Consider the following 53,526-nt stretch of genomic DNA (forward strand, 5'->3'; position numbering starts at 1 on the left):
GCTACCCAACGGCCCGGAACCGTAGCCCTGCTAAGCGCAGCGCGAGCAGGGAATACCCCCGGATGGCGGCGCGTTGCGCCTTATCCGGGCTATCCAACGCTCAGAACCGTAGCCCTGCTAAGCGCAGCGCGAGCAGGGAATATCCCCGGATGGCGGCGCGTTGCGCTTTATCCGGGCTACCCAACGATCTGGAACCGTGCTGCGCGAGCAGGGAATATCTGTTCAACCTTACTTTTTACGCAATAACCGCAGGGCGTTAGCCGTTACCAGCACCGTCGCGCCGGTATCTGCCAACACCGCCAGCCACAACCCCGTCAGGCCGAGAAGGGTCGTGACGAGGAAAATCCCCTTCAACCCTAAAGCGATGGCGATATTCTGGCGAATATTGGCATGGGTGGCGCGCGCCAGCGAAATCATCTGCGCCAGGCCGGTGAGGCGGTTATGGGTCAGTGCCGCGTCGGCGGTCTCCAGCGCTACATCGGTGCCGCTGCCCATCGCAATACCGATGGTCGCCGCTTTCATCGCCGGGGCATCGTTGATACCGTCGCCGACCATAGCCAGCGGCGCGTTGGCGTTAAGCGCCATCACCGCGTTCACTTTGTCCGCCGGCAGCAATCCGGCGCGGAACTGCAGACCCAGTTCATTGGCGATAGCCGCCGCAGCGCGCGGGTTATCCCCGGTGAGGATCACCCCTTGTACGCCCAATTGATGCAGCTCTTCCACCGCCTGACGCGCATCGTCGCGCAGGGTATCGCGCAGCGCCAGAATGCCGAGCAAGGTATCATCGCGCATCACCAGCACCACCGTCTGTCCGGCGCCCTCCAGTTGCTGGATCTGTGCCTCATGTTCAGCAGGTGCAGCCTTACTGGCCGCGCAGATTAAGATGCGGCTGCCGTTGACCTCGGCTTCTATCCCGGAACCGGCCAGCGCCCGCTGGTTGCGCGCAACGGGAATCGTCAGCTTACGCTGCTGCGCTTCGCGGACGATAGCCTGCGCCAGCGGATGACTGGAGCCTTGTTCAACTGCTGCCGCCAGCGCCAGCAGGCCGTTTTCATCAACGTCGGCGGTGGTGATAACGTGGGTGACCTGCGGTTGGCCGATGGTCAGAGTACCGGTTTTATCGAACGCCACCTGGCGCACCTGGCCCAATTGTTCCAGTGCCGCGCCGCCTTTAATCAGCGCCCCGCGCCGTGCGGCGACCGCCAGGCCGGAGGTAATCGCCGCCGGGGTAGAAATGACCAGCGCGCAAGGACAGCCGATCAGCAGCAACGTTAAGCCTTTATAGATCCACGGCAGCCAGGCGCTGGCGAAGAATAGCGGCGGTACGATGGCAACCAGCAGAGCGACCACCATAATGGCCGGGGTGTAGATTCGGCTGAAGCGATCGATGAAGCGCTCAATCGGCGCCCGGCGCTCCTCGGCTTCTTCAATCAGTTTGAGGATCCGGTCAATGGCGCTGTCTCCCGGTTCGGAGATAACGCTCAATTGCACCAGCCGATCGACGCTGGTGGCGCCAGCGGCTACGCGCTCGCCGGCTTTACGTTCCACCGGTACCGATTCGCCGGTCAGCGCGCTTTCGTCAAAGCTGGCAAACGGCGATAGCAGCTCGCCATCGGCCGGCAGACGCCCGCCGGCGGCGACCTCAATCACGTCGCCAGGACGCAGGTCGCGTTGGGAGACGGTCTCACGCTCGCCGTTGCGCAGGCGAACGGCGGTATCAGGTTTGAGCGCCATCAGGGCGCTCACGCCCTGACGCGCGCGGCTGGCGGCCCAGCCTTCAAGTCGTTCGCCGATCAGGAACAGCAGCAGCACCATCGCCGCTTCGGCGGTGGCCCCGATAAACAGCGCGCCAATGGCGGCGACGCTCATCAGCGTTTCGATGGCAAACCAGCTGCCGCTTTTAATTAACCGCAGCGCCTGACGGGCAACCGGCCACAGGCCGACGAGGGTAGTGGCGACAAACGCCAGCTTGCCGAACGGGTGGTTAAACTGCTCCAGCCCCCAGCTGAGCGCCATCATCACTACCAGACTCAATAACGCCAGGTTTTCCTGCAGCCATGAACCTTGCGGTTTCTCTTCCTGCGGCGCGTCAGCATCGCGCAGGGTATAACCCGCGGCGCGTACCGCGTTTTCAACCTGCGAACGGATATCGCTGTCGGCATTGACCAGCAGTTTCTCGGTGGCGAATAGCACCTGTACCTGGCTGACGCCGTCGATTTGGCGCACGGCGGTCTCCACCTTACGGGCGCAGGCCGCGCAGTCCATCCCTTCCACCTGCCAGCTATAGCGGGCGCCATTGAGCGGCTGCTCAGCGGAGGCGGTTTCTCCGGCGCAGTTATGATCGGTACAGCAGCTTTCCGCGGGCGCTGTCGCCGGGGTAAATTTGAATGACGAGAACTGGGGGACTTTTTTGTCCTGAGATTCTGGTGTCGACATGGCACCCTCCGGGTAATGATAATTTTCTCATTACCCGGAGGATACACTCTGGAGTCGACTCCAGAGTCAAGCAGTAAATTACAGATACAGTGCGCGAACGATCAGGAAGTGCCCGGCAAAGTAGAAGGCCGCGGAAATGGCGTTATCGGCGCGGAAGCGACGGCGATAGTGGCTAATCAGCCAGACGGCGTTACCCAACAGCAGCGAAGCGGCGCCAAGGAAGCCGGAGAGCGCGGTATCGGTCGGCCGCACGAACCACAGTTCGCCCGCCAGCCACACCATCACCAGAGTCATACCGATAAAGGTCAGCACCGGCATGCGCATCTCTTCCAGTCGGGTCCAGATAATCGCCAGCAGCAGCGCGCCGAGCACCAGCAGTACCAGCGGCAGCGGCCAGAAGAACGAAAGCGTCATCTGGCTGGCGAACCAGATCGTATACAGCAGATGAGAGAGGAAGAATGCGCCAACCGCGTACATCACCCGCTGGCGCGGCAGCAGGGTTAACGCATCGCCGAGCAGCGAAGCGCACAGGCCCGCCAGCACCAGGTAGCTAATAGCGTTGAACATCGGCGCCTGCCAGGCTAACAGCAGCAACAGAAGCAGGGTGACCGGTTTAAAGACCCAGCGCTGCCAGGCCGGCCCACGATAGGACGCATCGACGTAAAGCCATGCGGAGAAACAGACAGCAATAAACGACCAAAGCATAGTAAGTCCCTGTATCTGTTATCATTAAATAAGCGATTACGCTTACGGTACCGGATCTCAGTGTAGTGGTTTGGGCCAGAAGATGACAACGTTATTCAATGCGCGTTATCCTTATTCCTGATAATTCTTATGGGTACGCAAATGAGTAAAGTTCCGCTATTTTTTGTGCTGGTGGTCGCGGTGATTGTGGTGGCGGCCTCGTTTCGCTACGTGCAGCAGCGCCGGGAGAAAATGGATAACGACGCCGCGCCGCTGCTGCAGAAGCGGGTGGTGGTCAGCAATAAGCGGGAAAAGGTGATTAACGATCGCCGCTCGCGCCAGCAGACGGTGACGCCAGCCGGCAGCGAGATGCGTTATGAAGCGAGCTTCCGCCCGGAAAATGGCGGACTGGAAGTGGTGTTCCGCCTTGATACGCCGCAATACCACGCGCTGAGCGTTGGCGACCGGGGAATGCTGAGCTATAAGGGCTCAAAATTCGTCGAGTTCGTCGCCGATAACTGAGCCCTCGATTAACCGTTACTTCTTCTTCAGCGTGGCCTTCAGCTTTTTCTGCCAGGCCACCAGTTCAAATACGCCGAAGATGAAAATACGAATCTGCTCAAAGCGGCTCAGCGGCGGCGCATCTTTCGTCTGCGTCGCTTTCAACAGCGTCAGCTGCAGGCCATGCATCAGAATCATAAAAATCAGCGCCACGTTAACGAAGATATTCAGCGGTTTTGGGAAAGGTTGAAACAGGTTCAACAGCAAAAACGCCCACACGCATAGCATCAGCAGGCGGCCTAAATTAATCAGCATGGTTTTCTCCTTGTGCCTCGCGTTGATACAGGCGGTAGGCGACCTGTCCGGCGACTTTTTCGCGATACAGCTGCCAGTTTGCCGGAACCGGCGGTAGTCCGTTTTCTACTTCGCTCTCGACATAAATCAGCGCTTCATCTGCGAGCCAGTGGTTTTTTTCCAGCAGGCTGAGCGTTTCTTCCAGCAGCCCTTTGCGGAAGGGGGGATCGACGAAGACAATATGGTGCGGCGTACCCGGCTGGCTGAGAAACGCCAGCGTGTTGGTGTTGACCACCTTGCCGTTGCTGGCTTTCAGCGTCGCGAGATTTTTTTGTAGCTGCTGCGCGACGCTGCGCTCCATCTCCAGTAGCGTGGTGCTGGCGGCATAGCGTGACAGCGCTTCAAGCCCCAGCGCGCCGCTGCCGGCGAAGCAGTCAAGGCAGTGGGCGTCGACCATCGACGGCGCCAGCCAGTTAAAAAGCGTTTCCCGAACCCGGTCGGTGGTCGGGCGCAGACCCGGGCTCTCCGGCACCGGTAATTTACGGCCCCGCCACTGTCCGCCGATAATGCGGATCTGGCCGCTGCCTGCGTGATTTGGTTTCTTCATCTCTTTGCTCAAGTCTCAACTTCCAGCCTGCTATTCTAACGATCGAAGACCATTGACGAAACCTTAATCCGGGGGCGGTGATGCGAGTTAAGTTAAGTGATAGACTATCCAACTAATTTCATCATTTTTTCAGCTTCTGAAGCGGTTGTGTCGAAGCTGCGCCATGAATAAACAGCGAGGAGTGTGGTCGCAAATGGCAAAAGAGAAAAAACGTGGCTTCTTTTCCTGGCTGGGCTTTGGGCAAAAAGAACAGGCTCAGGAAAGCGAAACAGAACAAAAAGTAGAAGAAAAACAAGAGGTTGCGGAGCAGGCTCCGGCGGCGGAAATGCCTGCGGAAGCCGTACCCGCGGCGGAAACGGTAAAAGAAGACCCCGAGGCCTTTGCCGCCGAGGTCGTAGAGGTTACCGAACAAGTTGTTGAAAGCGAACTGTCGCATCCGGTGGCGGAAGAGACCGCGGCGTCGGAAATCGTAGTTGAAGAAGCGCCGGTTGTTCCTGCGGTAGAAGAAAAAGTCGCTGAACCGCTGGTTGAAGAGGTGATAGCCGAGCCGGTTATCGCCGAAGCGGTCGCTGAACAGACGCCGGAAGAGGTTATCGTCGCGGAGCCTGAGGTCATCGAAGATGAGATCCTCCCGGAAGAGCCCGAAGCCGAACTAAGCGATGAAGAGCTCGAAGCACAAGCTCTGGCGGCGCAAGACGTAGAAGAGACGCCAGAAGAAGAAGCGGAAACTCAGGAAGCGGCGCAGCAGGAGCAGGAAAAACCGACTAAAGAAGGTTTCTTCGCCCGCTTAAAACGCAGCCTGGTGAAAACCAAACAGAATCTGGGTTCCGGATTTATCAGCCTGTTCCGCGGCAAAAAAATCGACGACGATCTGTTTGAAGAGCTGGAAGAACAGCTGCTGATTGCCGACGTTGGGGTGGAAACCACGCGTAAGATTATTACCAATCTTACCGAGGGGGCCAGCCGTAAGCAGCTGCGTGATGCCGAGGCGTTATACGGTCTGCTGAAAGAAGAGATGAGCGAGATCCTGACGAAAGTTGAGGAACCGCTGAATGTTGAAGGGAAAACGCCATTTGTTATTCTGATGGTCGGCGTTAACGGCGTGGGTAAAACCACCACCATCGGTAAGCTGGCGCGTCAGTTTGAGCAGCAGGGTAAATCCGTGATGCTGGCGGCGGGGGATACCTTCCGCGCGGCGGCGGTGGAACAGTTACAGGTCTGGGGCCAGCGTAACGAGATCCCGGTGATTGCCCAGCATACCGGCGCTGATTCAGCCTCGGTTATTTTTGACGCCATTCAGGCGGCGAAAGCACGCAATATTGATGTGCTGATTGCCGATACCGCGGGGCGTCTGCAGAATAAATCGCATCTGATGGAAGAACTGAAGAAGATTGTCCGCGTAATGAAGAAACTGGATGTCGACGCGCCGCATGAAGTCATGCTAACCATCGACGCCAGCACCGGGCAGAACGCGATTAGCCAGGCCAAACTGTTCCACGAAGCCGTGGGGCTGACCGGCATTACGTTGACTAAGCTTGACGGAACCGCGAAGGGCGGGGTTATCTTCTCAGTGGCTGACCAGTTCAGTATTCCGATTCGCTATATTGGCGTCGGCGAACGTATTGAAGATCTGCGTCCGTTTAATGCGGGCGACTTTATTGAGGCACTTTTTGCCCGAGAGGATTAAGAATGATTCGCTTTGAACAAGTCAGCAAAGCCTATCTCGGTGGGAGACAAGCGCTGCAGGGGGTGACGTTCCACCTGCAGCAGGGCGAGATGGCGTTCCTGACCGGCCATTCCGGCGCGGGGAAAAGTACCCTGCTGAAGCTTATCTGTGGTATCGAACGGCCGAGCGCCGGGAAAATTCTGTTCAGCGGCCATGATATCAGCCGCCTGAAGAGCCGCGAGGTGCCGTTCCTGCGCCGCCAAATCGGCATGATTTTCCAGGACCACCACCTGCTGATGGATCGCACCGTGTTCGATAATGTGGCGATCCCGCTGATTATCGCCGGCGCCAGCGGCGATGATATTCGCCGCCGCGTATCCGCAGCGCTGGATAAAGTCGGGCTGCTGGACAAAGCGAAAAATTTCCCCATCCAACTCTCCGGCGGTGAGCAACAGCGTGTGGGCATTGCCCGCGCGGTGGTCAACAAGCCGGCGGTGCTGCTGGCGGATGAACCGACCGGTAACCTCGATGAGGCGCTCTCGGAAGGGATTTTACGTCTGTTTGAAGAGTTTAACCGCGTAGGTGTAACGGTACTGATGGCGACCCACGACCTGGGGCTTATTTCCAGCCGTCCGTACCGTGTCCTGACGCTAAGCGACGGTCATATGCATGGAGGCCATCGGGGTGAATAAGCGCGACGCAGTGAACCAGATTCGCCAGTTCGGCAGCAAGTTCGATCGTCTCCGTAACGCCACCGGCGGCGGCAACGGCGGGCGCAATGCGCCAAAACGGTCAAAAGCGGCGCCGAACCCGGCATCGCGGAAGAGTAACGTCTTTAACGAGCAGGTGCGCTACGCCTGGCACGGCGCGTTACAGGATTTAAAAAGCACGCCGCTGGCGACCTTCCTCACCATCATGGTGATCGCTATTTCGCTGACGCTGCCGAGCGTCTGCTATATGGTCTACAAAAACGTCAACAGCGCGGCGTCGCAGTATTATCCGTCGCCGCAGATCACCGTCTATCTGGAAAAAACGCTGGATGACGATGCGGCGGCGCGGGTGGTTGGCCAACTGCAGGCGGAGCAGGGCGTTGAGAAGGTAAATTATCTGTCGCGCGATGAGGCGCTGGGCGAGTTCCGCAACTGGTCCGGGTTTGGCGGCGCGCTGGATATGCTGGAAGAGAACCCGTTGCCGGCGGTAGCGATTGTGGTGCCGAAGCTCGATTTCCAGAATACCGATTCGCTTAACACCCTGCGCGATCGCGTCTCCCGTATTCAGGGGGTAGACGAAGTGCGCATGGACGATAGCTGGTTTGCGCGCCTGGCGTCGCTGACCGGGCTGGTCGGCCGAGTGTCGGCGATGATCGGCGTGCTGATGATTGCCGCGGTGTTCCTGGTGATTGGTAACAGCGTGCGCCTGAGCATCTTCGCCCGCCGCGACACCATTAACGTCCAGAAGCTGATCGGCGCTACCGACGGTTTCATCCTGCGCCCGTTCCTCTACGGCGGCGCGCTGCTGGGCTTCGCCGGGGCGTTTTTGTCGCTGATTCTGTCGGAGATTCTGGTGATGCGCCTCTCCTCGGCGGTGACCGAAGTGGCGAAAGTGTTTGGTACTAAATTTGAACTCAGCGGCTTAGGCTTCGATGAGTGTCTGCTGATGCTAATCGTCTGCTCGATGATTGGCTGGGTCGCGGCATGGCTGGCGACGGTGCAACATTTACGTCACTTTACCCCCGACTAAAAATTTTCTGGTATAATCTTTCCCTGCACTGAATATCTCTCTGCAGGGAAAGAGTCCCTGTTCGCCTCTTCCCTAATCTTTCATCTCCATGTCACATTTTGTGCGTAATTTACTCACAACGTTGCATGGAACTTGTGGATAAAATCACTGTCTGATACTACTGTGGGTGATATTCTCGTTGCTCATAAATGCTGGCATGTTTGTTGCCTGATGGGGACAAGATCATGTCAGACACTATCGATTGAGAGGATTTGAATGACCAAAGAAATGCAAACTTTAGCTTTAGCCCCCGTTGGTAACCTGGAATCGTACATCCGGGCTGCTAACACTTGGCCGATGTTATCGGCTGATGAAGAGCGGGAGCTTGCTGAAAAGCTGCATTACCAGGGCGATCTGGAAGCAGCGAAAAAGCTGATTCTGTCTCACCTGCGCTTTGTTGTTCATATTGCTCGTAACTACTCGGGCTATGGCCTGCCGCAGGCGGACCTGATTCAGGAAGGTAACATCGGTCTGATGAAAGCCGTACGTCGTTTCAACCCGGAAGTGGGTGTGCGACTGGTTTCCTTCGCCGTGCACTGGATTAAAGCGGAAATCCACGAATACGTGCTGCGTAACTGGCGTATCGTTAAAGTCGCAACCACCAAAGCGCAGCGTAAGCTGTTCTTCAACCTGCGTAAAACCAAGCAGCGTCTGGGCTGGTTTAACCAGGACGAAGTAGAGATGGTTGCCCGCGAGCTGGGTGTGTCGAGCAAAGACGTACGTGAGATGGAATCACGTATGGCAGCGCAGGACATGACCTTTGATATGTCGTCCGATGACGAATCCGATAGCCAGCCGATGGCGCCGGTGCTCTATCTGCAGGACAAAACGTCTAACTTTGCCGACGGCATCGAAGACGATAACTGGGAAGAGCAGGCTGCTAATAAACTGACTGATGCGATGCAGGGCCTGGACGAGCGTAGCCAGGACATCATCCGCGCTCGCTGGCTGGACGAGGACAACAAGTCCACGCTGCAGGAGCTGGCGGATCGTTATGGCGTCTCAGCTGAACGTGTTCGTCAGCTGGAAAAGAACGCGATGAAAAAACTGCGCGCCGCTATCGAAGCTTAATCTTCGAGTTTCTGCGCCATAGTGAATTAAGCCTCTGCTGTTTCAGCGGGGGCTTTTTGTTTTATATCCCCGTCATACCCGTTTCCCCTCTCCGCGCGATTTGCCGCGACCTTCAGCTTCAGTCACATAACTTTTACATCTCTTGCAAATTGTTGTTTCAAATTCTGAAAAATGGGGTATGTTTTGGCATAGTGTGCTGCAAAAGCGCAGGCGGCAGACCCAAATGCAGTCATACTACACTTATTATGACTAAAAAATCAGAATAATGCGCTGAAAAACAACATCACAACAAATGCAAAAACCATAATAATGGGGAGCCTCAGGATGAATATGAAGGGTAAAGCGTTACTGGCAGGATGTATTGCTTTAATTATGAGCGGTTCCGCGCTGGCGGAAGACATTAAAATTGCCGTCGTGGGAGCGATGTCCGGCCCGGTTGCCCAGTATGGCGACCAGGAATTTACCGGCGCGGAGCAGGCGGTAGCGGATATCAACGCCAAGGGCGGTATCAAGGGCAACAAACTGCAGATCGTGAAATATGACGATGCCTGTGACCCGAAACAAGCGGTGGCGGTCGCGAACAAAGTGGTGAATGACGGCATTAAATACGTTATCGGTCACCTGTGTTCCTCATCCACCCAGCCGGCGTCTGACATCTATGAAGACGAAGGCATCCTGATGATTACCCCGGCGGCAACCGCGCCGGAGCTGACGGCGCGCGGCTATAAGCTGATTCTGCGCACCACCGGTCTCGACTCCGATCAGGGCCCGACGGCGGCGAAATATATTCTCGGCACGGTGAAGCCGCAGCGCATCGCTGTGGTTCATGACAAACAGCAATATGGCGAAGGGCTGGCGCGCTCAGTTCAGGAAAACCTGAAGAAAGGCGGCGCCAACGTGGTGTTCTTTGACGGGATCACCGCCGGTGAGAAAGATTTCTCTACCCTCGTGGCGCGCCTGAAGAAAGAAAATATCGACTTCGTCTACTACGGCGGTTATCACCCGGAAATGGGGCAGATCCTGCGCCAGGCGCGCGCAGCCGGTCTGAAAACCCAGTTTATGGGCCCGGAAGGCGTGGCTAACGTTTCCCTGTCTAACATCGCCGGCGAGTCGGCAGAAGGCCTGCTGGTCACCAAACCGAAGAACTACGATCAGGTTCCGGCAAACAAACCGATTGTGGATGCTATCAAAGCGAAGAAACAGGATCCGAGCGGCGCCTTCGTGTGGACCACCTATGCGGCACTGCAGTCGCTGCAGGCGGGGTTAAATCAGTCTGAAGATCCGGCGGAAATCGCGAAATACCTGAAAGGGGCGAAGGTGGATACCGTCATGGGGCCGCTGTCGTGGGATGAGAAAGGCGACCTGAAAGGGTTCGAGTTCGGCGTGTTTACCTGGCATGCTAACGGTACGGCAACCGACGCCAAATAATTTAACCGGCGCCTTTCACGCCGCGGATGCGTTGTCTGACCCCGGTTGCGCTGCGCTTACCGGGGCTACAATTGGCAGGTAGCCCGGCTAAGCGAAGCGCCGCCGGGTTCTTCCTTGGTCACGCTGCGTTTATTAGGGCTACGGCCTAATGCTTTTCCCAACCATTCTGCTGGGCGCTGAAACCGAGCGCCTGCATAAATGCCGCCATCACGCCGCGGTCTTCCACCCCGCTATCGGCAACGCGCCAGCTATTGATATTCGGGTTATCGCTTAACGTCTCTTCCACTAAATATTGCCCAACGCCGCGGCGGCGGGTGACTTCACGCACGCACAGATCGCTGAGCTCGCCTTCAACGCCGCGCAGGGTAACGCGTACGGCGCCGAGCAGGCGTTCGTTAAAGCGGGCGGCGTAAATACGATGGTTTTCATCCAGCGTCAGCGCCGCAGGATCCTGCGACGGCCAGATTTTGCCTAAATCAATGCGATCCTGATCGCTGAAGTGCTGTAAACGGATAATGGTGAGCTTCATACGCGGCAATTCCAGTCAAAACAGATGCGCCAGTGTACTCAAATTTCTCGTTCGGCGGGGCGCTGTTTTCAACTCATTCATCAGGGGATTCGTTTTCCTGGTTGCGCGGGGGTAGCGCAATACATCATGGATCGAAAAATAAGCAGAGTTTTAACCTGATATGTAGCGTTTTATTCCGCCTTATATGCCGTTATTTTATGCTGTGAACTGGACTTTTTTTGTTTATCTTCGCCTTAAACCAGAATATTATCTTTTCTTAATCACCTGAAAAATAGAGATTTTAATCATAATTCAGGTAAAAAACTGCGCTAAACCATTAAAGTTCATGGTAAAAATGGCGTTGTTTAATAAAAGCACAGAATGCTTTTTAACCATAAAAATACAAAACATTTACATCACATCACGAACGGGGTTCTGAAGCATGAAAAGGAACGCGAAAACGATCATCGCGGGAGTCGTAGCATTAGCGATTTCCCACGCGGCGTTGGCAAAGGATATTAAAGTCGCCGTCGTCGGCGCGATGTCTGGCCCGGTTGCCCAGTGGGGCGATATGGAATTCAACGGCGCGCGCCAGGCGATTAAAGACATTAACGCCAGCGGCGGCATTAAAGGCGACAAACTGGTTGGCGTCGAATATGACGACGCCTGCGATCCGAAACAAGCGGTCGCGGTCGCCAACAAAATCGTCAATGATGGCATTCAGTACGTTATTGGCCACCTCTGTTCCTCCTCCACCCAGCCGGCGTCTGACATCTATGAAGATGAAGGCATCCTGATGATCTCCCCCGGGGCGACCAACCCGGAACTCACCCAGCGTGGCTACCAGTACATTATGCGTACCGCAGGTCTTGACTCTTCCCAGGGACCGACCGCCGCGAAATATATCCTCGAACAGGTGAAGCCGCAGCGTATTGCGATTATTCATGACAAGCAGCAGTACGGCGAAGGGCTGGCGCGTTCCGTGCAGGACAACCTGAAGAAAGCCGGCGCCAATATCGTCTTCTTTGATGGCATCACCGCCGGCGAGAAAGACTTCTCCGCGCTGCTGGCGCGCCTGAAGAAAGAGAATATCGACTTCGTCTACTACGGCGGCTACTACCCGGAAATGGGGCAGATGCTGCGCCAGGCGCGCTCCGTCGGCCTGAAAACGCAGTTTATGGGGCCGGAAGGCGTCGGTAACGCCTCGCTGTCCAACATCGCCGGCGCGGCGGCGGAAGGTATGCTGGTGACGATGCCAAAACGCTATGACCAGGATCCGTCCAACAGCGCTATTGTTGATGCGCTGAAAGCGGATAAAAAAGATCCGAGTGGTCCGTACGTCTGGATCACCTATGCCGCCGTTCAGTCGCTGGCGCAAGCAATGGACAGAACCGGCAGCCAGCAGCCGCTGGATTTAATTAAAGATTTGAAAGCTCACGGCGCGAAGACCGTGATTGGGCCGCTGAATTGGGATGAAAAAGGCGATCTGAAGGGATTTGAATTTGGTGTCTTCCAGTGGCACGCGGATGGTTCATCCACCGTCGCTAAGTAAGACGCGTTATCCCACCGCCCGCACCGCGCGGGCGGCATGAAAAAGGTTACCTTATGTCCGAGCAGTTTCTCTATTTTCTGCAGCAGATGTTTAACGGCGTCACGCTGGGCAGTACCTATGCGCTGATCGCTATCGGCTATACGATGGTGTACGGCATTATCGGCATGATTAACTTCGCCCACGGCGAGGTCTACATGATCGGCAGCTACGTCTCGTTCATGATTATCGCCGCCCTGATGATGCTGGGGATCGATACCGGCTGGCTGCTGGTCGCCGCAGGCTTTATCGGCGCTATCATTATCGCCAGCGCCTACGGCTGGAGTATCGAGCGCGTGGCCTATCGGCCAGTGCGCAGCTCCAAACGTCTGATCGCGCTGATTTCCGCCATCGGGATGTCGATATTCCTGCAGAACTTTGTCAGCCTGACCGAAGGCTCGCGCGATGTCGCGCTGCCGAGTCTCTTTAACGGCCAGTGGATTGTCGGCCACAGCGATAATTTCTCCGCCACTATCACTACCATGCAGCTGGTCATCTGGGTCGTTACCTTTATCGCCATGCTGGCGCTGACGCTGTTTATTCGCTATTCGCGAATGGGCCGCGCCTGCCGCGCCTGTGCGGAAGATCTGAAAATGGCGAGCCTGCTGGGCATCAACACCGACCGCGTTATTGCGCTGACCTTCGTCATTGGCGCAGCGATGGCGGCGGTCGCAGGCGTACTGCTGGGGCAGTTCTACGGCGTTATTAACCCCTACATCGGCTTTATGGCCGGGATGAAGGCCTTTACCGCAGCTGTGCTCGGCGGTATCGGCAGTATCCCTGGCGCGATGATCGGCGGCCTGATTCTGGGTATCGCCGAGGCGCTCTCTTCTGCCTATCTCAGCACCGAATATAAGGACGTCGTCTCCTTCGCGCTGCTGATTCTGGTGCTGTTAGTAATGCCGACCGGCATTCTGGGCCGCCCGGAGGTAGAAAAAGTATGAAACCGATGCAAATTGCGATGGCGCTGCTTTCCGCCGCGATGTTCTTTGTTCTGGCGGGCGTCTTTATGGGCGTGCAGCTGGAGCTGAATGGCACCAAACTGGTGGTCGATACCGCCGCCGATATTCGTTGGCAGTGGATTTTCATCGGCACCGCGGTGGTCTTTTTCTTCCAGCTGCTGCGCCCGCTGTTCCAGAAAGCGGTTAAGAACGTTTCCGGGCCGAAATTTATTATGCCGGCGATTGACGGGTCGACGGTCAAGCAGAAGCTGTTTCTGATAGCCCTGCTGGTGATTGCCGTGGCCTGGCCGTTTATGGTGTCGCGCGGCACGGTGGATATCGCCACCCTGACGATGATTTATATCATCCTTGGTCTCGGACTTAACGTGGTGGTTGGGCTTTCCGGCCTGCTGGTATTGGGCTACGGCGGGTTTTACGCCATCGGCGCCTATACCTTTGCGCTGCTTAACCACTATTACGGTCTCGGTTTCTGGACCTGCCTGCCGCTGGCCGGCCTGGTTTCCGCGGCGGCCGGCTTCCTGCTGGGCTTCCCGGTGCTGCGTCTGCGCGGCGACTATCTGGCGATTGTGACCTTAGGCTTCGGCGAGATCGTGCGCATTCTGCTGCTCAACAATACCGAGATCACCGGCGGGCCGAACGGTATCAGCCAGATCCCGAAACCGACTTTCTTTGGTCTTGAATTTAGCCGTACCGCCCGTGAAGGCGGCTGGGATACCTTCAGCAACTTCTTCGGTCTGAAGTACGATCCCAGCGATAGGGTGATTTTCCTCTATCTGGTAGCGTTGCTGCTGGTGGTGCTCAGCCTGTTCGTTATTAACCGTCTGCTGCGGATGCCGCTCGGGCGGGCGTGGGAAGCGCTGCGTGAAGATGAAATCGCCTGTCGTTCGCTGGGCCTGAGCCCGACGCGCATCAAGCTGACCGCCTTTACTATCAGCGCCGCGTTTGCCGGATTTGCCGGCACGCTGTTCGCCGCGCGCCAGGGCTTCGTGAGCCCGGAGTCCTTTACCTTCGCCGAGTCGGCCTTTGTGCTGGCGATCGTGGTGCTGGGTGGTATGGGCTCGCAGTTTGCAGTGATCCTGGCGGCTATTCTGCTGGTGGTATCGCGCGAGCTGATGCGTGATTTCAACGAATACAGCATGTTAATGCTCGGTGGGTTGATGGTGCTGATGATGATCTGGCGTCCGCAGGGGCTGCTGCCGATGACGCGCCCGCAGCTGAAGCTGAAAAACGGTCAGGCGAAAGGAGAGCAGGCATGAGTCAGCCAATATTATCCGTGAACGGCCTGATGATGCGTTTTGGCGGCCTGCTGGCGGTCAATAACGTCTCCCTTGAGCTGCGCCCGCAGGAGATCGTTTCCTTAATTGGCCCAAACGGCGCGGGAAAAACCACCGTTTTTAACTGCCTGACCGGTTTCTATAAACCTACCGGCGGCACCATTATGCTGCGCGACCAGCATCTGGAAGGGCTGCCGGGGCAGCAGATTGCGCGGATGGGGGTGGTACGAACCTTCCAGCACGTGCGTCTGTTCCGCGAAATGACGGTGATTGAAAATCTGCTGGTGGCGCAGCATCAACAGCTGAAAACCGGCGTCTTCTCCGGTCTGCTGAAAACGCCGGCCTTCCGTCGCGCACAGAGCGAAGCGCTGGATCGGGCCGCCACCTGGCTTGAGCGTATCGGCCTGCTGGAGCATGCCAACCGTCAGGCCAGCAACCTGGCCTACGGCGACCAGCGCCGGCTGGAGATTGCTCGCTGTATGGTGACGCAGCCGGAGATCCTGATGCTTGATGAACCGGCGGCGGGGCTTAACCCGAAAGAGACCAAAGAGCTGGATGAGCTTATCGCCGAGCTGCGTAGCCATCACAACACCACCATCCTGCTTATCGAACATGATATGAAGCTGGTGATGGGCATTTCCGATCGCATCTACGTCGTGAACCAGGGGACGCCGCTGGCCAACGGGACGCCGGAAGAGATTCGTAATAACCCGGACGTGATCCGCGCCTATTTAGGTGAAGCATAATGGTGGTGACGCATAAGATGGAAAAAGCGATGTTAACTTTTGACAATGTCAGCGCCCACTACGGCAAGATTCAGGCGCTGCACAACGTCAGCCTGCATATCAAACAGGGTGAGATCGTCACGCTTATCGGCGCCAACGGCGCAGGGAAAACCACCCTACTTGGTACGCTGTGCGGCGATCCGCGGGCTTCCAGCGGGCGCATTGTCTTTGACGGTAAGGATATTACCGACTGGCAGACGGCGAAAATCATGCGTGAAGCGGTGGCGATCGTGCCGGAAGGGCGACGCGTCTTTTCGCGCATGACGGTGGAAGAGAACCTGGCGATGGGCGGTTTTTTTGCCGACCGCGACCAGTTTCATACCCGCATCAAATGGGTGTATGAGCTGTTCCCGCGTCTGCATGAACGCCGTATTCAGCGCGCCGGCACCATGTCCGGCGGCGAGCAGCAGATGCTGGCGATCGGTCGCGCTCTGATGAGCCAGCCGCGCCTGCTGCTGCTTGATGAGCCCTCATTGGGGCTGGCGCCGATTATCATTCAGCAGATTTTCGATACCATCGAACAGCTGCGTGAGCAGGGGATGACGATCTTCCTGGTTGAGCAGAACGCCAACCAGGCGCTGAAGCTGGCCGATCGCGGCTACGTACTGGAAAACGGTCACGTGGTGCTGGAGGATACCGGCGACGCGCTGTTGGCCAACGAGGCGGTGCGCAGCGCCTATCTCGGCGGTTAGTTCATCGTAACCCGGCGTTATTCACTTCGCCGGTTTGTAGCCCGGGCGAGGCGCTTGCGCCGACCCCGGGAGCCGATCGCAAGAATATTATCCGTGTCTTAGCTCCCACTTTACTTCCCCCGTCCTTTCATCGGCTTGTCATCTCCCTGACCCGTTACTATCTTTTTTTTGTAATAAAAAAGTTATTTTTCTGTAATTCGAACATGTCATGTTACCCCGCGAACATAAAACGCGTGAAATCGCGCATCCGGAACAACAAGAGAGATAACCGATGATATCGTTACGACATACAGCTTTAGGACTGGCGCTGAGCCTGGCATTTGCTGGCCAGGCACTGGCAGTAACCACCATCCCTTTCTGGCACTCGATGGAAGGTGAACTGGGTAAAGAAGTTGATTCTCTGGCGCAACGTTTCAACGCGGCCAATCCTGATTACAAAATTGTTCCGATGTACAAAGGCAACTACGAGCAGAGCCTGAGCGCCGGTATCGCCGCCTTCCGTACCGGTAACGCGCCGGCGATTCTACAGGTGTATGAAGTCGGCACCGCCACCATGATGGCGTCAAAAGCCATTAAGCCGGTGTATCAGGTCTTTAGCGATGCGGGTATTAAGTTCGATGAATCGCAGTTCGTACCGACGGTGTCCGGTTATTACACCGATTCAAAAACCGGCCATCTGCTCTCCCAGCCGTTTAACAGCTCCACGCCGGTGCTGTACTACAACAAAGACGCCTTCAAGAAAGCGGGTCTGGACCCTGAGCAGCCGCCGAAAACCTGGCAGGATCTGGCGGCTTACACCGCCAAACTGAAAGCGGCCGGAATGAAGTGCGGCTACGCCAGTGGTTGGCAGGGCTGGATCCAGATTGAGAACTTCAGCGCCTGGAACGGCCTGCCGGTCGCCACGAAAAATAACGGCTTTGACGGTACCGACGCGGTGCTGGAGTTCAACAAGCCGGAGCAGGTGAAGCATATCGCGCTGCTCGAAGAGATGAACAAGAAAGGCGATTTCAGCTATTTCGGGCGTAAGGATGAATCCACCGAGAAGTTCTATAACGGTGACTGCGCGATGACTACCGCCTCATCCGGCTCGCTGGCGGATATTCGTCAGTACGCGAAATTCAACTACGGCGTCGGCATGATGCCTTACGACGCCGATGTTAAAGGCGCGCCGCAGAACGCCATCATCGGCGGGGCCAGCCTGTGGGTGATGCAGGGCAAGGACAAAGAGACCTACACCGGCGTGGCGAAGTTCCTCGACTTCCTGACCAAACCGGAAAACGCCGCCGAGTGGCACCAGAAAACCGGCTACCTGCCGATTACCACCGCGGCCTACGATCTGACGCGCCAGCAGGGCTTCTATGATAAGAACCCAGGCGCTGATATCGCTACCCGCCAGATGCTGAACAAGCCGCCGTTGCCGTACACCAAAGGTCTGCGCCTGGGCAACATGCCGCAAATTCGCACCATCGTTGATGAAGAGCTGGAGAGCGTGTGGACCGGCAAGAAAACCCCGCAACAGGCGCTGGATTCCGCCGTTCAGCGCGGGAATCAACTGCTGCGCCGTTTCGAGCAAGCAACCAAATCGTAATCTGTAACTTGCCCGGTGGCGCTGCGCTTACCGGGCCTACGATGTGCCCTATGTAGGCCGGGTAAGGCGTAGCCGCCACCCGGCATTGTTCAGGAACCAAATCTCAATGTCATCATCCCGTCCGGTATTCCGCTCGCGCTGGCTGCCCTATGTGCTGGTCGCGCCGCAGCTGATTATCACGCTGATTTTCTTTATCTGGCCCGCGGGCGAAGCGCTGTGGTATTCGCTGCAGAGCGTCGATCCGTTTGGCCTTTCCAGCCAGTTTGTCGGCCTGGCAAACTTCGTCACGCTGTTCCACGACCCGTACTATCTGGACTCGTTCTGGACCACCATAAAATTCAGCACCCTGGTGACCATTAGCGGTCTGCTTATTTCGCTGTTTTTTGCCGCGCTGGTCGACTATGTGGTGCGCGGCAGCCGCTTTTATCAAACGCTGATGCTGCTGCCGTATGCCGTGGCTCCCGCCGTCGCGGCGGTGCTGTGGATCTTCCTCTTCAATCCAGGACGCGGGCTGATCACCCATTTCCTCGGCGAATTGGGTTACGACTGGAACCACGCGCAGAACAGCGGCCAGGCGATGTTTCTGGTGGTCTTCGCCTCGGTCTGGAAGCAGATAAGCTACAACTTCCTGTTCTTTTTCGCCGCGCTGCAGTCGATCCCGCGTTCGCTGGTTGAGGCCGCCGCCATCGACGGCGCCGGACCGATTCGTCGCTTCTTCAAGCTGGCGCTGCCGCTGATTGCGCCGGTGAGTTTCTTCCTGTTGGTGGTCAACCTGGTTTACGCCTTCTTCGACACCTTCCCGGTAATTGATGCCGCCACCGCCGGCGGCCCGGTGCAGGCGACCACCACCCTAATCTACAAAATTTATCGCGAAGGTTTCGCCGGGCTCGATCTTTCCGCTTCCGCCGCGCAGTCGGTGGTGCTGATGTTCCTCGTCATTATCCTGACGGTGGTGCAGTTCCGTTACGTTGAAAGTAAGGTGCGTTACCAATGATTGAGAACCGTCGCGGGCTGACGATTTTCAGCCACACCATGCTCATTCTGGGTATTGCCGTCATTTTATTCCCGCTGTACGTCGCCTTCGTGGCAGCGACGCTGGATAACAAATCGGTGTTTGAAACGCCGATGACGCTGATCCCCGGCGGACATCTGCTGGAGAACATGAAGACCATCTGGGTGAACGGCGTCGGCGTCAACAGCGCGCCGTTCTGGCTGATGATGCTCAACAGCTTCATCATGGCGTTCGCCATTACGGTAGGCAAAATCGTGGTGTCGATGCTTTCGGCTTTCGCCATCGTCTGGTTCCGCTTTCCGCTGCGTAACCTGTTCTTCTGGATGATCTTCATCACTCTGATGCTGCCGGTCGAGGTGCGTATTTTCCCGACGGTGGAAGTGATCGCCAACCTCAAAATGCTCGACAGTTATGCTGGGTTAACGCTGCCGTTGGTGGCTTCGGCTACCGCCACCTTCCTGTTCCGCCAGTTCTTTATGACTCTGCCGGACGAGCTGATTGAAGCGGCGCGTATCGATGGCGCTTCGCCGATGCGCTTCTTTCGCGACATCGTGCTGCCGCTGTCGAAAACCAACCTCGCCGCGCTGTTCGTCATCACCTTTATCTACGGCTGGAACCAGTATCTGTGGCCGTTGCTGATTATTCAGGATGTGAATCTTGGCACCGCCGTCGCCGGTATTAAAGGCATGATCGCCACCGGCGAAGGTACTACCCAGTGGAATCAGGTGATGGCGGCGATGCTGCTGACCCTGATCCCGCCGGTCGTCATCGTTTTAGCCATGCAGCGCGCGTTTGTGCGCGGCCTGGTCGATAGTGAGAAATAAAATGGCTGGTTTAAAACTACAGGCAGTAAGCAAAAGCTGGGATGGCAAAACCCAGGTAATTCAACCGCTGACGTTGGACGTGGCGGACGGGGAATTTATCGTCATGGTCGGCCCGTCAGGCTGCGGGAAATCAACGCTGCTGCGGATGGTCGCCGGACTTGAACGTGTGACCAGCGGCGATATCTGGATTGACCGTAAACGGGTGACCGAGATGGAGCCGAAGGATCGCGGCATCGCGATGGTGTTCCAGAACTATGCGCTTTATCCGCATATGAGCGTGGAAGAGAACATGGCGTGGGGGCTGAAGATTCGCGGCATGGGTAAGGGATTGATTGCCGAGCGCGTGCAGGAGGCGGCGCGTATTCTTGAGCTGGATGGCCTGCTCAAGCGCCGCCCGCGGGAACTGTCCGGCGGTCAGCGCCAGCGCGTGGCGATGGGCCGCGCTATCGTGCGTGACCCGGCGGTATTCCTGTTCGACGAACCGTTGTCAAACCTCGACGCCAAGCTGCGCGTGCAGATGCGTCTGGAACTGCAGCAACTGCATCGGCGCCTGAAAACGACTTCGCTGTATGTCACCCACGATCAGGTCGAAGCGATGACCCTCGCCCAGCGGGTGATGGTGATGAATAAAGGCATTGCCGAGCAGATCGGCACGCCGGTCGAAGTGTACGAAAAGCCCGCCAGCCGCTTTGTGGCGAGCTTTATCGGCAGCCCGGCCATGAACCTGCTGGAGGGGCGGGTGAGCGATGACGGCGGCCGCTTTGAGCTGGAAGGCGGCATACAGTTGCCGATGAATCACGAGCATCGGCGTTACGCCGGGCGTAAAATGACTCTCGGTATCCGCCCGGAGCACTTTATTTTAAGCTCGCAGGCGCAAGGCGGCATTCCGCTGCTGATGGATACGCTGGAAATTTTAGGTGCCGATAACCTCGCCCACGGGCGCTGGGGCGAGCAGAAGCTGGTGGTCAGATTGCCGCATCAGCAGCGCCCGGCGGGCGGCAGTACGCTATGGCTGCATCTGCCATTGGAACATCTGCACCTCTTTGATGGTGAAACAGGACAACGCGCATGAGTAACTGGCCTTATCCCCGCATCGTCGCCCATCGCGGCGGCGGTAAACTGGCGCCGGAGAACACCCTGGCGGCTATCGACGTCGGCGCCCGCTACGGGCATACGATGATTGAATTTGACGCCAAGCTGTCGAAGGACGGGCAGATCTTTCTGCTGCATGACGATAATCTCGAACGCACCAGCAATGGCTGGGGCGTGGCGGGCGAGCTGGCGTGGGACGATCTGCTGAAGGTTGATGCCGGCAGCTGGTACAGCCGCGAGTTTAAGGGCGAACCGCTGCCGCTGCTCTCCCAGGTGGCGGAACGCTGCCGCCGTCACGGCATGATGGCCAATATCGAAATTAAGCCGACCACCGGGCAGGGGCCGCAGACCGGCAAAGTGGTGGCGCTGGCCGCGCGCGATCTGTGGGCCGATATGACCGCGCCGCTACTCTCATCCTTTGAAATCGACGCGCTGGAAGCGGCGCAGGAAGCCGCGCCCGAGCTGCCCCGCGGGCTGCTGCTGGATGAGTGGCGCGATGACTGGCGCGAATTGACCGCCCGGCTGGGCTGCGTCTCAATTCATCTCAATCACAAGCTGCTGGATGCGGCGCGGGTGGCGAGCCTGAAACAGGCCGGCCTGCATATTCTGGTGTATACGGTCAATAAACCCCAGCGCGCCGCCGAGCTGCTGCGCTGGGGCGTAGATTGCATCTGCACCGATGCTATTGACGTCATCGGGCCGAATTTCCAGCCTTAAGGCTGATTTGCGGCGGACGATCTTTACGGGTTAGTCTGCCGCAGCATCCCGCCGTTGTTGTTTGGCAGTACCTGCGGCTGCGAATTGAGATTGCCGCCCTGCGCCGCGCGCTGCTGATTGGTCTGCAGCTGATTTTGCAAATGCTGTTGCTGCATATGCGTCTGATTACTCAGATTCTGCTTCAGCATGCTTTGCTGCTGCTGTTGCTGCACCTTCATCTCATTTTGCATACGCTGCTGGCTGGGTACCACATAACCCGGCTGGTTAGGGTTGTTATCGATGTTAATCGGCTGTGCTAAAACGGCGAGCGGCATCAGCGCCGCCAGGAATAAAATCGCTTTCATTGTTTTCTCCTCCCGTGCGTGGGATCACTTAAGTGTACCTCGAATTCGCCATAACAATGATTTTTTAGGAGTTATCAACCAGGCTTAAGCCGGGAGATAAAACCTACCTTTCAGGAGTAAGACAATGATAAAAACAACAATATGGCGTCAGGTGGTCATCGCAGCGTTACTGGCGGGGGGCAGTTTTACCGTTGCCGCCAATCCGCCGCCCCCGCCGCCGGTCTCGTATGGCGTTGAGGAAGATGTGTTTCACCCGGTGCGCGCCCAGCAGGGGATGGTGGCCTCGGTGGATGCGCTGGCGACCCGCGTCGGCGTAGATATTCTGCGTCAGGGCGGCAACGCCGTCGATGCGGCGGTTGCCGTTGGCTATGCGCTGGCGGTGACGCATCCGCAGGCCGGTAATATCGGCGGCGGCGGATTTATGATGCTGCGAACTAAAGACGGTAAAACCACGGCGATCGATTTCCGCGAGATGGCCCCGGAACAGGCCACCCGCGATATGTTCCTCGATGAACATGGCAATCCTGACAGTAAAAAATCGCTGACTTCGCATCTCGCTTCCGGCACGCCAGGCAGCGTTGCGGGCTTCTCTCTCGCGCTGGAAAAATACGGCACCATGCCGCTGAATAAGGTGGTCCGCCCGGCGATTAAGCTGGCGGAGGAGGGGTTTATCGTTAACGATGCGCTGGCTGACGATCTAAAAACCTACGGCAGCGAAGTGATCCCGCAGCATGAAAACAGCAAAGCGATTTTCTGGAAGAACGGCGAGCCGCTAAAAAAAGGCGATCGGCTGGTGCAAAAGAATCTGGGGAAAAGCCTGGAGCTAATTGCCGAGCACGGCCCGGACGCCTTCTATAAAGGGGCTATCGCCGACCAGATTGCCGGCGAGATGAAAAAACACGGCGGGCTTATCACCAAAGCCGACCTCGCCAACTACAAGGCCGTGGAGCGTACGCCGATTAGCGGTGAATATCGCGGCTATGAGGTCTACTCCATGCCGCCGCCGTCCTCCGGCGGGATCCACATCGTGCAGATCCTCAATATCCTCGAAAACTTCGATATGCAGAAATATGGCTTTGGCAGCGCCGACGCCATGCAGGTGATGGCGGAGGCGGAGAAACATGCCTATGCCGACCGTTCGGAATATCTCGGTGATCCTGACTTCGTCAAAGTGCCGTGGCAGGCGCTGACCAGCAAAGCTTACGCTAAAGCGATAGCCGCCGAGATTGATGTGAATAAGGCGAAGCCTTCCAGCCAGATCCGTCCGGGCAAGCTGGCGCCGTATGAAAGCAATCAGACCACCCACTTCTCGGTGGTCGATAAAGACGGCAATGCGGTGGCGGTCACCTATACGTTGAATACCACCTTTGGTACCGGCATCGTGGCCGGCGACTCCGGAATTTTGCTCAACAACCAGATGGATGATTTCTCGGCGAAGCCCGGCGTGCCTAACGTCTATGGGCTGGTGGGCGGCGACGCCAATGCGGTAGGGCCGAAAAAACGCCCGCTGTCGTCGATGTCGCCAACCATCGTGGTAAAAGACGGGAAGACCTGGCTGGTGACCGGTAGCCCGGGCGGTAGCCGAATTATCACCACCGTGCTGCAAATGGTGGTCAACACCATTGATTTTGGGATGAACGTCGCGGAAGCCACCAACGCGCCGCGCTTCCACCACCAGTGGCTGCCGGATGAACTGCGGGTGGAGAAAGGTTTTAGCCCGGATACCGTGAAATTGCTGGAAGCGAAAGGGCAGAAAGTCGCGCTGAAAGAGGCGATGGGCAGTACCCAGAGCATTATGGTGGGGCCGGACGGCACGCTGTATGGCGCTTCCGATCCGCGTTCGCCCGGTGATTTGACCGCGGGGTATTAAGGTGTTGCCCGGTGGCGCTGCGCTTACCGGGCCTACAAGTGTGCGAACGTAGGCCGGGTAAGGCGAAGCCGCCACCCGGCAACACGCTACTTCATTCTCGCCATATAATACGCATCCACATACTCACCGTTGCGCAGCGCATAGCGCCTGCCGGTGCCTTCGATCTCAAAGCCGTACTTCTTATACACCGCGACCGCCGGGGCGTTATCGGCGAACACCGTCAGCTCAATGCGCTCGACGCGCAGCCAGTTGTCGCACATATCAATCATGGTGCGCATCAGGGCGCTGGCGACGCCGCGGTTATGCCAGCGCGAATCCACGCTGATACCAAAATCGGCGACGTGGCTACGGCGAGGGCGTTGGACGACGGCAATGCATAAATGCCCCACGACTTGCCCATCGATACAGGCCACCAGCTGCTTCACGCCGGGCGTATCGGTTAGCCGCTCCCGCCACATATGCTCGGATGGATGAGGGACCTGTAGCGTGTTGTGATACACCTCCGGCTGGGCGTGAATTTGACGAATCGCGTCAACATCTTTCGGTTCAGCATGGCGTATCACGATGTCACTCATTCCTTGTTCCTCATTTGGTTAAAAAGACCCTTTAAACATCACTGACTCCGGCGTTCGAGTCAACACGCATTAATTGCAAAAAAAAGTAGACAAGTGCGAATGAGAATGATTATTATTGTCCTGCATTCAGGGAGACCCTTGCGGAAAGCCTGAAAGCACGACATTGCTCACATTGCTTCCAGTATTACTTTAGCCAGCCGGGTGCTGGCTTTTTTTTGCGCTCATTTCAGGCATGTTGCGATTTGGCGGATTTCACCGCTTCTTCCGCGACCAGGCCGACGATATTACTTTTATTTTTGCTCTCCGCCGCGGCCAACACCTCCGCGCTGCCGGTAAACAGGCCGCCCTTTTTAATCGCCAGCGCGCGATAGGCGAGGGTGCCGTCGAGGTTGCCATGTTCCTCAATAGCAATGCTATCGCCACGGCACTGGCCATGAACCTTGCCGTCGACGATCAGCTCGCGGCAACTGATATTGCCCTCAACCTCACCTTCGCGCATCACCTTAATGAGATGTTCTTTGGCCTCAATGTTGCCGGTGACCTGGCCGTGGATATAGACATGGCCGCTGGCGACGATATTGCCGACAAAATGCACGCCGCTGGCGATCACCGTGGTTTCCTGTTTTTTGACGCTTGCCGTTTCTGGCTCTGTTGCCGCCACGGCTGGCGCCGCGACTTCAGCAGCCTGCGCTTCGGTTTTATTTTTCTTCATAAACATAGCGTTAATTTTTTCCCGTTGGGTATGAGTAAGGAAAGCGAAAAGGGTACAGGCCGCCGCCAGGCGCGCCAGCGCGGCCTCATCGCTAAACCAGGCGATCAGTGCAAGAAGCCAGAAAAAAATGGCGCAGTTTATGGCGAGATACTTTTTTTCCATCAGCAGCGGCTGGCTACTCCATTAGTCTTTAGCAACGTCCTGGTTTTGCCCTTCACTTATCCGCAGTTTCGTCATTGGGATCAAGACTTTCTGTTGAAAAATTGAAATTTAATGACTTATTAATCAATTGCTTATTAATAATTGTGTATAAGTGATAACCGAAATATTTTGCCGGTGAATTTTCCAGTTCAGAGGAAAAGGAGGATGAAGTGAGCCCCCGGCTTGCGCTATGGTTAAAGGCAGCACATCAACTAAGGACAGCGTTATGATTCTGCACTGCGCATTTATTGGTTTTGGTAAAAGCACGACCCGCTACCACCTTCCTTACGTCCTGCATCGCAAAGACCGCTGGCACGTCGCGCATATTTATCGCCGCAGCGCCAGGCCGGAAGAACAGGCGCCGGCGTATTCCCATATCCACTTCACCAGCGACCTCGATGAAGTGCTGAACGACCCGCAGGTCAAACTGGTGGTGGTCTGCACCCATGCCGATAGTCACTTCGAATATGCGAAGCGGGCGCTGGAAGCGGGGAAAAACGTACTGGTCGAAAAACCCTTTACTCCGACGCTGGCAGAGGCGAAAGCCCTGTTTGCGCTGGCGAAAAGCAAAGGGTTGACGGTGACGCCTTATCAGAACCGCCGCTTCGACTCCTGTTTCCTGACCACCAAAAAGGTGATTGAAAGCGGTAAGCTCGGCGAACTGGTGGAAATTGAAAGTCATTTTGATAACTACCGACCGGTGGCGGAAACCATCCAGGGGGGACCGCAAAGCGGCGATTTCTATGGCCTCGGGGTGCATACCATGGACCAGATCATTTCGCTGTTTGGTCGCCCGGATCATGTTTCCTACGATCTGCGCTCACTACGCAATAAAGCCAATCCCGATGACACGTTTGAAGCTCAACTGTTTTATGGCGACCTGAAAGCGATCGTCAAAACCAGCCATCTGGTGCAGATTGACTACCCGAAATTTATCGTTCATGGCCATAAAGGCTCGTTTGTGAAATACGGCATTGACCAGCAGGAGACCAGCCTGAAGGCCAACATTATGCCGGGCGACGCGGGGTTCGGCGCTGATGACAGCGTAGGGCAACTGGTCTACATCAACGAGGCGGGCGTGGCGGTACGTGAAGAGGTGCCGCTGGAAACCGGCGACTACGGACGAGTGTATGACGCTCTGTATGACACCCTCGTTAACGGCCAGCCGAATTACGTCAAGGAATCTGAAGTTCTCACCAATATGGAGATTCTGCAGCGCGGCTTTGAACAACCTTCTCCGGCTACTATTACCCTCGCAAAATAAGAAAATCTGGCTCCTCGCCGCTTGTTCATATTTTTTGAACAGAGGAGTCAATTTTCACCCTCTATGATCGCCGGCGGAATGGGTCCACACTTACTCCATCGAAAACATACGGGGGTGCAACATGATCTACTTACGCAAAGCTAACGAACGTGGCCACGCTAACCATGGCTGGCTGGATTCCTGGCATACTTTCTCTTTCGCCAACTACTACGACCCGAACTTTATGGGTTTCTCCGCGCTGCGCGTGATTAACGATGACGTAATCGACGCCGGCCAGGGGTTTGGCACCCACCCGCACAAAGACATGGAAATCCTGACTTATGTACTGGAAGGCGCGGTTGAGCACCAGGACAGCATGGGTAACAAAGAGCAGGTTCCGGCTGGCGAGTTCCAGATCATGAGCGCGGGTACCGGCGTGCGTCACTCTGAGTACAACCCGAGCAGCACCGACCGCCTGCGTTTGTATCAGATCTGGATTATTCCAGAAGAAACCGGCATTACGCCGCGCTACGAGCAGCGCCGCTTTGATGCCGCGCAGGGCAAACAGCTGGTGCTGTCGCCAGATGCGCGCGAAGGGTCGCTGAAAGTGCATCAGGATATGGAACTGTATCGCTGGGCGCTGCTGAAAGATGAGCAGTCGGTTCACCAGATTGCCGCGGAACGTCGCGTGTGGATCCAGGTAGTGAAAGGCGAAGTGACGATTAACGGCACCAAAGCCACCACCAGCGATGGTCTGGCGATTTGGGACGAGCAGGCGATTTCGGTTCACGCCGACAGCGATAGCGAAATACTGCTGTTCGATCTGCCGCCGGTTTGATACGCGTCATCCTTCAAGCCGCATTTTTGTTGGCTCTCCTCACTCACCCCGGTCGCGTACCCTTTGTACGCTTCCGGGGATTCGTTGCGTTGCCGCCTCAATGCAACTTGAATGATTTTGCGTATTAACTCTAAATAAATCTTTTGGCCCTTTTTTCTCCGGGAAGGTTGCGCTTTGTCCGTGATAAACTGAGAAAATGTTTCCCAGCCGATCACAGTCAGGACGATGAAAAAGAAAAGACCCGTACTTCAGGATGTAGCCGATCTTGTCGGCGTGACCAAAATGACGGTCAGTCGCTATTTACGTAACCCGGAACAGGTTTCTGAGGCCCTGCGTGGCAAGATTGCCGTTGCACTCGATGAGCTGGGTTATATTCCCAATCGCGCTCCTGATATTCTCTCCAACGCCACCAGCCGCGCCATCGGCGTGCTGCTGCCCTCGTTAACCAACCAGGTCTTCTCGGAAGTGCTACGCGGCATTGAAAGCGTCACCGACGCCTTCGGTTATCAAACCATGCTGGCGCACTACGGCTATAAGCCGGAGATGGAAGAGAAGCGTCTCGAATCGATGCTCTCCTGGAATATTGACGGCCTGATCCTCACTGAACGTACTCACACGCCGCGCACGTTGAAAATGATTGAAGTGGCCGGGATCCCGGTGGTTGAGCTGATGGACAGCCAGTCGCCGTGCCTCGACATTGCCGTCGGTTTCGATAACTTCGAAGCGGCGCGGCAGATGACGGCGGCGATTATCGCCCGCGGTCACCGCCACGTTGCTTATCTCGGCGCGCGTCTGGATGAACGTACTATCATCAAACAGAAGGGGTACGAGCAGGCGATGCTCGATGCCGGCATGACGCCCTACAGCGTGATGGTGGAGCAATCCTCTTCCTACTCGTCAGGGATTGAGCTGATGCGTCAAGCGCGTCGCGAATATCCGCAGCTCGACGGCATCTTCTGCACCAACGATGACCTCGCGGTCGGCGCGGCGTTCGAGTGCCAGCGTCTGGGGCTGAAAATCCCGGACGACATGGCGATAGCCGGTTTCCACGGTCACGATATCGGTCAGGTGATGGAGCCGCGTCTCGCCAGCGTACTGACCCCGCGTGAGCGCATGGGGCGCATCGGCGCCGAGCGTCTGCTGGCGCGCATCCGCGGTGAGACGATTACCCCTAAGATGTTAGATTTAGGTTTCACATTGTCACCGGGTGGATCTATTTAAACCGACAAGTTTGAAGTAGATCACACATATTCACATCTGGCACGAATGGTTATTGCTTCTCCCAGGGTCCGGCATGACAATGTTACCGATAACAGTTACCCGTAACACTTGCCCGTAATCATTAACCAGTACGCCGCTTTCGCGCTGTATCAGTCAGCCCCGGCGCGGCGTACCAGTCCAGTGGGAGGACGCTTTGAGCACGACTAACCATGATCACCACGTCTATGTCCTGATGGGCGTTTCCGGCAGTGGTAAATCCGCCGTCGCCAGCGAAGTGGCGCATCAACTGAAAGCCGCGTTTCTCGATGGCGATTTTCTGCATCCGCGCAGCAACATCACCAAGATGGCTTCCGGCGAGCCGCTGAACGACGATGATCGCACCCCGTGGCTGCAGGCGTTGAATGACGCGGCATTTGCCATGCAGCGCACCAACAAAGTTTCGCTGATCGTCTGCTCAGCGCTGAAAAAAAGCTACCGCGACATTCTGCGCAAGGGCAACCCGAACCTCTCCTTTATCTACCTGAAAGGCGACTTCGACGTGATTGAAAGCCGTCTGAAGGCGCGTAAAGGGCACTTCTTCAAAACCCAAATGTTGGTGACGCAGTTTGAAACACTGCAGGAACCAGGCGCTGACGAAAGCGATGTGCTTATCGTCGATATCGACCAGTCACTGGAAGGCGTGGTCGCCAGCACCATTGAGGTGATTAACAAAGGCAGTAACTAGTGAGTACTTTAACGCTTGTTTTAACAGCAGTCGGCTCGGTATTGCTGCTGCTGTTTTTAGTCATGAAGGCGCGTATGCACGCCTTCGTGGCTTTGATGGTGGTTTCTATTGGCGCAGGTCTCTTTTCCGGTATGCCGCTGGATAAAATCGCGGCGACGATGGAAAAAGGGATGGGCGGCACGCTGGGCTTCCTGGCGATAGTCGTCGCGCTGGGCGCGATGTTCGGTAAAATTTTGCATGAAACCGGCGCGGTCGACCAAATTGCGGTGAAAATGCTGAAGTCCTTCGGCCACAACCGCGCGCATTATGCTATTGGCCTGGCCGGCCTTATCTGCGCGCTGCCGCTGTTCTTCGAAGTGGCGATCGTGCTGCTGATTAGCGTCGCGTTCTCCATGGCGCGCCATACCGGCACTAACCTCGTGAAGCTGGTGATCCCGCTGTTCGCCGGCGTCGCCGCCGCCGCGGCATTCCTGCTGCCGGGGCCCGCGCCGATGCTGCTGGCTTCGCAGATGCACGCCGATTTCGGCTGGATGATCCTGATTGGTCTCTGCGCCGCTATTCCGGGGATGATTATCGCCGGCCCGCTGTGGGGTAACTTCATCAGCCGCTACGTTGAGCTGCACATTCCTGACGATATCAGCGAACCGCATCTCGGCGAAGGTAAAATGCCGTCCTTCGGCTTTAGCCTCTCGCTGATCCTGCTGCCGCTGGTGCTGGTCGGCCTGAAAACCATCGCCGCGCGCTTTGTGCCGGTGGGATCCACCGCCTATGAATGGTTCGAGTTTATCGGCCACCCATTCACCGCGATTCTGGTTGCCTGCCTGGTAGCGATTTACGGCCTGGCGGTACGTCAGGGGATGGCGAAAGATCGCGTGATGGAGATCTGCGGCGCGGCGCTGCAGCCGGCGGGTATTATTCTGCTGGTGATTGGCGCAGGCGGCGTCTTCAAGCAGGTGCTGGTGGACTCCGGCGTCGGCCCAGCGCTCGGCGAAGCGCTGACTGGCCTGGGTCTGCCGATTGCGATTACCTGCTTCGTGCTGGCGGCTGCCGTACGTATTATTCAGGGCTCCGCGACCGTGGCGTGTCTCACGGCGGTCGGCCTGGTAATGCCGGTCATTGAGCAACTGAACTACAGCGGCGCGCAAATGGCGGCTCTCTCCATCTGTATCGCGGGTGGTTCGATTGTGGTGAGCCACGTGAACGATGCCGGCTTCTGGCTGTTCGGTAAGTTTACCGGCGCCAGCGAAGCGCAGACGCTGAAAACCTGGACGATGATGGAAACCATCCTTGGCACCACCGGCGCCATCGTCGGGATGATTGCCTTCCAGCTGCTGAGCTAAGCAAAAATAATTTCCCCGGACACCACCACGGTATCCGGGGAAAAATCAGGGTAATGCCGCTTATCCTGAATTCTCTTCGGTAACACGCTTTTTTCCCCTCTTTTCCACTTCCTTCTGCCGTGAATATCAGCGCTACGACAATGATCGTATCGCTCGTCAGGCCTTGCGACACAAGGCTTTATCCGTTTTTTTTCGCAAGCGTGAAAGCGATATTTTTCGTGCCGAATCCATAATCAGGATCAATAAAATAGCGACGGAAAATATTCCATTACGCGGGTTATTTGCCCGATAATCTTTACGCTTTTTATGACTACCAGCGACGGTGGGCGGAGTGTGGGATAAGTTGCTTTTCTGATTGGCGCGCAATCATTGATTAATTTCACTTGCGACTTTAGCTGCATTTTGTAATGTGAAGGACATCCCAGTTGGAAACTGGCCTGGCACTAACAGCACACACCTCGCAGGAATACGTTATGAAAAATGTTGGTTTTATCGGTTGGCGTGGAATGGTCGGCTCTGTTCTCATGCAACGCATGGTGGAAGAGCGTGATTTCGACGCCATTCGCCCTGTTTTCTTCTCCACCTCTCAGCTGGGTCAGCCCGCGCCGTCATTCGGCGGCAGTACCGGGGGGACGCTTCAGGATGCATTCGATCTGGAAGCGCTGAAGGCGCTGGACATTATTGTTACCTGCCAGGGCGGCGATTACACCAACGAGATTTACCCGAAGCTGCGCGAAAGCGGCTGGCAGGGGTACTGGATTGACGCGGCGTCTTCGCTGCGCATGAAAGACGATGCGATCATTATTCTCGACCCGGTTAACCAGGATGTCATTACCGCTGGCCTGAATAACGGCATCAAAACCTTCGTCGGCGGCAACTGTACGGTGAGCCTGATGCTGATGTCCCTCGGCGGCCTGTTTGCCCATGACCTGGTGGAGTGGGTCAGCGTGGCGACTTACCAGGCGGCTTCCGGCGGCGGCGCGCGTCATATGCGCGAACTGCTGAGCCAGATGGGCCAACTGCATGGCCACGTGGCAAGCGAGCTGGCGAACCCGGCTTCCGCGATTCTCGATATCGAGCGCAAAGTGACGTCGCTGACCCGCAGCGGCGACCTGCCGGTCGATAACTTTGGCGTGCCGCTGGCGGGCAGCCTGATCCCATGGATCGACAAACAGCTTGATAACGGTCAGAGCCGCGAAGAATGGAAAGGCCAGGCAGAGACGAACAAAATTCTCGCCACCGCGTCGCCGATCCCGGTCGATGGTCTGTGCGTGCGCGTCGGCGCGCTGCGCTGCCACAGCCAGGCGTTTACCATCAAGCTGAAGAAAGATGTTTCTATCCCGACCGTTGAGGAACTGCTGGCCGCGCATAACCCGTGGGCTAAAGTGGTGCCAAACGATCGCGACATCACCATGCGCGAGCTGACCCCAGCCGCGGTGACCGGCACCCTGACCACCCCGGTAGGGCGCCTGCGTAAACTGAACATGGGTCCTGAGTACCTGTCGGCCTTTACCGTCGGCGACCAGCTGCTGTGGGGCGCCGCCGAACCGTTGCGCCGCATGCTACGACAGCTGGCGTAAACGCAGGACAAACGATAAGGGGTGTGGATACACCCCTTTTTTTTGCGTAATACAAGGAGTAAACGCGGATGTTGGATTTTTCCCCACGGAGGTAACGCAGCCTTGGCTATGCTTTAAGTAAGGAGTTCCTTACCTGAAGGTGGGACGGAGCAGGAGGATGCACGTTGGTGCTGCGCCGTTCAGGTCAAAAAAGTCGCCGGTTACAGGAAAGGGCGACACTTACAACAGGATGAAAGCATGTCGAATCGAATCGATAGAGACGTGATTAATGCGCTGATTGCAGGTCATTTCGCGGATCCCTTTTCCGTGCTTGGCATGCACCGCACCGAGGCGGGGCTGGAAGTTCGCGCATTATTACCAGATGCCACCGAAGTGTGGGTTATTGAACCGAAAACCGGGCGTAAAGTCGGCAAACTCGAATGCCTCGACTCGCGCGGATTCTTTAGCGGCCTGCTGCCGCGGCGTAAAAACGCTTTTCGCTACCAGCTGGCCGTCACCTGGCACGGACAGCAAAACCTGATTGACGACCCTTACCGTTTCGGCCCGCTGCTGCAGGACGTTGATGCCTGGCTGTTGTCCGAGGGAACGCACCTGCGCCCTTACGAAACCCTGGGCGCGCACGCCGACACCATGGATGGCGTCACCGGTACGCGCTTTTCGGTCTGGGCGCCAAACGCCCGCCGGGTCTCGGTGGTGGGGCAATTTAACTACTGGGATGGCCGACGCCATCCGATGCGCCTGCGTAAAGAGTCCGGTATCTGGGAACTCTTCATTCCCGGCGCGCTTAATGGTCAGCTGTATAAATTCGAGCTGATCGACGCTCATGGCAATCTACGCGTCAAAGCCGATCCTTACGCCTTTGAGTCGCAGATGCGCCCGGAAAGCGCGTCGCTTATCTGCGATTTGCCGCCGAAAGTCGAACAGCCGGCGGCGCGCAAAGCCGCGAACCAGTTTGATGCGCCGATCTCTATTTATGAAGTGCACCTCGGTTCCTGGCGCCGCCATACCGACAATAACTTCTGGCTTAGCTACCGCGAACTGGCAGACCAACTGGTGCCATATGCAAAATGGATGGGTTTCACCCACCTCGAACTGCTGCCGGTGAACGAACACCCGTTCGACGGTAGCTGGGGCTACCAGCCGACCGGCCTCTACGCGCCGACACGCCGCTTCGGCACCCGTGAAGATTTCCGCTATTTCATCGATGCCGCCCACGCCGCAGGCCTTAACGTGATCCTCGATTGGGTTCCGGGTCATTTTCCGGCGGATGATTTTTCGCTGGCCTCATTTGACGGCACCTCGCTGTATGAACACAGCGATCCGCGCGAAGGTTATCACCAGGACTGGAATACCCTTATCTATAACTACGGCCGCCGCGAAGTCAGCAATTACCTGGTGGGTAACGCGCTGTACTGGATCGAGCGCTTCGGCATTGACGCGCTGCGCGTCGACGCGGTGGCGTCGATGATCTACCGCGACTATAGCCGTAAAGCGGGTGAGTGGATCCCCAACGAATACGGCGGGCGGGAAAATCTTGAAGCAATCGAGTTTCTGCGTAACACCAACCGTATTCTCGGCGAGCAGACGCCAGGGGCGGTAACGATGGCGGAAGAGTCCACCGATTTTGCCGGCGTGACGCGCCCGCCCGCCGACGGCGGCCTCGGCTTCTGGTTCAAATGGAATCTCGGCTGGATGCACGACACGCTGGACTATATGAAGCTCGATCCTGTCCATCGTCGCTACCATCACGACAAAATGACCTTCGGCATGCTCTACAACTACACCGAGAACTTCGTGCTGCCGCTCTCCCACGATGAAGTGGTGCACGGCAAAAAATCGATTCTCGACCGCATGCCGGGGGACGCATGGCAGCGCTTTGCCAACCTGCGCGCCTACTACGGCTGGCTGTTCGCCTTCCCGGGCAAAAAGCTGCTGTTTATGGGCAATGAATTCGCCCAGGGCCGCGAGTGGAACCACGACGCCAGTCTCGACTGGCATCTGCTGGAGGGCGGCGACAACTGGCACCACGGCGTCCAGCGGCTGGTGCGCGACCTGAACCACACCTACCGTCACCATAAAGCGCTGCACGAGCTTGATTTCGATCCCTACGGCTTCGAATGGCTGGTGGTCGACGATCATGAGCGTTCGGTATTTATCTTTGTGCGCCGCGATAAAGCCGGCAATGAGATTATCGTCGCCAGCAACTTTACCCCGGTGCCGCGGCACAACTACCGTTTCGGCATCAACCAGCCGGGACGCTGGCGCGAAGAATTGAACACCGACTCGATGCATTATCACGGCAGTAACGCCGGAAATGGCGGCGTGGTTGAGAGCGAGCCCGTCGCCAGCCATGGCCGTCAGCATTCGTTGTCGATTACCCTGCCGCCGCTGGCGACCATCTGGCTGGTACGGGAGGCCTGATGACGACGCTTGCCGCGGGAAAACCGACGCCTTTGGGCGCCAGCTATGACGGCAAAGGGGTGAACTTCACCCTGTTTTCCGCCCACGCCGAGCGGGTGGAGCTCTGCGTGTTCGACCAGCAGGGCAACGAGCGGCGCTACGACCTCCCGGCGCGCAGCGGCGACATCTGGCACGGCTGGCTGGCCGATGCGCGTCCAGGGTTACGCTACGGTTATCGGGTGCACGGGCCGTGGGATCCGGCGCAGGGGCATCGCTTCAATCCGGCCAAGCTGCTGCTCGACCCTTGCGCGCATCAGGTGGCGGGTGAACTGTTGGACGACGAGCGTCTGCATGGCGGTATGCATGAACCGGATGCCCGCGACAGCGCAGCCATTGCGCCAAAATCCCAGGTGGTCGATCTGCATTACGACTGGCTCGGTGATAAACCGCCGCGCACGCCGTGGGGCGAAACGGTCATTTATGAAGCCCACGTCAAAGGGTTGACCTGGCTGCATCCGGAGCTGCCGGAGGCGATCCGCGGCACCTATCAGGCGCTGGGCCACCCGCTGATGATCGATTATTTTCGCCGTCTGGGGATTACCGCGCTGGAGCTGATGCCGGTGGCGCAGTTCGCCAGCGAACCTCGCCTGCAGCGGATGGGGCTGAGCAACTACTGGGGCTACAACCCGCTGGCGCTGTTTGCGCTGGAGCCGCGCTACGCCAGCCAGCCGCAGCGGGCGCTCGATGAGTTCCGCGATGCGGTGAAGGTGCTGCACGCGGCGGGCATCGAGGTGATCCTCGATATCGTGCTGAACCATAGCGCGGAAATCGATCTTGAAGGGCCGACAGTCTCCCTGCGCGGTATCGATAACCGCAGCTATTATTGGATCAGGGACGACGGCGATTATCACAACTGGACCGGCTGCGGTAACACGCTCAACCTCAGTCATCCCGGCGTGGTGGAGTATGCCCTGCAGTGCCTGCGCTTTTGGGTTGATGAATGCCACGTCGACGGTTTTCGCTTCGACCTGGCGTCGGTGATGGGGCGTACGCCGGAATTTCGTCAGGACGCGCCGCTGTTTGAGGCCATTCGCCGCGACCCGGTATTGTCGGCGCTCAAGCTGATTGCCGAACCCTGGGATATTGGCCAGGGCGGTTATCAGGTGGGGAACTTCCCGCCGCTGTTTGCCGAATGGAACGACCATTTTCGCGATACCGCGCGCCGTTTCTGGTTGCAACAAAACGTGTCGTTGGGTGACTTCGCCCAGCGCTTCGCCGCCTCCAGCGATCTCTTTGCCCGCGATGGCAAACGGCCTGGGGCGACGATCAATCTGATCACGGCGCATGATGGATTCACCCTACGTGATTGCGTCTGTTTCAATCAGAAACACAATCAGGCGAACGGCGAAGAGAATCGCGATGGGACTAACAATAACTACAGCAATAATCATGGTATAGAGGGATTAGAAGCCAATCTTGCCGTGATTGAGCGGCGGCGCGATAGCGTACATGCGCTCCTGACCACGCTGCTGCTGTCGCAAGGAACGCCGATGCTGCTGGCGGGCGATGAGCATGGCCATAGCCAGCATGGCAACAATAATGTGTACTGTCAGGACAATGCCTTGACCTGGCTGGACTGGCGGCGGGCAAATCACGGGTTAACCGCTTTTGTCGCCGCGCTTATCCACCTGCGTCGGCGCATTCCGGCATTAACCCGTAATCAGTGGTGGCAGGAGCAGGACGGCAACGTGAGCTGGCTCAATCAGCGCGGAGAACCGTTAAACGCCGACGAGTGGCAACATGGCGCCGCGCGGCTGCAAATCCTGTTATCCGATCGCTGGTTGATCGCGCTGAATGCCACCGCGGAGGTGGCGGATATGGTTTTACCTGCGGGGGAGTGGCGCGCCGTTCCTCCATTCGCCGGAGAGGATAATCCGGTCATCATGGCTGTCTGGCATGGGCCCGCGCACGGAGTTTGCGTATTTCAAAGGTCGTAGTCCCTGGGGGTTTTCGGCGCGTTCATGATGAATGGGCCGTGAAGCAGGGGAATCAAAAGGAGTTAATCATGGTTGGGCTAGAAAAGAACGATCCGTTGATGCTGGCGCGTCAACTTCCTCTCAAATCGGTGGCGCTGATCCTTGCTGGCGGGCGTGGTACCCGGCTTAAGGATTTAACCATTAAGCGCGCGAAGCCTGCCGTCCACTTTGGCGGTAAGTTCCGTATTATCGACTTCGCGTTATCTAACTGTCTTAACTCAGGTATTCGCCGCATCGGCGTGATTACCCAGTATCAATCGCACACACTGGTGCAGCATATCCAGCGCGGCTGGTCTTTCTTCAGCGAAGAGATGAATGAATTCGTCGATCTGCTGCCGGCGCAGCAGCGGGTACACGGTGAAAACTGGTATCGCGGTACGGCCGATGCGGTGACGCAGAACCTCGACATTATTCGTCGCTATAAAGCCGAATATGTGGTGATCCTCGCCGGCGACCACATCTACAAACAAGATTACTCGCGCATGCTGATCGACCATGTCGAAAAAGGCGCGCGCTGCACCGTCGCCTGTATGCCGGTGCCCATCGAAGAAGCATCCGCCTTTGGCGTGATGGCGGTCGACGAAAGCGAGAAGATCATCGAGTTCGTCGAGAAACCGGCCAACCCGCCGGCGATGCCGAACGACGCTACCCGCTCGCTTGCCAGTATGGGCATCTATGTCTTTGATGCGGATTACCTTTATGAACTGCTGGCCGCCGACGATCTCGACGAAAACTCCAGCCACGACTTCGGCAAAGATATCATCCCGAAAATTACCGAAGCTGGCATGGCTTATGCACATCCTTTCCCGCTCTCCTGCGTGCAATCCGACCCGCAAGCCGAGCCGTACTGGCGCGATGTCGGGACGCTGGAAGCCTACTGGAAGGCCAACCTCGACCTGGCCTCGGTGACGCCGGAGCTGGATATGTACGACCAGCACTGGCCTATCCGTACCCATATGGAATCGCTGCCGCCAGCGAAGTTCGTCCAGGACCGCTCCGGCAGCCACGGCATGACGCTGAACTCGCTGGTTTCCGGCGGCTGCATTATCTCGGGCTCGGTGGTGGTGCAGTCGGTGCTGTTCCCGCGAGTGCGGGTGAATTCGTTTTGTAACATTGATTCGGCAGTCTTATTGCCGGATGTCTGGGTCGGGCGCTCGTGCCGCCTGCGCCGCTGCGTGATAGATCGCGCCTGCGTCATCCCGGAAGGGATGGTCATTGGGGAGAATGCGGAAGAAGATGCCAGCCGCTTCTATCGTTCAGAAGAAGGGATCGTGCTGGTTACGCGCGACATGCTGCGGAAACTGGGGCACAAACAGGAGCGATAATGCAGGTTTTACACGTATGTTCAGAGATGTTCCCGTTGTTAAAAACCGGCGGTCTGGCTGACGTTATCGGCGCGCTGCCTGCGGCGCAGATCGCAGACGGCGTGGATACCCGCGTGCTGCTGCCGGGGTATCCGGATATCCGCCGCGGGATTACCGACGCGCAGGTCGTCACCCGCCGGGATACCTTTGCCGGGCGCATCACCCTGTTGTTCGGCCATTTTAACGGCGTCGGTATCTATCTGATCGACGCGCCGCATCTCTACGATCGTCCGGGGAGCCCGTATCACGACGCCAACATGAATGCCTATACCGACAACGTGCTGCGCTTTGCGCTGCTCGGCTGGGTGGGGAGCGAAATGGCCTGCGGGCTGGATCCATTCTGGCGCCCGGAGGTGGTGCACGCCCATGACTGGCACGCGGGCCTGACGCCGGCCTATCTGGCGGCGCGCGGCCGTCCGGCGAAATCGGTGTTTACGGTGCACAATCTCGCCTACCAGGGAATGTTTTACTCCTGGCATATGAATGAGATAGAACTGCCGTGGTCGTTCTATAACATGCACGGCCTCGAATTTAACGGTCAGATCTCGTTCCTCAAAGCCGGGCTGTACTATGCCGACCATATCACGGCGGTGAGTCCAACCTACGCGCGGGAAATCACCGAACCGCAATATGCCTACGGCATGGAAGGGCTGCTGCGCCAGCGCCAACATGAGGGCCGCTTGTCCGGCATCCTTAACGGCGTCGATGATGCTATCTGGAATCCGCAAAGCGATCTGCTGCTGGCGGCGCGCTATGACCGAGATAGCCTGGAAGAGAAAGCCGAGAATAAACGGCAGCTGCAAATCGCCATGGGGCTGAAGGTGGATGACAAAGCGCCGCTGTTCGCCGTGGTGAGCCGCCTGACCAGCCAAAAAGGGCTGGATCTGGTGCTGGAGGCGCTGCCGGGCCTGCTGGAGCAGGGCGGGCAACTGGCGCTGCTCGGCGCCGGGGATCCGGTCCTGCAGGAGGGCTTCCTCGCCGCCGCCGCCGAACATCCGGGCCAGGTCGGCGTGCAGATTGGCTATCACGAGGCGTTTTCGCACCGCATCATGGGCGGCGCCGATGTGATTCTGGTTCCCAGCCGCTTTGAACCGTGCGGCCTGACTCAGCTGTATGGCCTGAAATACGGCACCCTGCCGCTGGTGCGCCGCACCGGCGGTCTCGCCGATACCGTGGCCGACTGTTCGCTGGAAAACCTCGCCGACGGCGTCGCCAGCGGCTTTGTCTTTGAGGACAGTAACGCGGTGTCGTTGCTGCGGGCCATCCGGCGCACCTTTGTGTTGTGGTCGCGGCCATCGCTGTGGCGCTACGTTCAGCGTCAGGCGATGAATATGGACTTTAGCTGGCAGGTGGCGGCGAAATCCTATCGTGAACTCTATCAACGCTTGATGTAACCACAGGAGCTATGGCTATGAATGCACCCTTTAGTTATGCATCACCCACGCTGAGCGTTGAGGCGTTAAAGCATTCTATCGCGTATAAGCTGATGTTTATCATCGGCAAAGATCCGGCGATCGCCAACAAACACGAATGGCTGAACGCCACCCTGTTCGCCGTTCGCGACCGCATGGTCGAGCGCTGGCTGCGTTCAAACCGCGCCCAGCTGTCGCAGGAAGTGCGGCAGGTTTACTATCTGTCGATGGAGTTTTTGATTGGTCGCACCCTCTCTAACGCGCTGCTGTCGTTAGGGATTTATGAAGATGTGAATAATGCGCTGGCCGATATGGGGCTCGATCTGGAAGAGCTTATTGATGAAGAAAACGACCCCGGTTTAGGCAACGGCGGTTTAGGGCGCCTGGCCGCCTGCTTCCTCGATTCTCTGGCGACGCTGGGCCTGCCGGGCCGCGGCTACGGTATCCGCTACGACTATGGGATGTTCAAGCAGAACATCGTCGACGGGCGGCAGAAAGAGTCGCCGGATTACTGGCTGGAGTACGGCAACCCGTGGGAGTTCGAACGCCACAATACGCGCTATAAAGTGCGTTTCGGCGGCCGCGTGCAGCAGGAAGGAAAAAATACCCGCTGGATAGAGACCGAAGAGATTATCGCCGAAGCCTACGATCAGATTATCCCCGGTTTCGATACCGATGCCACCAACACCCTGCGTCTGTGGAGCGCGCAAGCCAGTAGCGAAATCAACCTCGGTAAATTCAACCAGGGCGACTACTTTGCGGCGGTGGAAGATAAGAACCACTCCGAGAACGTTTCGCGGGTGCTGTACCCGGATGACTCCACCTATTCCGGGCGCGAGCTGCGCCTGCGTCAGGAGTATTTCCTGGTCTCGGCGACGGTACAGGATATCCTCAGCCGCCACTACCAGCTGCACCGCACCTACGACAATCTGGCGGCGAAAATCGCCATTCACCTCAATGACACCCACCCGGTGCTGTCGATCCCTGAGCTGATGCGTCTGCTGATCGATGAGCACAAATTTAGCTGGGATGAAGCCTTCGAGGTGACCTGCCAGGTCTTCTCCTATACCAACCATACGTTGATGAGCGAAGCGCTGGAGACCTGGCCGGTCGATATGCTGGGGAAAATCCTGCCGCGCCATCTGCAGATTATCTTCGAGATTAACGATTACTTCCTCAAGACGCTGCAGGAGCAGTATCCCAACGATACCGCGCTGCTCAGCCGTACCTCGATCATTGATGAATCCAATGGTCGCCGGGTGCGTATGGCGTGGCTGGCGGTTGTCGTCAGCCATAAAGTCAACGGCGTGTCAGAGCTGCATTCTCGCTTAATGGTCGAGTCGCTGTTTGCCGAGTTTGCGAAGATTTTCCCGATGCGCTTTACCAACGTCACCAACGGCGTCACGCCGCGGCGCTGGCTGGCGTTGGCGAACCCGCCGCTGTCGCAGGTGCTGGATGAGAATATCGGCCACACCTGGCGCACCGACTTAAGCCAACTAAGCGATCTGCAGCAGCATATTGATTATCCGACGGTGAACCAGGCGGTGCGCCGCGCCAAGCTTGAGAATAAGCAGCGTCTGGCGAACTATATCGCCCAGCAGTTGAACGTGGTGGTCAATCCTAAGGCGCTGTTTGATGTGCAGATCAAACGCATCCACGAATATAAACGCCAGCTGATGAATATCCTGCACGTCATCACCCGCTACAATCGGATCAAAGCCGATCCGCAGGCGGAGTGGGTGCCGCGGGTGAATATCTTCGCCGGCAAGGCCGCGTCGGCTTACTACATGGCGAAGCATATTATTCATCTGATCAACGATGTGGCGGCGGTGGTGAACAGCGATCCGCAGATTGGCGATAAGCTAAAAGTGGTGTTTATCCCCAACTACAGCGTGAGTCTGGCGCAGCTGATTATTCCGGCGGCGGATCTCTCCGAGCAGATTTCGTTGGCGGGAACGGAAGCGTCCGGTACCAGCAATATGAAGTTTGCGCTCAACGGCGCGCTAACCATTGGTACGCTGGATGGCGCTAACGTTGAAATGCTGGAGCACGTCGGCGAGGACAATATCTTTATCTTCGGTAATACCGCGGAACAGGTAGAAGCCCTGCGCAGTAACGGCTATAAACCGCGCGACTATTATGAGCAGGATGAGGAGCTGCATCAGGCGTTGACGCAGATTGGCACCGGCCTGTTCAGTCCTTCGGAGCCTGGCCGCTACCGCGACCTGCTGGATTCGCTGATCAACTTTGGCGACCACTATCAGGTACTGGCGGACTACCGCAGCTACGTTGATTGCCAGGATAAGGTGGACGAGCTGTACCGCCATCCGGAGGAGTGGGCCAATAAAGCGATGATGAACATCGCCAATATGGGCTATTTCTCATCCGACCGCACGATCCAGGAGTACGCCAAACATATCTGGCATATCGACCCGGTTCGTTTGTAATCGGTTAAGCATCAGTAAAACGGGGCCAGTTGGCCCCGTTTTTGTGTGTGCGGTGATGTAGCCCGGGCCAGGCGTCAGCCGCCGCCCGGGGTATATCAGGACGCTAACGACAGTTCAGACTTTCCCGTATGTTGCGCCAGCCACTCGCTGATACGCGCCTGCTGCTCGGCATTCAGCCACATCCCCTGTTTGGTACGGCGCCAGATAGCGTCATCCAGGCTGCGAACCCACTCGTGTTCGACCAGGTACTTCAGCTCGGCTTCATAAAACTCGTGGCCAAAATCTTCTCCCAGATCGGCAAGCGAAGTCGCTTCGCCAAGGATCCACTCGCTGTTGCTACCGTAGGTTCGGGCGTAGTGGCGGGCCATTGATTCGCTGATAAACGCGAAACGACGGCGCAGTTTCGCCGCGTAGTCGTCGCGGTCGCCGCCGATATCGCCGCCGGGCAGAACGGCGGTTTTAGTCCACGCCGGGCCAATCCCCTGATAATACGGGGTCAGTTTTTCCAGCGCATGTTCCGCCAGTTTACGGTAGGTGGTGAGTTTGCCGCCGAATACCGACAGCAGCGGCGCCTGACCGTTCTCATCATGAATATCGAGGGTATAGTCGCGGGTAATCGCCTGCGGCGAGTCGGATTCATCGTCGCACAGCGGACGCACGCCGGAGTAGGTCCAGACGATATCGTCGCGCGACAGCGTCTTTTTAAAGTGCGCGTTGTAGACGTTCAACAGGTAGTTGATCTCTTTATCGTCGATCGCCACCTCTTTTGGATCGCCGTTGTACTCGACGTCGGTGGTACCGATAATTGAGAACTCATCCATCCACGGGATGACAAACACGATACGTTTATCTTCGTTTTGCAGGATATAGGCCTGCTTCTGGGTGTGCACGCGCGGCACCACGATATGGCTGCCTTTGATCAGACGGATGCCATAGGGCGAGCGCAGATGCATGCCTTCGTCGAAGAAATGTTTCACCCACGGGCCGGTGGCGTTAACCAGGCCGCGCGCGTGCCAGGTGAATTTTTCGCCGCTATCGATATCTTCCGCTTCCACCACCCACAGGCCGTTTTCGCGTTTTGCCGAGATAGCGCGGGTGCGGGTGCGAACCTCACCGCCTTTACGTACCACCATCTGGGCGTTAGCAAGAACCAGACGCGCATCGTCGACCCAGCAGTCGGAATATTCGAAACCGCGCACGATTTCCGGCTTAAGTACCGATTCCGCGCCAAAGCGCAAACCGGTCGAGCCCGGCAGGCTGGTGCGTTTGCCGAGGTGATCGTATAAAAACAGACCGATACGAATCATCCACGCCGGGCGCAGATGCGGGCGATGTGGTAAGCGAAAGCGCATCGGGAAGGCCAAATGCGGCGCCATTTTTAATAACACCTCGCGCTCCGCCAGCGCTTCGCTGACCAGGCGGAATTCGTAGTGTTCCAGGTAGCGCAGGCCGCCGTGAATTAGTTTTGAGCTGGCGCTCGAGGTGGCGCAGGCAAGGTCTCTCGCTTCCAGCATCAGCACGGATAAACCGCGCCCGGCGGCGTCTGCCGCGATACCGGCACCGTTGATGCCTCCGCCTATCACAATCAGATCTTTGATTTCCACGCTCGCACCTCGTTCACTTTCGTTTAAGCTCATAAATGTTCGATATCGCTCACTATAGCAAACAAACGCGCTTTTGGTAACATCAAAAAAACATTTCAGAGTGATGCATGTAACATATTGGCGTTTATTTACCGCCTGACGGTACACTAGCGGGTAAAATCAGGGTCGGTCACCGCCCGTCATGAAGTGCAATAGAGAAGAGAATCATGGAACAATTTGAATGTATCAATGTAGAAGAAGCGCATCAGAAACTGCATCAGCAGAAGGCGGTGCTGGTCGATATCCGCGACCCGCAAAGCTATGCCATGGGGCACACGCCGGGCGCGTTTCATCTGACCAACGATACCCTGGGCGCTTTTATGCGCGATAACGACTTTGAGACGCCGGTGATGGTGATGTGCTACCACGGCAACAGCAGTAAAGGCGCCGCGCAGTATTTACTGCAGCAGGGCTTCGAGAACGTCTACAGCGTCGACGGCGGTTTTGACGCCTGGCATCGTCATTTCCCGGCGGAAGTTGCACACGGCTCGCTATAAGCGCGGTACGGTATATACTAGCCCCCTTTGTGTGGAATAAGCGATCCGCTGTATGTTAATGATTACCTCTTTTGCCAACCCGCGCGTGGCCCAGGCGTTTGTCGACTATATGGCGACGCAAGGGGTCATCCTGACTATCCAACAGCACACGCAGAGCGATGTCTGGCTGGCTGATGAAACCCAGGCCGCGCGGGTGCAGGCCGAGCTGGCCCGTTTTCTCGAAAACCCGGCCGACCCGCGCTATCTCGCCGCCAGCTGGCAATCGGGGCATACCAATAGCGGATTGCATTATCAACGCTTCCCGTTTTTAGCTACCCTGCGTAACAACGCCGGGCCGTTTACGTGGGCGATTTTGCTGGCCTGTATCCTGGTCTTCATACTGCAAAACGTTCTGGGCGATCAGACGATGATGATCTGGCTTGCCTGGCCCTACGATCCTTCGCTGAAATTCGAAGCCTGGCGCTATCTTACCCATGCTTTCATGCACTTCTCGCTGATGCATATTCTGTTTAACCTGCTATGGTGGTGGTACCTCGGCGGTGCGGTGGAGAAGCGCATCGGTAGCGGCAAACTGGTGGTGATTACCATTATCAGCGCTCTGCTGAGCGGATTCGTCCAGCATCAGGTTAGCGGCCCGTGGTTCGGCGGTTTGTCGGGGGTAGTCTATGCATTAATGGGCTATGTCTGGCTGCGCGGCGAGCGCGACCCGCAGAGCGGTATTTATCTGCAACGCGGTCTGATCCTCTTCTCTTTAGTGTGGTTAGTGGCAGGATGGTTTGATGTTTTCGGCATGTCGATCGCCAATGGCGCGCACGTGGCGGGCCTGGCAGTCGGGCTGGCAATGGCGTTTGTCGATACGCTAAATGTGCGAAAACGAACGTAGAGATTCCCAGGGATATTTCATGAAACAAACACAACGTCATGACGCGATTATCGAGCTGGTAAAAAAACAGGGATACGTCAGTACCGAAGAGCTGGTGGAGCAGTTTGCCGTCAGCCCGCAGACTATTCGTCGCGATCTGAATGATTTAGCGGAACAAAAAATGATCCTCCGCCACCACGGCGGCGCGGCGATGCCTTCAAGCTCAGTCAACACCTCGTGGCACGACAGGAAAGCGACCCAGACGGCGGAAAAAGAGCGCATCGCGCGGAAAGTGGCGAGCGAAATCCCCGACGGCGCAACCCTGTTTATCGACATTGGCACGACGCCGGAAGCGGTGGCCCATGCGTTGCTCGATCATAATGACCTGCGGATTGTGACCAACAATCTCAACGTCGCGAATACGCTGATGGTGAAAGACGATTTTCGCATTATCCTCGCCGGTGGCGAGCTGCGTAGCCGCGACGGCGGGATCATCGGCGAAGCGACGCTCGATTTTATCTCCCAGTTCCGCCTCGACTTCGGCATTCTTGGTATTAGCGGTATTGATAGCGACGGTTCGCTGCTGGAGTTTGATTACCATGAAGTGCGCACCAAGCGGGCGATTATCGAAAACTCGCGCCACGTGATGCTGGTGGTGGATCACTCGAAGTTTGGCCGTAATGCGATGGTGAACATGGGCAGCATTAGTATGGTCGATGCGGTTTATACCGATATCATGCCGCCCGCAGGCGTGCTGAAGGTGATTAAAGACAACAACCTGCAGCTGGAGCTGTGCTAAACGGCGTTATACGCCGTATCCCATCATTTTGAGCAACCGCTGGGCATGCTGAACGGCATCCTGGCGGTGCGCGACGCCCAGTTTCTGATATAGATTGCGAATATGCGTTTTAATCGTGGTGGCCGCGACATCCAGTTCGCCGGCGATCTGCTCGTTGCTGTAACCGGAATAGATAAGCCCTAACACCTGCCACTCGCGCTGGGTCAGCGGACTGGTGCGGATAAGCTCCGGCACTTCCGGGTGGTTCAGCAGCCGTTCGACGAAGCTCTCGTCGAAATGGGCGAATTTATGTCGATGATGCTGGTTAATATCGCGTAGGATGCGCTGGGCGCGGTGCTGCTCCAGCTCCGGCAGCGTATTCAGTTGAATCAGTTGGCGCAGCTGCTGGGCCATGGCTTCGCCTTCAATCACGAAGTGGTTGATAAAGCCGGTGCGGTTAGCGAGGGTTAAAGCTTCCATTAACACTTTTTGCGCCTCGCCCTTGCGCTCCGCCTGCCAGTACAGCTGGTTCAACAGCAGCAGGTTACGGTTGATATCGCTCATCAGCCGCAGCGAGCGGGCATTTTCATTTAACTCTTCCAGCACCATTTCGGCGGAATCAAAATCACCGAGAAGGATCTGTGCGCGGGCAATGTTGCGCCACTGGCTTTGCAGGAAGTGGTTATTGGCGAATTCAGGTTTCGGCGTCTGGCGCAGCCAGTTGGCCGCTGCGGTTTTATCACCGGTCATCTGCCAGTAGATCACCCGCACTTTGTCGGCGTTAGAGACCCAATCGCTGTGATAGTGGCCGTTGCCCAGCAGATTTTCCAGGCGGTTTAATAAGCTGCGGGCGTTGTCGAGATCGCCGCGCGCCAGCGAGCACTGCACCATCAACGCCAGGCACTGCAACTGCTGCTGCGGCTGGTAGTTTGCCAACACAGCGATGCCGCTGCGGGCGCTTTCTTCTGCTTCATCAAGACGCGCCCACGCCCACAGCAGCTGCGCGCGGATGCGCAACAGGAACTCATGCATCGGCAGCTGTTCAAGATGCTGATCGCGGATAAGCTGGAAAGCTTTATCCTGAATCTCCCATGCCGCCTGCAGGAAGCCCTGGGCAAACAGAATCTCGCTCTGCTGGATCATGCTCCACAGGGCGTAGTGCCAGACGTCATGACGGCGAGCCATCTGTTCTGTTTGCTGCATCACCGCCAGCGATTTGCTCAGATGGCCTTTGCAGTGCAGCACTTCGCCGTGAACGGAAGTGGCGACGATGCGGCTGTAATAGCTCGCCAGCGGCAGTTCATCCAGCGCCACCATTGCCAGACGCTCGGCTTCGTCCTGATCGCCGGCGTTGATAGCGACCTGCGCGCGCAGGGCGTTGAAATCGCCGTGCATCGCGGTATCCATTTCGACATCCATCTCCTGCTCGGCGCGGGCCAGCAGGGTATTCACTTCGCTATAGCGATGCTGGCTCTGCATCAGCCAGGCCTGTAACAGGATCAGCCGCGGGTTTTCCAGCAGGTTCGACCACGGCAGCGCCGCCAGCGATTGTTCCAGCAGACCCAGCTCGCTGTGGTTGAACATGCCCCAGGCGTGGTTGAGCAAAATATCGCGCAGCATGGCGGCATCGCCAGCGGCAAGCGCATGATGGATGGCTTCGGTGGGGAATCCCTGCGCCATCCACGCTTCGGCGGCGGCGCGGTGAATTTCCGGTAGCTCGGTGGCCATTTCCCACTGACAGCGCTGGCGCAGGAAGTTGCCGAATAGCGGGTGATAGCGGAACCACTCGCCGGAGTCATCCATCCGGTGCAGAAACAGCCCCTGACGTTCGATCTCTTCCAGCTGCATCTGGCCGTTCTCTTCGCCGGTGACGCGGACGATAAGCGCGTCATTCATCGAGCGCAGCAGCGAGCTTTTTAACAAGAAGCTGCGGGTACGGGCATCGACGTTATCCAGCACTTCATCGACCAGATAGTCGGAAAGGTGGCTGGCGTTAATCCCGGCGAGACGACGGGCGGAGTGCTGGGCTGAGGTGTTTTTCTGCCGGGCGGAGAGGGCGATGAGCTGCAGGGCGGTGGCCCAGCCGGCGACGTCATCGCACAGGCGACTGCTGTCATCGGCTTCAATGGGGGAGGCGAGGCGGCAGTCAAAGAACTGTTTCGCCTCCTGATGAGTAAAAGCCAGCTGTTGGCTGCCGATTTCCAGTAACTGCTCGCGCACCCGTAGGTTGGCGATCCCCAACTGCGGCAGGTTGCGCGACAGCACTACCAGCGTCATGGTCTCTGGCTGATGGCGCAAGAAGAAGCGCATGGCATCGTGGATCACCGGATTGGTAATCAGGTGATAATCATCAATGACCAGGTACAGCGGACGCTGCCAGTCGGCAAGCTCAATAAACAGCTGCGCAAACAGCGACGGCAGGCTGGCGTACTGGCGCTTTTGCACCATGGCTTCGCTGGCGGCGCAGTGGCCGCCTGTCGCCTGTTGAATCGCCGCAATCAGATAGCTGGCGAAGCGCTCTTGTTGATTATCGCCTTCATCAAGCGAAAACCAGCCAAGGTCATGTTTACCCGAAGCCCATTGCGAAACGAGCGTGGTTTTGCCGTAACCTGCCGGGCTGGTCACCAACGCGAGACGATAATTGTTCGCGCCGGAAAGTTTCGCCAGCAACCGTTCGCGAACCACAGTGTGTTCAAGACGGGATGGACGACTTAATTTTGACGGAATCAACATAGTTCACTTTTTCGCTGTGCAAGAAAGGGATGGGGATTTTTTTTGCGCTTCGTAATTAATGACTCCTAAGGTCGGCGATAATGAAAGTTATTGCAAGTTATGTCCAAAATTGATGCTCTTGAATTTGCTCTCGGTCACAATTTCTCGCTTCGGTTTTTAATTAGCTTTAAACCGGTACCAGAACGCGTCATGCCTCGGTTTACGACGATTTCGTCCGGGACGAAATTACTTTACCCGGCATTTTTTGTAGTTGATTGTTTTTATTAAATTATCGTCAGTGGATTCTTAGGTTTAATCTATTTCACGTATTTTTGTCATGGCATCTTTTTATTCTGTCAGTAGTTTATTTTTTATTTCACGATAATGGCCTGTGCGAATTTTGCTTTGCGCTATGAATTGCGCTGTAACAAATTTGCCGTTCGTTGCGCTGGCGAAATTATTGTTCTACACGCGCAATAGGGCGGCGAATTCCCGTCGACGAGCTAACGTTAAAGTGGCCGCGATCACAATTTTCGCTCATCCCCGCTACTCCTCCCTGTCTAATCCCCCTCGGGAGGAGGCAGCGGCCTCGGGAGGTCGGCACACTAAGGCTAACGTTTTAGTAAAGGACCAGGATTTCTTATGTCACAGACTTCTTTTAACCAGGCTCAGTTTCAGGCTGCACTGACGCGTCAGTGGCAGCGTTTCGGTTTATCGTCAGCCGCAGAGATGACCCAACGCCAGTGGTGGCGCGCGGTCAGCGGCGCGCTGGCGGAGCTTTTGGCGGCGCAACCGGCGGCGGAAGCCGTTAAAGGACAGCGCCACGTTAACTACATTTCGATGGAGTTCCTGATCGGTCGCCTGACCGGTAATAACCTGCTCAACCTGGGCTGGTATGAAGGAGTGAGCGAGACGCTGAAGGCGTACGACATCCAGTTGACCGACCTGCTGGAAGAAGAGACCGATCCGGCGCTGGGCAACGGCGGCCTGGGCCGTCTGGCGGCCTGCTTCCTGGATTCTATGGCCACCGTCGGCCAGTCGGCGACCGGTTACGGCCTGAACTACCAGTACGGTCTGTTCCGTCAATCCTTCGCTGACGGTCAGCAGATGGAAGCGCCGGATGACTGGGGACGCGGCAGCTATCCGTGGTTCCGCCACAACGAAGCGCTGGATGTGCAGGTGGGCATTGGCGGTAAAGTCAGCAAAAGCGGCGAATGGCAACCGGCTTTCGTGATTACCGGCGAAGCCTGGGATCTGCCGGTGCTTGGCTATCGCAATAACGTCGCGCAGCCGCTGCGCCTGTGGCAGGCAAAACATGCCCATCCGTTCAACCTGACCAAATTCAACGACGGCGATTTCCTGCGCGCGGAGCAACAGGGTATCGACGCCGAAAAATTGACCAAGGTGCTGTATCCGAATGACAACCATCTGGCGGGGAAAAAACTGCGCCTGATGCAGCAGTACTTCCAGTGCGCCTGCTCGGTGGCCGATATTCTGCGTCGTCACCATCTGGCTGGCCGCAAGCTGCATGAGCTGGCGGATTATGAAGTGATCCAGTTGAACGACACCCACCCGACCATCGCCATCCCGGAGCTGCTGCGCGTGCTGCTTGATGAGCACCAGATGAGCTGGGACGATGCGTGGGCCATCACCAGCAAAACCTTCGCTTACACCAACCATACTCTGATGCCGGAAGCGCTGGAGTGCTGGGATGAGAAGCTGGTCAAGGCGCTGCTGCCGCGCCACATGCAGATAATCAAAGAGATTAACGACAGATTTAAACTGCTGGTGGAGAAAACCTGGCCGGGCGATAAGCAGGTGTGGGCGAAGCTGGCGGTGGTCCATGATAAACAGGTTCGCATGGCCAACATGTGCGTGGTGAGCGGCTTTGCGGTGAACGGCGTCGCGGCGCTGCACTCCGATTTGGTGGTGAAGGATCTGTTCCCGGAATATCACCAGCTGTGGCCGAACAAATTCCATAACGTGACCAACGGCATTACGCCGCGTCGCTGGATTAAACAGTGTAATCCGGCGCTGGCTGCCCTGCTTGATAAGACGCTGAAGAAAGAGTGGGCCAACGATCTCGACCAGCTGATCAAGCTGGAGAAGTACGCCGACGATGCCAAATTCCGTCAGGTTTATCGTGACATTAAGCAGGCGAATAAAGTGCGTCTCGCTGAGTTCGTGAAGCGGCGTACCGGTATCGACATCAACCCGCAGGCGATTTTTGATATCCAGATTAAGCGCCTGCACGAATACAAACGCCAGCACCTCAACCTGCTGAATATTCTGGCGCAGTATAAAGAGATCCGCGAAAACCCGCAGGCCGACCGCGTACCGCGCGTCTTCCTGTTTGGCGCTAAAGCCGCGCCGGGCTACTACCTGGCGAAGAATATTATTCTGGCGATCAACAAGGTGGCCGAGGCGATCAATAACGATCCGCTGGTGGGCGATAAGCTGAAAGTGGTCTTCCTGCCGGATTACTGCGTATCGGCGGCGGAAATGCTGATCCCGGCGGCGGACGTCTCCGAGCAGATTTCCACGGCGGGTAAAGAGGCCTCTGGTACCGGCAACATGAAGCTGGCGCTGAACGGCGCACTGACCGTCGGCACTCTTGACGGCGCCAACGTTGAAATCGCCGAGCAGGTTGGCGAGGACAATATCTTTATCTTCGGCCATACCGTGGAAGAAGTTAAGGCGTTGAAGGCGAAAGGCTACGATCCGCTGAAATGGCGCAAGAAAGATAAGCTGCTGGACGCGGTGCTGAAAGAGCTGGAAAGCGGTAAATATAGCGGCGGCGACAAACACGCCTTTGATCAGATGCTGCATAGCCTGCTGCAAGGCGGCGATCCTTACCTGGTGCTGGCTGACTTTAGCGCTTACGTCGCGGCGCAGAAGCAGGTAGACGAACTGTATCGCGACCAGGAAGCCTGGACCCGTGCGGCGATCCTCAACACCGCGCGCTGCGGCATGTTCAGCTCCGACCGCTCTATTCGTGATTATCAGCAACGTATCTGGCAGGCAAAACGCTAAGGACAGGCCTATGGAGAATAAACGCCTTGATAATGCCGCGCTGGCGGCGGGGATCAGCCCCAGCTATATCAACGCGCACGGCCAGCCGCAGTCGATCGCGGCGGCCACCAAACAACGTTTGCTGGATGCTATGCATCGTACGTCTACTGCCGCGAAAGCGGCAGTAGAACCGCTGCCCAGCGTCAAGGTTTTTACTCACGGTAAAAAAATGCAGTTGCCGGTAGCGGGAAGCGGCGCGTTTCACTGGCTGCTGACGACCGAAGAAGGTAAGCAGTATCAGGGTGAGACGCGCGGCGGCGAAACGCTCGCTTTGCCTGGGCGATTGCCGACGGGCTATCACACCCTGACCCTCACGCGGGACGGCGAACGCTGGCACTGCCGGGCGATCGTCGCCCCGGCGCGCTGCTACGAACCGCAGGCGCTCAAAGAGGGCAAAAAGCTATGGGGCGCCTGCGTCCAGCTCTACACCCTGCGTTCTGAGAACAACTGGGGCATTGGCGACTTCGGCGATCTACGCGCCATGCTGCCGGAAATCGCCCGTCGCGGCGGCGCGTTTATCGGCCTCAACCCGATTCACGCACTCTATCCGGCGAACCCGGAGAGCGCCAGTCCGTACAGTCCGTCCTCGCGCCGCTGGCTTAACGTCATCTATATCGACGTTAACGCGGTGGAGGATTTCCAGCGTAGCCCTGCCGCGCAGGCATGGTGGCAGCTTGCGGAAACCCAGCAGGCCTTGCAGGCCGCGCGGCAGACCGCTGATGTCGACTATACCGCCGTCACCGCGCTAAAGCTGACCGCGCTGCGTCTGGCGTGGGCCGAGTTTTCTACGCGTGAAGATGAGCAAATGGCGGAGTTCCGTCAGTTCGTGCTGCGCGAGGGCGAAAGTCTCTACTGGCAGGCGGCGTTTGATGCGCTGCATGCCTGGCAAAGCCGTCAGGATCCGATGCGCTGGGGCTGGCCGGCATGGCCGGAAGCGTATCAGAGCACGAGCAGCCCGCAGGTGAAAACCTTCTGTACGGAGCATGCCGATGAGGTGAGTTTCTATCTGTGGCTGCAGTGGCTGGCATATACGCAGTTCGCCGCCTGTTGGCACACCAGCCAGCAGGACGGGATGCCGATTGGCCTGTATCGCGATCTGGCGGTCGGCGTCGCCGAAGGCGGATCGGAGACGTGGTGCGATCGCGAGCTGTATTGCCTCAAGGCTTCCGTCGGCGCGCCGCCGGACATCCTCGGCCCGCTGGGACAGAACTGGGGCCTGCCGCCGATGGATCCGCATGTAATGGTTGCCCGCGCCTACGAGCCGTTTATCGAACTGCTACGGGCGAATATGCAAAACTGCGGCGCATTGCGTATTGACCACGTGATGTCGGTGCTGCGTTTGTGGTGGATACCGTATGGCGAAACCGCCGACCATGGCGCCTATGTGCAGTATCCCGTGGATGACCTGCTGGCGATCCTGGCGCTGGAGAGCCAGCGGCACCGCTGCATGGTCATTGGCGAAGACCTCGGTACCGTACCGGTTGAAATCGTCGGCAAGCTGCGCAAAAGCGGCGTTTACTCGTATAAAGTGCTCTATTTCGAAAATGGCCCTGATAAAACGTTCCGCGCGCCGAAGGCTTATCCACAGCAGTCGATGGCGGTCGCAACGACCCACGATCTCCCGACGCTGCGCGGCTATTGGGAGAGCGGTGATTTGACGCTCGGGAAGACGCTGGGTCTGTATCCGGATGAAGTGGTGCTGCGCGGCTTATATGCCGATCGCGAACAAGCAAAGCAGGGGTTGCTGGATGCGCTGCATCGGCACGGCTGTTTGCCGAAGCGCGCCGGACATAAAGCCTCGCTGATGGCGATGACCTCAACGCTCAATCGCGGGATGCAGCGCTATATCGCCGACAGCAACAGCGCCCTGCTTGGGCTGCAGCCGGAAGATTGGCTGGAGATGGCTTCGCCGGTCAACATCCCGGGCACCAGTACCGAGTATCCCAACTGGCGGCGTAAGCTTAGCGTGACGCTCGAGCAGATGTTTGCCGATGCGCAGGTGAATAAGCTGATTAAAGATCTGGATAAGCGCCGCAAAGCCCGCTAATCCAGAGAGAATTCCCCGGTGGCGCTGCGCTTACCGGGGCTACTGGTAGATACTGTTATCGGTTTGCAACGGTTTTGGTCGGGGAAAACATGTGCTTTGT

At 57.2% G+C, this 53,526-nt stretch carries 43 protein-coding genes; 33 read left to right on the forward strand and 10 right to left on the reverse strand.

Annotated features, from left to right (window positions below; all coding sequences use genetic code 11):
• Window positions 1-228: 228 nt before the first annotated feature.
• Both zntA and ABLU80_RS12355 read right to left on the reverse strand, forming a co-directional pair.
• Window positions 229-2,436: a Zn(II)/Cd(II)/Pb(II) translocating P-type ATPase ZntA gene (zntA, locus tag ABLU80_RS12350; protein WP_213197598.1), complete on the reverse strand. Its 2,208-nt coding sequence runs from the start codon at window positions 2,434-2,436 to the stop codon at window positions 229-231.
• 78 nt (window positions 2,437-2,514) lie between these two features.
• Window positions 2,515-3,141, reverse strand: coding sequence for a lysoplasmalogenase (locus tag ABLU80_RS12355; protein WP_015369312.1), 627 nt, complete (start codon window positions 3,139-3,141; stop codon window positions 2,515-2,517).
• 141 nt (window positions 3,142-3,282) lie between these two features.
• Between ABLU80_RS12355 and ABLU80_RS12360 the strand changes: the two genes are divergently transcribed.
• On the forward strand, window positions 3,283-3,642 hold the full coding sequence (locus tag ABLU80_RS12360) for a DUF2500 domain-containing protein (protein WP_348850016.1): 360 nt from the start codon (window positions 3,283-3,285) through the stop codon (window positions 3,640-3,642).
• Between the two features lie 15 nt (window positions 3,643-3,657).
• Here ABLU80_RS12360 and ABLU80_RS12365 read toward each other — a convergent pair whose 3' ends face one another.
• Both ABLU80_RS12365 and rsmD read right to left on the reverse strand, forming a co-directional pair.
• Complete coding sequence (locus tag ABLU80_RS12365) at window positions 3,658-3,936, reverse strand: DUF1145 family protein (protein WP_015369314.1); 279 nt, start codon at window positions 3,934-3,936, stop codon at window positions 3,658-3,660.
• Entirely contained in the window at window positions 3,926-4,522 is a 597-nt protein-coding gene (gene rsmD, locus ABLU80_RS12370; RefSeq protein WP_047057753.1) for a 16S rRNA (guanine(966)-N(2))-methyltransferase, read from the reverse strand. Before rsmD ends, ABLU80_RS12365 begins: the two co-directional genes overlap by 11 nt.
• A 193-nt stretch (window positions 4,523-4,715) precedes the next feature.
• On the opposite strand from rsmD, the gene ftsY reads away from it, so the two are divergent.
• The 5 genes from ftsY (at window position 4,716) to livJ (ending at window position 10,466) form a co-directional block, all read left to right on the forward strand.
• A complete protein-coding gene (ftsY, locus tag ABLU80_RS12375; protein ID WP_348850017.1) occupies window positions 4,716-6,209 on the forward strand; it encodes a signal recognition particle-docking protein FtsY in 1,494 nt (497 codons plus the stop codon).
• 2 nt (window positions 6,210-6,211) lie between these two features.
• Window positions 6,212-6,880: a cell division ATP-binding protein FtsE gene (gene ftsE, locus ABLU80_RS12380; protein ID WP_015369317.1), complete on the forward strand. Its 669-nt coding sequence runs from the start codon at window positions 6,212-6,214 to the stop codon at window positions 6,878-6,880.
• On the forward strand, window positions 6,873-7,928 hold the full coding sequence (gene ftsX, locus ABLU80_RS12385; protein WP_032710034.1) for a permease-like cell division protein FtsX: 1,056 nt from the start codon (window positions 6,873-6,875) through the stop codon (window positions 7,926-7,928). The genes ftsE and ftsX overlap by 8 nt, the downstream gene beginning before the upstream one ends.
• 255 nt (window positions 7,929-8,183) lie before the next feature.
• A complete protein-coding gene (gene rpoH, locus ABLU80_RS12390) occupies window positions 8,184-9,038 on the forward strand; it encodes an RNA polymerase sigma factor RpoH (RefSeq protein ID WP_002920815.1) in 855 nt (284 codons plus the stop codon).
• Window positions 9,039-9,362: 324 nt separating this feature from the next.
• On the forward strand, window positions 9,363-10,466 hold the full coding sequence (gene livJ, locus ABLU80_RS12395; RefSeq protein ID WP_015369319.1) for a branched chain amino acid ABC transporter substrate-binding protein LivJ: 1,104 nt from the start codon (window positions 9,363-9,365) through the stop codon (window positions 10,464-10,466).
• Window positions 10,467-10,611: 145 nt separating this feature from the next.
• Here livJ and panM read toward each other — a convergent pair whose 3' ends face one another.
• The gene (panM, locus tag ABLU80_RS12400; protein ID WP_045375774.1) at window positions 10,612-10,995 is read right to left on the reverse strand and encodes an aspartate 1-decarboxylase autocleavage activator PanM; all 384 of its coding nucleotides are present in this window, start codon (window positions 10,993-10,995) and stop codon (window positions 10,612-10,614) included.
• Window positions 10,996-11,416: 421 nt separating this feature from the next.
• Between panM and livK the strand changes: the two genes are divergently transcribed.
• The 10 genes from livK (at window position 11,417) to ugpQ (ending at window position 21,508) form a co-directional block, all read left to right on the forward strand.
• Window positions 11,417-12,526: a high-affinity branched-chain amino acid ABC transporter substrate-binding protein LivK gene (livK, locus tag ABLU80_RS12405; protein ID WP_015369322.1), complete on the forward strand. Its 1,110-nt coding sequence runs from the start codon at window positions 11,417-11,419 to the stop codon at window positions 12,524-12,526.
• 53 nt (window positions 12,527-12,579) lie between these two features.
• Window positions 12,580-13,506 (forward strand): high-affinity branched-chain amino acid ABC transporter permease LivH, encoded by a 927-nt coding sequence (livH, locus tag ABLU80_RS12410; protein ID WP_015369323.1) that lies wholly within the window; start codon window positions 12,580-12,582, stop codon window positions 13,504-13,506.
• Window positions 13,503-14,780, forward strand: coding sequence for a branched chain amino acid ABC transporter permease LivM (gene livM / locus ABLU80_RS12415; RefSeq protein ID WP_015369324.1), 1,278 nt, complete (start codon window positions 13,503-13,505; stop codon window positions 14,778-14,780). Before livH ends, livM begins: the two co-directional genes overlap by 4 nt.
• Window positions 14,777-15,544, forward strand: coding sequence for a high-affinity branched-chain amino acid ABC transporter ATP-binding protein LivG (livG, locus tag ABLU80_RS12420; protein WP_015369325.1), 768 nt, complete (start codon window positions 14,777-14,779; stop codon window positions 15,542-15,544). The genes livM and livG overlap by 4 nt, the downstream gene beginning before the upstream one ends.
• 17 nt (window positions 15,545-15,561) lie before the next feature.
• Window positions 15,562-16,275: a high-affinity branched-chain amino acid ABC transporter ATP-binding protein LivF gene (gene livF / locus ABLU80_RS12425; protein WP_086538103.1), complete on the forward strand. Its 714-nt coding sequence runs from the start codon at window positions 15,562-15,564 to the stop codon at window positions 16,273-16,275.
• Window positions 16,276-16,546: 271 nt separating this feature from the next.
• Entirely contained in the window at window positions 16,547-17,863 is a 1,317-nt protein-coding gene (ugpB, locus tag ABLU80_RS12430; RefSeq protein ID WP_260841946.1) for a sn-glycerol-3-phosphate ABC transporter substrate-binding protein UgpB, read from the forward strand.
• A 106-nt stretch (window positions 17,864-17,969) separates the two neighbouring features.
• Window positions 17,970-18,857 carry a sn-glycerol-3-phosphate ABC transporter permease UgpA gene (gene ugpA / locus ABLU80_RS12435; RefSeq protein ID WP_047042947.1) on the forward strand — a complete coding sequence of 296 codons (888 nt, stop codon included), beginning with the start codon at window positions 17,970-17,972 and terminating at the stop codon, window positions 18,855-18,857.
• Complete coding sequence (gene ugpE / locus ABLU80_RS12440; RefSeq protein ID WP_348850018.1) at window positions 18,854-19,699, forward strand: sn-glycerol-3-phosphate ABC transporter permease UgpE; 846 nt, start codon at window positions 18,854-18,856, stop codon at window positions 19,697-19,699. Before ugpA ends, ugpE begins: the two co-directional genes overlap by 4 nt.
• Before the next feature lies 1 nt (window position 19,700).
• Window positions 19,701-20,771, forward strand: a complete 1,071-nt coding sequence (locus ABLU80_RS12445; protein WP_015703701.1) for a sn-glycerol-3-phosphate import ATP-binding protein UgpC — start codon at window positions 19,701-19,703, stop codon at window positions 20,769-20,771.
• A complete protein-coding gene (gene ugpQ / locus ABLU80_RS12450; RefSeq protein ID WP_020077771.1) occupies window positions 20,768-21,508 on the forward strand; it encodes a glycerophosphodiester phosphodiesterase in 741 nt (246 codons plus the stop codon). The genes ABLU80_RS12445 and ugpQ overlap by 4 nt, the downstream gene beginning before the upstream one ends.
• Window positions 21,509-21,531: 23 nt before the next feature.
• Here the strand turns inward: ugpQ and ABLU80_RS12455 are convergent, their stop codons facing one another.
• Entirely contained in the window at window positions 21,532-21,852 is a 321-nt protein-coding gene (locus ABLU80_RS12455; RefSeq protein WP_348850019.1) for a DUF2756 family protein, read from the reverse strand.
• A gap of 124 nt (window positions 21,853-21,976) precedes the next feature.
• On the opposite strand from ABLU80_RS12455, the gene ggt reads away from it, so the two are divergent.
• Window positions 21,977-23,722, forward strand: coding sequence for a gamma-glutamyltransferase (gene ggt / locus ABLU80_RS12460; protein ID WP_348850020.1), 1,746 nt, complete (start codon window positions 21,977-21,979; stop codon window positions 23,720-23,722).
• An 86-nt stretch (window positions 23,723-23,808) separates the two neighbouring features.
• Here the strand turns inward: ggt and yhhY are convergent, their stop codons facing one another.
• On the reverse strand, window positions 23,809-24,297 hold the full coding sequence (yhhY, locus tag ABLU80_RS12465; protein WP_047079908.1) for an N-acetyltransferase: 489 nt from the start codon (window positions 24,295-24,297) through the stop codon (window positions 23,809-23,811).
• A 226-nt stretch (window positions 24,298-24,523) separates the two neighbouring features.
• Entirely contained in the window at window positions 24,524-25,171 is a 648-nt protein-coding gene (locus ABLU80_RS12470) for a polymer-forming cytoskeletal protein (RefSeq protein ID WP_032715216.1), read from the reverse strand.
• 265 nt (window positions 25,172-25,436) lie between these two features.
• On the opposite strand from ABLU80_RS12470, the gene ABLU80_RS12475 reads away from it, so the two are divergent.
• The 11 genes from ABLU80_RS12475 (at window position 25,437) to glgP (ending at window position 41,815) form a co-directional block, all read left to right on the forward strand.
• Window positions 25,437-26,474 (forward strand): oxidoreductase, encoded by a 1,038-nt coding sequence (locus tag ABLU80_RS12475; RefSeq protein ID WP_063444718.1) that lies wholly within the window; start codon window positions 25,437-25,439, stop codon window positions 26,472-26,474.
• 121 nt (window positions 26,475-26,595) lie between these two features.
• Window positions 26,596-27,291, forward strand: coding sequence for a pirin family protein (locus tag ABLU80_RS12480; RefSeq protein ID WP_015369337.1), 696 nt, complete (start codon window positions 26,596-26,598; stop codon window positions 27,289-27,291).
• 225 nt (window positions 27,292-27,516) lie between these two features.
• Window positions 27,517-28,512: a gluconate operon transcriptional repressor GntR gene (gntR, locus tag ABLU80_RS12485; RefSeq protein WP_015369338.1), complete on the forward strand. Its 996-nt coding sequence runs from the start codon at window positions 27,517-27,519 to the stop codon at window positions 28,510-28,512.
• 193 nt (window positions 28,513-28,705) lie between these two features.
• A complete protein-coding gene (gntK, locus tag ABLU80_RS12490; RefSeq protein ID WP_015369339.1) occupies window positions 28,706-29,236 on the forward strand; it encodes a gluconokinase in 531 nt (176 codons plus the stop codon).
• Window positions 29,236-30,576, forward strand: coding sequence for a gluconate transporter (gntU, locus tag ABLU80_RS12495; RefSeq protein WP_015369340.1), 1,341 nt, complete (start codon window positions 29,236-29,238; stop codon window positions 30,574-30,576). Before gntK ends, gntU begins: the two co-directional genes overlap by 1 nt.
• A 473-nt stretch (window positions 30,577-31,049) precedes the next feature.
• Complete coding sequence (gene asd / locus ABLU80_RS12500) at window positions 31,050-32,156, forward strand: aspartate-semialdehyde dehydrogenase (protein ID WP_015369342.1); 1,107 nt, start codon at window positions 31,050-31,052, stop codon at window positions 32,154-32,156.
• A gap of 237 nt (window positions 32,157-32,393) precedes the next feature.
• Complete coding sequence (gene glgB / locus ABLU80_RS12505; protein WP_047054583.1) at window positions 32,394-34,577, forward strand: 1,4-alpha-glucan branching enzyme; 2,184 nt, start codon at window positions 32,394-32,396, stop codon at window positions 34,575-34,577.
• Window positions 34,577-36,553 (forward strand): glycogen debranching protein GlgX, encoded by a 1,977-nt coding sequence (gene glgX, locus ABLU80_RS12510; protein WP_348850021.1) that lies wholly within the window; start codon window positions 34,577-34,579, stop codon window positions 36,551-36,553. The genes glgB and glgX overlap by 1 nt, the downstream gene beginning before the upstream one ends.
• A gap of 68 nt (window positions 36,554-36,621) precedes the next feature.
• A complete protein-coding gene (glgC, locus tag ABLU80_RS12515) occupies window positions 36,622-37,917 on the forward strand; it encodes a glucose-1-phosphate adenylyltransferase (RefSeq protein WP_015703688.1) in 1,296 nt (431 codons plus the stop codon).
• Window positions 37,917-39,350, forward strand: coding sequence for a glycogen synthase GlgA (gene glgA / locus ABLU80_RS12520; RefSeq protein ID WP_015369346.1), 1,434 nt, complete (start codon window positions 37,917-37,919; stop codon window positions 39,348-39,350). The genes glgC and glgA overlap by 1 nt, the downstream gene beginning before the upstream one ends.
• Window positions 39,351-39,367: 17 nt before the next feature.
• Window positions 39,368-41,815 (forward strand): glycogen phosphorylase, encoded by a 2,448-nt coding sequence (glgP, locus tag ABLU80_RS12525; RefSeq protein WP_032709307.1) that lies wholly within the window; start codon window positions 39,368-39,370, stop codon window positions 41,813-41,815.
• Window positions 41,816-41,910: 95 nt separating this feature from the next.
• On the opposite strand, the gene glpD is transcribed toward glgP, so the two are convergent.
• Window positions 41,911-43,419, reverse strand: a complete 1,509-nt coding sequence (glpD, locus tag ABLU80_RS12530) for a glycerol-3-phosphate dehydrogenase (RefSeq protein ID WP_020077778.1) — start codon at window positions 43,417-43,419, stop codon at window positions 41,911-41,913.
• 206 nt (window positions 43,420-43,625) lie between these two features.
• On the opposite strand from glpD, the gene glpE reads away from it, so the two are divergent.
• Genes glpE through ABLU80_RS12545 form a run of 3 tightly spaced genes read left to right on the forward strand, consistent with a single transcriptional unit; the run spans window position 43,626 to window position 45,616 of the window.
• The gene (gene glpE, locus ABLU80_RS12535) at window positions 43,626-43,955 is read left to right on the forward strand and encodes a thiosulfate sulfurtransferase GlpE (RefSeq protein ID WP_015369349.1); all 330 of its coding nucleotides are present in this window, start codon (window positions 43,626-43,628) and stop codon (window positions 43,953-43,955) included.
• Window positions 43,956-44,007: 52 nt separating this feature from the next.
• On the forward strand, window positions 44,008-44,838 hold the full coding sequence (gene glpG / locus ABLU80_RS12540) for a rhomboid family intramembrane serine protease GlpG (RefSeq protein WP_020077779.1): 831 nt from the start codon (window positions 44,008-44,010) through the stop codon (window positions 44,836-44,838).
• A gap of 19 nt (window positions 44,839-44,857) precedes the next feature.
• Window positions 44,858-45,616, forward strand: a complete 759-nt coding sequence (locus ABLU80_RS12545; protein ID WP_015369351.1) for a DeoR/GlpR family transcriptional regulator — start codon at window positions 44,858-44,860, stop codon at window positions 45,614-45,616.
• A 6-nt stretch (window positions 45,617-45,622) separates the two neighbouring features.
• Here the strand turns inward: ABLU80_RS12545 and malT are convergent, their stop codons facing one another.
• Entirely contained in the window at window positions 45,623-48,328 is a 2,706-nt protein-coding gene (malT, locus tag ABLU80_RS12550) for an HTH-type transcriptional regulator MalT (protein ID WP_015369352.1), read from the reverse strand.
• A gap of 621 nt (window positions 48,329-48,949) precedes the next feature.
• On the opposite strand from malT, the gene malP reads away from it, so the two are divergent.
• Entirely contained in the window at window positions 48,950-51,340 is a 2,391-nt protein-coding gene (malP, locus tag ABLU80_RS12555) for a maltodextrin phosphorylase (protein ID WP_032709305.1), read from the forward strand.
• Between the two features lie 10 nt (window positions 51,341-51,350).
• Window positions 51,351-53,426 (forward strand): 4-alpha-glucanotransferase, encoded by a 2,076-nt coding sequence (malQ, locus tag ABLU80_RS12560; protein ID WP_045389330.1) that lies wholly within the window; start codon window positions 51,351-51,353, stop codon window positions 53,424-53,426.
• Window positions 53,427-53,526: the final 100 nt, after the last annotated feature.

The organism is Klebsiella sp. CN_Kp104 (assembly GCF_040064515.1).
GTDB classification, from domain to species: Bacteria; Pseudomonadota; Gammaproteobacteria; order Enterobacterales; family Enterobacteriaceae; genus Klebsiella; species Klebsiella aerogenes.

What these genes read in the sequence shown, in the direction of transcription:
- zntA (WP_213197598.1), bottom strand. Translation starts at nt 2,436, where the DNA reads ATGTCGACACCAGAATCTCAGGACAAAAAAGTCCCCCAGTTCTCGTCA.
- ABLU80_RS12355 (WP_015369312.1), bottom strand. Translation starts at nt 3,141, where the DNA reads ATGCTTTGGTCGTTTATTGCTGTCTGTTTCTCCGCATGGCTTTACGTC.
- ABLU80_RS12360 (WP_348850016.1), top strand. Translation starts at nt 3,283, where the DNA reads ATGAGTAAAGTTCCGCTATTTTTTGTGCTGGTGGTCGCGGTGATTGTG.
- ABLU80_RS12365 (WP_015369314.1), bottom strand. Translation starts at nt 3,936, where the DNA reads ATGCTGATTAATTTAGGCCGCCTGCTGATGCTATGCGTGTGGGCGTTT.
- rsmD (WP_047057753.1), bottom strand. Translation starts at nt 4,522, where the DNA reads ATGAAGAAACCAAATCACGCAGGCAGCGGCCAGATCCGCATTATCGGC.
- ftsY (WP_348850017.1), top strand. Translation starts at nt 4,716, where the DNA reads ATGGCAAAAGAGAAAAAACGTGGCTTCTTTTCCTGGCTGGGCTTTGGG.
- ftsE (WP_015369317.1), top strand. Translation starts at nt 6,212, where the DNA reads ATGATTCGCTTTGAACAAGTCAGCAAAGCCTATCTCGGTGGGAGACAA.
- rpoH (WP_002920815.1), top strand. Translation starts at nt 8,184, where the DNA reads ATGACCAAAGAAATGCAAACTTTAGCTTTAGCCCCCGTTGGTAACCTG.
- livJ (WP_015369319.1), top strand. Translation starts at nt 9,363, where the DNA reads ATGAATATGAAGGGTAAAGCGTTACTGGCAGGATGTATTGCTTTAATT.
- panM (WP_045375774.1), bottom strand. Translation starts at nt 10,995, where the DNA reads ATGAAGCTCACCATTATCCGTTTACAGCACTTCAGCGATCAGGATCGC.
- livK (WP_015369322.1), top strand. Translation starts at nt 11,417, where the DNA reads ATGAAAAGGAACGCGAAAACGATCATCGCGGGAGTCGTAGCATTAGCG.
- livH (WP_015369323.1), top strand. Translation starts at nt 12,580, where the DNA reads ATGTCCGAGCAGTTTCTCTATTTTCTGCAGCAGATGTTTAACGGCGTC.
- livM (WP_015369324.1), top strand. Translation starts at nt 13,503, where the DNA reads ATGAAACCGATGCAAATTGCGATGGCGCTGCTTTCCGCCGCGATGTTC.
- livG (WP_015369325.1), top strand. Translation starts at nt 14,777, where the DNA reads ATGAGTCAGCCAATATTATCCGTGAACGGCCTGATGATGCGTTTTGGC.
- livF (WP_086538103.1), top strand. Translation starts at nt 15,562, where the DNA reads ATGGAAAAAGCGATGTTAACTTTTGACAATGTCAGCGCCCACTACGGC.
- ugpB (WP_260841946.1), top strand. Translation starts at nt 16,547, where the DNA reads ATGATATCGTTACGACATACAGCTTTAGGACTGGCGCTGAGCCTGGCA.
- ugpA (WP_047042947.1), top strand. Translation starts at nt 17,970, where the DNA reads ATGTCATCATCCCGTCCGGTATTCCGCTCGCGCTGGCTGCCCTATGTG.
- ugpE (WP_348850018.1), top strand. Translation starts at nt 18,854, where the DNA reads ATGATTGAGAACCGTCGCGGGCTGACGATTTTCAGCCACACCATGCTC.
- ABLU80_RS12445 (WP_015703701.1), top strand. Translation starts at nt 19,701, where the DNA reads ATGGCTGGTTTAAAACTACAGGCAGTAAGCAAAAGCTGGGATGGCAAA.
- ugpQ (WP_020077771.1), top strand. Translation starts at nt 20,768, where the DNA reads ATGAGTAACTGGCCTTATCCCCGCATCGTCGCCCATCGCGGCGGCGGT.
- ABLU80_RS12455 (WP_348850019.1), bottom strand. Translation starts at nt 21,852, where the DNA reads ATGAAAGCGATTTTATTCCTGGCGGCGCTGATGCCGCTCGCCGTTTTA.
- ggt (WP_348850020.1), top strand. Translation starts at nt 21,977, where the DNA reads ATGATAAAAACAACAATATGGCGTCAGGTGGTCATCGCAGCGTTACTG.
- yhhY (WP_047079908.1), bottom strand. Translation starts at nt 24,297, where the DNA reads ATGAGTGACATCGTGATACGCCATGCTGAACCGAAAGATGTTGACGCG.
- ABLU80_RS12470 (WP_032715216.1), bottom strand. Translation starts at nt 25,171, where the DNA reads ATGGAAAAAAAGTATCTCGCCATAAACTGCGCCATTTTTTTCTGGCTT.
- ABLU80_RS12475 (WP_063444718.1), top strand. Translation starts at nt 25,437, where the DNA reads ATGATTCTGCACTGCGCATTTATTGGTTTTGGTAAAAGCACGACCCGC.
- ABLU80_RS12480 (WP_015369337.1), top strand. Translation starts at nt 26,596, where the DNA reads ATGATCTACTTACGCAAAGCTAACGAACGTGGCCACGCTAACCATGGC.
- gntR (WP_015369338.1), top strand. Translation starts at nt 27,517, where the DNA reads ATGAAAAAGAAAAGACCCGTACTTCAGGATGTAGCCGATCTTGTCGGC.
- asd (WP_015369342.1), top strand. Translation starts at nt 31,050, where the DNA reads ATGAAAAATGTTGGTTTTATCGGTTGGCGTGGAATGGTCGGCTCTGTT.
- glgB (WP_047054583.1), top strand. Translation starts at nt 32,394, where the DNA reads ATGTCGAATCGAATCGATAGAGACGTGATTAATGCGCTGATTGCAGGT.
- glgX (WP_348850021.1), top strand. Translation starts at nt 34,577, where the DNA reads ATGACGACGCTTGCCGCGGGAAAACCGACGCCTTTGGGCGCCAGCTAT.
- glgC (WP_015703688.1), top strand. Translation starts at nt 36,622, where the DNA reads ATGGTTGGGCTAGAAAAGAACGATCCGTTGATGCTGGCGCGTCAACTT.
- glgA (WP_015369346.1), top strand. Translation starts at nt 37,917, where the DNA reads ATGCAGGTTTTACACGTATGTTCAGAGATGTTCCCGTTGTTAAAAACC.
- glgP (WP_032709307.1), top strand. Translation starts at nt 39,368, where the DNA reads ATGAATGCACCCTTTAGTTATGCATCACCCACGCTGAGCGTTGAGGCG.
- glpE (WP_015369349.1), top strand. Translation starts at nt 43,626, where the DNA reads ATGGAACAATTTGAATGTATCAATGTAGAAGAAGCGCATCAGAAACTG.
- glpG (WP_020077779.1), top strand. Translation starts at nt 44,008, where the DNA reads ATGTTAATGATTACCTCTTTTGCCAACCCGCGCGTGGCCCAGGCGTTT.
- ABLU80_RS12545 (WP_015369351.1), top strand. Translation starts at nt 44,858, where the DNA reads ATGAAACAAACACAACGTCATGACGCGATTATCGAGCTGGTAAAAAAA.
- malT (WP_015369352.1), bottom strand. Translation starts at nt 48,328, where the DNA reads ATGTTGATTCCGTCAAAATTAAGTCGTCCATCCCGTCTTGAACACACT.
- malP (WP_032709305.1), top strand. Translation starts at nt 48,950, where the DNA reads ATGTCACAGACTTCTTTTAACCAGGCTCAGTTTCAGGCTGCACTGACG.
- malQ (WP_045389330.1), top strand. Translation starts at nt 51,351, where the DNA reads ATGGAGAATAAACGCCTTGATAATGCCGCGCTGGCGGCGGGGATCAGC.